At 65.0% G+C, this 45,925-nt stretch carries 36 protein-coding genes; 19 read left to right on the forward strand and 17 right to left on the reverse strand.

Annotated elements, in window-relative coordinates:
• Positions 1-100 precede the first annotated feature (100 nt).
• Positions 101-1,393, forward strand: a complete 1,293-nt coding sequence (locus tag DFR34_RS14780; RefSeq protein WP_158281852.1) for a gamma-glutamyltransferase family protein — start codon at positions 101-103, stop codon at positions 1,391-1,393.
• Between the two features lie 212 nt (positions 1,394-1,605).
• Entirely contained in the window at positions 1,606-2,091 is a 486-nt protein-coding gene (locus DFR34_RS14785) for a hypothetical protein (protein WP_110391965.1), read from the forward strand.
• Positions 2,092-2,280: 189 nt separating this feature from the next.
• On the opposite strand, the gene DFR34_RS14790 is transcribed toward DFR34_RS14785, so the two are convergent.
• Both DFR34_RS14790 and DFR34_RS14795 read right to left on the reverse strand, forming a co-directional pair.
• Positions 2,281-3,165 (reverse strand): pyridoxamine 5'-phosphate oxidase family protein, encoded by an 885-nt coding sequence (locus DFR34_RS14790; protein ID WP_211309441.1) that lies wholly within the window; start codon positions 3,163-3,165, stop codon positions 2,281-2,283.
• A 17-nt stretch (positions 3,166-3,182) separates the two neighbouring features.
• The gene (locus DFR34_RS14795; RefSeq protein ID WP_110391932.1) at positions 3,183-3,815 is read right to left on the reverse strand and encodes a glutathione S-transferase family protein; all 633 of its coding nucleotides are present in this window, start codon (positions 3,813-3,815) and stop codon (positions 3,183-3,185) included.
• Between the two features lie 204 nt (positions 3,816-4,019).
• On the opposite strand from DFR34_RS14795, the gene DFR34_RS14800 reads away from it, so the two are divergent.
• From DFR34_RS14800 to DFR34_RS14810, 3 genes are all read left to right on the forward strand, one after another.
• Positions 4,020-4,934: a LysR family transcriptional regulator gene (locus tag DFR34_RS14800; protein ID WP_110391933.1), complete on the forward strand. Its 915-nt coding sequence runs from the start codon at positions 4,020-4,022 to the stop codon at positions 4,932-4,934.
• A gap of 88 nt (positions 4,935-5,022) precedes the next feature.
• Positions 5,023-5,967 (forward strand): prenyltransferase, encoded by a 945-nt coding sequence (locus tag DFR34_RS14805; RefSeq protein WP_110391934.1) that lies wholly within the window; start codon positions 5,023-5,025, stop codon positions 5,965-5,967.
• Positions 5,968-6,134: 167 nt separating this feature from the next.
• Complete coding sequence (locus tag DFR34_RS14810) at positions 6,135-7,277, forward strand: trans-sulfuration enzyme family protein (protein WP_110391935.1); 1,143 nt, start codon at positions 6,135-6,137, stop codon at positions 7,275-7,277.
• A gap of 66 nt (positions 7,278-7,343) precedes the next feature.
• Here DFR34_RS14810 and DFR34_RS14815 read toward each other — a convergent pair whose 3' ends face one another.
• The 9 genes from DFR34_RS14815 to gmd form a co-directional block, all read right to left on the reverse strand.
• Positions 7,344-9,182, reverse strand: coding sequence for a CHASE2 domain-containing protein (locus DFR34_RS14815; RefSeq protein WP_110391936.1), 1,839 nt, complete (start codon positions 9,180-9,182; stop codon positions 7,344-7,346).
• 12 nt (positions 9,183-9,194) lie between these two features.
• Positions 9,195-10,364, reverse strand: a complete 1,170-nt coding sequence (locus DFR34_RS14820; protein ID WP_110391937.1) for a glycosyltransferase family 4 protein — start codon at positions 10,362-10,364, stop codon at positions 9,195-9,197.
• Positions 10,361-10,648 (reverse strand): hypothetical protein, encoded by a 288-nt coding sequence (locus tag DFR34_RS14825; protein ID WP_110391938.1) that lies wholly within the window; start codon positions 10,646-10,648, stop codon positions 10,361-10,363. Before DFR34_RS14825 ends, DFR34_RS14820 begins: the two co-directional genes overlap by 4 nt.
• Before the next feature lie 5 nt (positions 10,649-10,653).
• Positions 10,654-11,457, reverse strand: coding sequence for a Crp/Fnr family transcriptional regulator (locus DFR34_RS14830; protein WP_110391939.1), 804 nt, complete (start codon positions 11,455-11,457; stop codon positions 10,654-10,656).
• Positions 11,458-11,470: 13 nt separating this feature from the next.
• A complete protein-coding gene (locus tag DFR34_RS14835; protein WP_110391940.1) occupies positions 11,471-16,099 on the reverse strand; it encodes an FkbM family methyltransferase in 4,629 nt (1,542 codons plus the stop codon).
• The gene (locus tag DFR34_RS14840; RefSeq protein ID WP_110391941.1) at positions 16,096-17,316 is read right to left on the reverse strand and encodes an ABC transporter ATP-binding protein; all 1,221 of its coding nucleotides are present in this window, start codon (positions 17,314-17,316) and stop codon (positions 16,096-16,098) included. Before DFR34_RS14840 ends, DFR34_RS14835 begins: the two co-directional genes overlap by 4 nt.
• Entirely contained in the window at positions 17,316-18,110 is a 795-nt protein-coding gene (locus DFR34_RS14845; protein ID WP_110391942.1) for an ABC transporter permease, read from the reverse strand. The genes DFR34_RS14840 and DFR34_RS14845 overlap by 1 nt, the downstream gene beginning before the upstream one ends.
• 118 nt (positions 18,111-18,228) lie before the next feature.
• Positions 18,229-19,650, reverse strand: a complete 1,422-nt coding sequence (locus tag DFR34_RS14850) for a mannose-1-phosphate guanylyltransferase/mannose-6-phosphate isomerase (protein ID WP_110391943.1) — start codon at positions 19,648-19,650, stop codon at positions 18,229-18,231.
• 6 nt (positions 19,651-19,656) lie between these two features.
• Entirely contained in the window at positions 19,657-20,631 is a 975-nt protein-coding gene (gene gmd, locus DFR34_RS14855; RefSeq protein WP_110391944.1) for a GDP-mannose 4,6-dehydratase, read from the reverse strand.
• A 172-nt stretch (positions 20,632-20,803) separates the two neighbouring features.
• On the opposite strand from gmd, the gene DFR34_RS14860 reads away from it, so the two are divergent.
• From DFR34_RS14860 to lgt, 7 genes are all read left to right on the forward strand, one after another.
• A complete protein-coding gene (locus DFR34_RS14860) occupies positions 20,804-21,703 on the forward strand; it encodes a GDP-mannose 4,6-dehydratase (RefSeq protein ID WP_110391945.1) in 900 nt (299 codons plus the stop codon).
• A gap of 75 nt (positions 21,704-21,778) precedes the next feature.
• Positions 21,779-23,656 carry a type I secretion system permease/ATPase gene (locus DFR34_RS14865; RefSeq protein WP_245906910.1) on the forward strand — a complete coding sequence of 626 codons (1,878 nt, stop codon included), beginning with the start codon at positions 21,779-21,781 and terminating at the stop codon, positions 23,654-23,656.
• A 23-nt stretch (positions 23,657-23,679) separates the two neighbouring features.
• Positions 23,680-25,026 carry an HlyD family type I secretion periplasmic adaptor subunit gene (locus DFR34_RS14870; RefSeq protein ID WP_110391947.1) on the forward strand — a complete coding sequence of 449 codons (1,347 nt, stop codon included), beginning with the start codon at positions 23,680-23,682 and terminating at the stop codon, positions 25,024-25,026.
• Positions 25,027-25,028: 2 nt separating this feature from the next.
• A complete protein-coding gene (locus DFR34_RS14875; protein ID WP_158281853.1) occupies positions 25,029-26,432 on the forward strand; it encodes a TolC family outer membrane protein in 1,404 nt (467 codons plus the stop codon).
• A gap of 73 nt (positions 26,433-26,505) precedes the next feature.
• Positions 26,506-27,057, forward strand: a complete 552-nt coding sequence (rfbC, locus tag DFR34_RS14880; RefSeq protein ID WP_110391949.1) for a dTDP-4-dehydrorhamnose 3,5-epimerase — start codon at positions 26,506-26,508, stop codon at positions 27,055-27,057.
• Positions 27,054-27,935, forward strand: coding sequence for a dTDP-4-dehydrorhamnose reductase (gene rfbD / locus DFR34_RS14885; RefSeq protein ID WP_110391950.1), 882 nt, complete (start codon positions 27,054-27,056; stop codon positions 27,933-27,935). The genes rfbC and rfbD overlap by 4 nt, the downstream gene beginning before the upstream one ends.
• 48 nt (positions 27,936-27,983) lie before the next feature.
• Positions 27,984-28,760 (forward strand): prolipoprotein diacylglyceryl transferase, encoded by a 777-nt coding sequence (gene lgt / locus DFR34_RS14890; RefSeq protein ID WP_110391951.1) that lies wholly within the window; start codon positions 27,984-27,986, stop codon positions 28,758-28,760.
• 14 nt (positions 28,761-28,774) lie between these two features.
• On the opposite strand, the gene DFR34_RS14895 is transcribed toward lgt, so the two are convergent.
• On the reverse strand, positions 28,775-29,707 hold the full coding sequence (locus DFR34_RS14895; protein ID WP_110391952.1) for a LysR family transcriptional regulator: 933 nt from the start codon (positions 29,705-29,707) through the stop codon (positions 28,775-28,777).
• 106 nt (positions 29,708-29,813) lie between these two features.
• Here DFR34_RS14895 and DFR34_RS14900 point away from each other — a divergent pair, with 106 nt between their 5' ends.
• The 7 genes from DFR34_RS14900 (at position 29,814) to DFR34_RS14930 (ending at position 40,141) form a co-directional block, all read left to right on the forward strand.
• Positions 29,814-31,034: an MFS transporter gene (locus DFR34_RS14900; protein ID WP_110391953.1), complete on the forward strand. Its 1,221-nt coding sequence runs from the start codon at positions 29,814-29,816 to the stop codon at positions 31,032-31,034.
• Between the two features lie 210 nt (positions 31,035-31,244).
• Positions 31,245-32,360, forward strand: coding sequence for an efflux RND transporter periplasmic adaptor subunit (locus tag DFR34_RS14905; RefSeq protein ID WP_110391954.1), 1,116 nt, complete (start codon positions 31,245-31,247; stop codon positions 32,358-32,360).
• Positions 32,357-35,392, forward strand: a complete 3,036-nt coding sequence (locus DFR34_RS14910) for an efflux RND transporter permease subunit (RefSeq protein WP_110391955.1) — start codon at positions 32,357-32,359, stop codon at positions 35,390-35,392. Before DFR34_RS14905 ends, DFR34_RS14910 begins: the two co-directional genes overlap by 4 nt.
• A gap of 91 nt (positions 35,393-35,483) precedes the next feature.
• Positions 35,484-37,124 carry a flagellar assembly protein A gene (locus tag DFR34_RS14915; RefSeq protein ID WP_110391956.1) on the forward strand — a complete coding sequence of 547 codons (1,641 nt, stop codon included), beginning with the start codon at positions 35,484-35,486 and terminating at the stop codon, positions 37,122-37,124.
• Positions 37,125-37,300: 176 nt separating this feature from the next.
• A complete protein-coding gene (gene ahpC, locus DFR34_RS14920; protein ID WP_110391957.1) occupies positions 37,301-37,864 on the forward strand; it encodes an alkyl hydroperoxide reductase subunit C in 564 nt (187 codons plus the stop codon).
• A 247-nt stretch (positions 37,865-38,111) separates the two neighbouring features.
• A complete protein-coding gene (gene ahpF, locus DFR34_RS14925; RefSeq protein ID WP_110391958.1) occupies positions 38,112-39,680 on the forward strand; it encodes an alkyl hydroperoxide reductase subunit F in 1,569 nt (522 codons plus the stop codon).
• Entirely contained in the window at positions 39,680-40,141 is a 462-nt protein-coding gene (locus tag DFR34_RS14930) for a hypothetical protein (protein ID WP_110391959.1), read from the forward strand. Before ahpF ends, DFR34_RS14930 begins: the two co-directional genes overlap by 1 nt.
• On the opposite strand, the gene aauR is transcribed toward DFR34_RS14930, so the two are convergent.
• The 5 genes from aauR to DFR34_RS14955 all read right to left on the reverse strand — a co-directional run bounded on the left by aauR (position 40,142) and on the right by DFR34_RS14955 (position 45,671).
• The gene (gene aauR / locus DFR34_RS14935; protein WP_110391960.1) at positions 40,142-41,479 is read right to left on the reverse strand and encodes a two-component response regulator AauR; all 1,338 of its coding nucleotides are present in this window, start codon (positions 41,477-41,479) and stop codon (positions 40,142-40,144) included.
• Positions 41,472-43,430, reverse strand: coding sequence for a sensor histidine kinase (locus tag DFR34_RS14940; protein WP_110391961.1), 1,959 nt, complete (start codon positions 43,428-43,430; stop codon positions 41,472-41,474). Before DFR34_RS14940 ends, aauR begins: the two co-directional genes overlap by 8 nt.
• 81 nt (positions 43,431-43,511) lie before the next feature.
• On the reverse strand, positions 43,512-44,246 hold the full coding sequence (locus tag DFR34_RS14945) for an amino acid ABC transporter ATP-binding protein (protein WP_110391962.1): 735 nt from the start codon (positions 44,244-44,246) through the stop codon (positions 43,512-43,514).
• A gap of 19 nt (positions 44,247-44,265) precedes the next feature.
• Positions 44,266-44,925: an amino acid ABC transporter permease gene (locus DFR34_RS14950; RefSeq protein ID WP_211309442.1), complete on the reverse strand. Its 660-nt coding sequence runs from the start codon at positions 44,923-44,925 to the stop codon at positions 44,266-44,268.
• Positions 44,925-45,671, reverse strand: coding sequence for an amino acid ABC transporter permease (locus DFR34_RS14955; protein ID WP_110391964.1), 747 nt, complete (start codon positions 45,669-45,671; stop codon positions 44,925-44,927). Before DFR34_RS14955 ends, DFR34_RS14950 begins: the two co-directional genes overlap by 1 nt.
• Positions 45,672-45,925: the final 254 nt, after the last annotated feature.

Raw genomic sequence — 45,925 nt, forward strand, 5'->3', positions numbered from 1 at the left:
ATGGCGGGCATGGTGATTTCCTCAGCGGGGTTGTGCTGTCCTGTATGCAGCGGCTGTGCCTATTATCTGTTCAGATCATGGTGACTGGCTACTAGTGGCCATGCTGTACGCCGCCCACCAGCAACACGGCAAACTGCCGTGGGCCGCGCTGGCGCAGCCGGCCATTCAGCTGGCCGAACAGGGCTTTGCCGTGTCGCCACGGCTGTATACCTTGCTGGTGCAGGAAACCCGCCTGCAAGCCGACGCCAACGCCCGCCGCTATTTCTTTAGCGAAGACGGCCGGCCACGGCCAGTGGGCAGCCTGTTGCGCAACCCGGACTACGCCGACACCCTGCGCCGCATTGCCCGCCAGGGCCCGGCCGGGTTTTATCAGGGGCCGGTGGCCGCAGACATGGTGCGCGCAGTGCAAAACCACCCCACGCCGGGTGATCTGACCCTGGCCGACCTGGCCAGTTATCGCCCCAAACAGCGCGCGCCGCTGTGCGGGCCGTACCGGCAATGGCAGGTGTGCGGCATGGGCGCGCCCAGCTCGGGCGGGGTGGCGGTGTTGCAGCTATTGGGCATGCTGGCGCGTTTTCAGCTGAATACCCTGCCGCCCACCTCGGCCGACGCCGTGCATTTGTATAGCGAAGCCGGCCGGCTGGCGTTTGCCGACCGCGAGCGCTATCTGGCCGACCCGGATTTTGTCGCCGTGCCGCAAGCCGGGCTGATTGCGCCGGATTACCTGGCCGCGCGCAGCCAGCTGATCGACCCGCAACGCAGCCATGGCCCGGCCCGCGCTGGCGAGCCGGCCGGAGTCAAGCTATCGGCCTGGGGGCGCGATGCCGCGCCGGAATTGCCGTCCACCACCCATCTGGTGGCGTTTGACCGCGACGGCCGCGCCGCCTCGATGACCAGCTCGGTAGAAGACGCCTTTGGCAGCCGCATCATGGTGCGCGGCTTTTTGCTGAACAACCAGATGACCGACTTCTCGTTTTTGCCCGAGCAGGACGGCGCGCCCGTGGCCAACCGCATCCAGCCGGGCAAGCGCCCGCGCAGCGCCATGTCGCCCACCCTGGTGCTGGATCAGCAAGGCCAGGTGCAGATGGCGGTGGGCTCGCCCGGCGGCAGCCTGATCATCCACTATGTGGCGCAGGCGCTGCTGGGTCTGCTGGAATGGCGGCTGGACCCGCAAGCCGCCGCCAATCTGCCGCACTACGGCAGCCGCAACGGCCCCACCGAACTGGAAGCCGATCAACAATTGGAACGGCTGGTCGAGCCGCTGCGCCAGCGCGGGCATGAGGTCAAGCTCACGCCGATGACCAGCGGGCTGTCCATCATCGTGCGCCAGCCGCAGGGCGGCTATCTGGGCGGGGCGGATCCGCGCCGCGAAGGCAAGGTATCAGGCTTTTGACGCGACTCACAAAATCCTCCCGGCGTAGTTGTATGACCTTGCCGTGTGACTTGCACTGTCTGCGGTCACACGCCTGGCCAGAATCGCGGCGCTGGGTTTTGTGAGCCGCTTTTAGCGCAGGGGGCGGCGTGCCGGCGCTTGATGCAAATCATGGCCGGCACGCCGCCCCGGCCGCTATGGTGCCGGAATACCCGCGCCGGAAAGGCCCGACTATGATCGAATGGAATATATACGCCATCGCCCGCGCCCTGCATGTGCTGGGCGTGGTGTTGTGGATAGGCGGGGTGGCCATGGTCACCACCGTGTTGCTGCCGGCCATTCGCCGCAGCACGCCGCCGGCCGAGCAATACCCGCTATTCGAACGCATCGAGCATCGCTTTGCTGCCCAGGCGCGCTGGAGCACGCAATTGGTGGGTGCCAGCGGCCTGGCCATGTTGTGGTTGACCGACAGCTGGGCGCGGCTGGCCAACACCGGCTGGCTGCACCTGATGCTGGCGGTGTATGCGGTGTTCACCCTGATGCTGTTTGTGCTGGAGCCCTTGCTGATTCACCGCCTGCTGGCCGGCTGGGCGCGACAGAACCCCGCGCTGGCCATGCGCCGCTTGCAGCGCATGCACTGGCTGTTATTGGCCATCAGCCTGGCCGCCGTGGTGTTTGGTGTGGTGGGCGCGCATGGCGGCTGGCAATTGGGCAGATGACCCCGCTGCACGCTAAGCCACGCACAGCATTTTTCTGCGTGGCGGTACGGCCTGCTTAGAGTCGCTAACAAAACCCAGCGCAGCGGCCCTGGCTAGGCGTGTGACCGCAGACAGTACAAGCCAAGCAGTACGGCAAGGCTGCACAACAACGCCAGGAAGGTTTGGTGGGCGGCGCTCACGGTGGGCGGCCTACTCGCGCACCGCCAACGCCCCCGGCGCATAACGCACCTCGCGCACCGTCAGCCGCACGCCGCGCCCATTCTGCTGCGCATCCGACGCTGCGCCTTCCGTCCCCACCAGTTCAGCCTGCGCCGCCAGCCACAGCATGTCGCCATGGACAAAATCCAGCCACAACAGCCCCGCGCGCGGGTGCAGATGCAAATTGCCCAAGGTATTGAAATAACCATTGCCAGAATAGTCCGGCAGCCAGAGCTGCTGCTCGTCCACGACCTGCACAAAACCCGGCGGCCCGCCGCGATGCGAGACGTCCACGCCATGCGCTGGCTGGCCGTCGTCGTCCGGGTGGGCGCTGGCGATAAAGCAGGTGTCGGCCTGGCGGATCAGCGCCTGGGCGCGGGCGTCCAGCGTGGCGGCGCAATGCAGGGCGGGGGCGCTGGCGGCGGGCTGCCAGTTGAGGGTGCGCGGGTGGATGTATTTCGGGCAGTTGCCAAAGCTTTGCGCCACCGCCACGCCAAGGCCCTGCGGCGTCAGCGCCGCCACCTGGCCATTAGCGCGATTGCGTCGGCGGCTGTGCGGCTGCAAGCCCAGCAGGCCGATGCGCGCGCCCACCCGCAGGCAGGCGCGCAAGGGGTCGTGGGCGGCCAGCGGCGCGGCGATGTCCAGCCGGTCGGCCTCGGGGCTATGGATAAAACCGGGTGCGCCGCACAGCGCGCTGGCCCAGGGCTGGCCGTCGGCGTCCACCGCGCCCGCCAGCAGCCAGGGCAGTTCGGCAAAAAATGCCCGGTGCGCGTCCGGCATGGCCGGGCGCACCACCCGCGCGCCCACCTCCGCCAGCCGGTCGCGCTGGCCGTGCAAGGCCTGCAAGGCTTGCTCGCCGGCATGAAACGCCGTCATCGCCATTCCCCCTGCACTCAGGCGCGCAAGCCGGCGGCGGTGGCCGGCATGGCGACAAAACCCGGCAAGGCTTCGATGCGCGCCAGCCAGGCGCGGATGTGCGGATAGGCGTCCAGCGCGACATTGCCTTCCGGCGCGTGCGCGGTGTAGCTGTACAGCGCGATGTCGGCAATCGTCACCTGCTCGCCCACCAGCCAATCGCGCTGCGCCAGCTCGGCGTCCAGAATGACAAACAGCGCATGGGCGCGGGCGATGACTTCTTCCGGGTTGAACTTGGCGCCAAACACGGTGATCAAGCGCGCCGCGCACGGGCCGTAGGCCAGTTGCCCGGCCGCCACCGACAACCAGCGCTGCACCTGTGCCGCCTGCGCCGGCTCACGCGGCAACCAGTGCTCGGCGCCATAGCAGCTGGCCAGATAGCACAGAATGGCGTTGGAATCGGCGACGGTGACGTCGCCATCGCGAATCACCGGCACCTGGCCAAAGCAGTTCATCGCCAGGTATTCCGGGGTTTTGTGCTGACCGCCGGCCAGATCGACATCAATCGGCGTCACCGGCAGGCCCAGCAGGGACAAAAACAATTCGGCGCGATGGCTGTGGCCAGAACGGGCAAAGCGATACAACACAATGGCTTGGGCGGGATGCGACATGGCAGGGCTCCTGAAAGAAAAAGGGGAAGGGCGCAGCGCGGCTCACAAACCCCTGTTGGCGTGTTTGCGCGGCCTGGCGGCACGGTGTGCGGACCGCTTGACCGGGTGCTGTGCGCCGCTCGAAGCCAGTGTGGTTTAATTCAGTCAGCGGATAAATGCCGCATCACTGACTTCACTCTTGCCAAAACTGGAGTAATCCCGCCGATGGACACCTTGCGCGCCATGCAGGTTTTTATCCACATCGCCGACGCCGGCAGCCTCAGCGCCGCCGCCCGCCAGCTGGGGCATTCGCTGCCGGCCGTGGTGCGCACGCTGGCGGCGCTGGAGGCGCATCTGGGCGTGCGCCTGTTCAACCGCACCACCCGGCGCATCCAGCTGACCGACGAAGGCCGCGAGTATCTGCACCGCAGCCGCAGCGTGCTGGCGGCGGTGCAAGAAGCCGAAGCCGCCTTGCGCCCGGACACGCCGGACCCGGCCGGCTTGCTGACCGTCACTGCGCCGGTGTTGTTTGGCCAGCAGCATGTCGCCCCGGAGCTGACCGCGCTATTGCGCCAGCATGCCCGGCTGCGCTGCCGCATGCTGCTGCTGGATCGGGTGGTGAATTTGCTGGAAGAAGGGGTAGACATTGGCGTGCGCATTGGCGCGCTGGAGGATTCCAGCCTGGTGGCGCGCCCGGTGGGCGCGGTGCGGCGCATGGTGGTGGCCAGCCCGGACTGGCTGGCGGCGCAGGGCGCGCCGCGCCACCCGCGCGAACTTGCCGCCAGCGACTGCATCGGGCTATTGGGCAATGGGCCGGTGTGGTGGCGCTTTGTCGAGCAGGGCCGCGCTTTTAGCGTGGCTTCGGGCGGGCGGCTGGAGTTCAATCACATCGCCCCGGCCATCGACGCCTGCGTAGCCGGGCTGGGCCTGGGGGCGTTTTTGTCTTACCAGATTGCCGGGCACCTGGCCGCCGGCCGGCTGCGCCCGGTGCTGACCGAGTTTGAGCCGGCACCGCGCCCGGTGCAGCTGATCTACCCGCACGCCCGGCTGTTGCCGGCGCGGGTGCGGGTAGCGCTGGATTGGCTGGAAGCGCGGCTGCGCCAGCGCTTGGCCGGGCTTGATGCCCTGGAAGCTGCTTGAGCATCAAGCAGCCCAATCGCGCCACAGCCCCGCACACTTGCAAAAGCCCTATACTGTGCGCCGATGATTTCCCCGACCGGAGCCTGTCATGCCGCCTTCTGCCGCCTTGCCGATTGAACCCCGCCCCGAGCAGTTTTCCCACGCCGGCGCCCGCTGGCTGGCCGCCACCCGGCCGGCGTTTCTCAGCGTGTCGCTGGCCGGCGCAGTGCTGGGCGTGGCGGCCAGCCTGCCGGCGGTGAGTTGGGGCCTGGTGGGCTGGGCGCTGCTGGCGGTGTTGCTGCTGCAAGCCGGGGTGAATGTGTTCAACGACTATTACGACCACGACAATGGCTGCGACGCCGCCAATACCGAGCGGGTGTTTCCGTTTACCGGCGGCAGCCGCTTTATCCAGAACGGGGTGATGAGCCCGGCGCAGATGCGCGCGCTGGCGCTGGCCTTGTTTGCCGCTGTGGCGCTGATCGGCCTGGGCCTGGTGTGGGTGCGCGGCTGGCCGCTATTGTGTCTGGGGCTGGCCGGCGCGGCGCTGGGCTGGGCGTATTCGGCGCCGCCCTGCCGGCTGAACAGCCGGGGCCTGGGCGAGCTGACCGTGGCACTGACCTTTTACGGTGTGCCGCTGGGCATGGCCTGGGTGGCCAGCGGCCAGATCAGCCCCGCGCTGGCCTGCGCCAGCCTGAGTCAGGCTTTGTTGATTACCGCGCTGCTGTATATCAATCAGTTTCCCGACCGCCGCGCCGACACCCTGGCCGGCAAGCGCCATTGGGTGGCGCGGCTCTCCTTGCCGGCGGCGGCGCGCGGCTACACTTGGCTGACCTCGCTGGCTTATGGCGTGCTGGTGCTGGGGGTGTGGCATCAATTACTGCCGCTGACCGCGCTGTGCGGCCTGGCCACCCTGCCGGCCAGCCTGCTGGCCAGCGCCCAGTTGCGCCAGCACGCCGACCAGCCAGCGGCGCTGCGCCCGGCGATTATCGCCACCCTGCTGGCAGCCAATCTGCATCCGCTGTGCCTGGCGCTGGGGCTGGCGTGGCCAGTCTGACACGACGGGCCACACGCCGCGCTGACCGCTGCCATCGCGCCAAAATGGCATAAACCGCAAGCAGAACCGCCTTTGGGCGCAGACGACGGCTCGGGTAGAGTGTGGGTTTTCCCGCCGCCGGCCTGCGGGCTGGCGGTGCTTTCTGTCTTTTTTGCCCGCGCCTACCCATGACTGATTCCTTGCACCCCGCCACCCACGCCGCCCATGGCGGCGAAGCGCCACGCGCGCCGTTTTACGATGTGGCTCCGCCGCTGCACCTGTCCACCACCTTCACCCGCGACGCCGAGGGCGGCTATCCGGGCGGGCGGGTGTATTCGCGCGATCAAAGCCCGGCCTACGATGGCCCCGAGCGCTTGCTGGCCGAGCTGGAAGGCGGTGAACAGGCCTTGTTGTTTTCGTCGGGCATGGCCGCCGCCAGCGCCGTGCTGCACGCGCTCACCCCTGGCCAGCGCGTGCTGGCGCCGCGCGCGCTGTATTGGGCGCTGCGCAATTGGCTGCGCGAATTTTGCGCCGACTGGGGGTTGACGCTGGACTGGTACGCCAATGACGACCTGGACGAACTGGCCCGGCTGATTCAGGCCGCGCCCACCCATTTGCTGTGGATTGAAACCCCGGCCAACCCGAGTTGGGAAGTCACCGACATTGCCGCCGCCGCTGCGCTGGCGCGCGCGGCGGGCGCACGCACGGTGGTGGATTCCACCGTGGCCACGCCAGTGCTAACCCAGCCGCTGGCGCTGGGCGCCGACATCGTGCTGCATTCGGCCACCAAAACCCTGAACGGCCATTCTGACGTGGTGGCCGGCGCGCTGGTGTGCGCCCGTCAGGACGACCCGTTCTGGCAGCGGGTGCGCCGCGCCCGCGCGCTGGGTGGCGCGGTGCTGGGGCCGTTTGAGGCCTGGTTATTGCAGCGCGGCATGCGCACGCTGTTTGTGCGCGCCCGCGCCGCCAACGCCAACGCCCAGCAGGTGGCGGAATGGCTGGCCGTCCATCCGGCGGTGGCTTCGGTCAGCTACCCTGGCCTGGCCAGCCACCCCGGCCATGCGGTGGCCGCCCGGCAGATGCGCGGCGGGTTTGGTGCGATGTTGTCGTTCCGCCTGCGCGACGGCGAAGCCCGCGCCAAGGCGGTGGCGGGGCAGCTCAAGGTATTCCGTCAGGCCACCTCGCTGGGCGCGGTGGAAAGCCTGGTGGAACACCGCGCCAGCGTAGAGGGCGCGGATTCGCCAGTGCCCAGGGATTTGCTGCGGCTGTCGATCGGCATTGAGGCGGTGGAAGATTTACTGGCCGATTTGCGCCAGGCGCTGGGCCAGTAGCCGCTCACAAAACCGGTCTGGCGTGCTTGTGCGTGCGTATCCTGTTGGCCGCCAGGCACGTTGCGTTCAGCGCGGCTCGACGGTGAACACTTCCATCATCACCTCAGCGCCGCGCAGTTGCAGGCTGCCCAGTGGGCGCAAGGTATGCGCGCGAATGCGCTGGGCGGCGGCGGCGCCGATGATGATATCGGCCGGCAGGGTGCGCGCGGCGGACTCCAGCCGTGAGGCAAAGTTGATGCAATCGCCGATGGCGGTGTAACTGCTGCGAAACGAAGTCCCCAAATCCCCCACCAGCGCCAGGCCGCTTTCGATGCCAATGCGCACGCGTAGCGTGGGCAATCCATCGGCGTGGCGCTGTTGGTTCAGCGCCGCCACGGCGGCCACGATATCCAGCGCGGCAGCGGCGGCCTGGTCGGCTTGTTCCGGACAGGGCAGCGGCGCGCCCCAGAACGCCACCAGGCCGTCGCCCGTGTATTTGTCCAGCGTGCCGCTGTGTGCCAGCACCGGGCCGGTCAGCCGTTGCAGAAAATCACGGGTCAGCCGGGCGGCGTCGGTCAGCGGCAGCGCCGCCGTGGTGCGGGTAAAGCCTTCCATATCGGCAATCAGCACGGTGACTTCGCGCTGGGTGGGCGTCAGGCTGTCTTCCAGGCCACGGCGCACCATCTCGTTGAGCACCGACGGGCCAACATACCGGGAAAACGTGCTCAGCAGCCGCTTGTTGCGCTGCTGGGCGCCCCACCATTCAAACGGAATCGCCGTGGCCAGCAGACACAGATAGGCCGCCAGCGGCGCCGATAACGACCACTCCGCCCCATGCCGCGCCCCCCACAGCCCCAGCGCCAGCCAGCCGGCGGTCAACGCCGCCAGCCCGGCGATATTGCCCCAGGCCGGCACACGCGGCATGGCCCAGGCCAGCAAGGCCACGCTGAGCAACACCCAGGCCGCCAGCCCGGCGCGCCCCGACCAGGGCAGCCCACCGCGCCCGGCCTGAATATCCAGCAGCGCCGACAGGGCATTGGCGTGCACCAGCACGCCGGCGTTCAGCGGCGCCAGCGGCGTGCTGACATGGTCGCCCAGGCTCAGCGAGGACGAGCCCACCAGCACATAGCGGCCGGCCAGCAGTTGTGTGGGCAGACGCTGGGCCAGCACCTCGGCGGCGGGCGCCACGGTATAGGCCGGCCAGGCGCGTGGATAGGGCGAGCGCCAGCTGGCGCCCGCGGCCAAGGGCAATACCGAGGGCGCGTTGGCCGCACGGGCGCAGTCGATCAGCGTGGCGGCAAACATCGGGTAGTCACGGCCCTGATAGCGGGTGAGCACCGGCAGGCGGCGCAGCACGCCGTCGGCGTCGGGCTGGTAGCCGATATTGCCCAGGCAGCGCGCGGTGGCCGACAGGCCGGCGTGGTTGGCCAGATAACCCTGCGCGCCCAGCGCCGGCTGGGCAGGATCGGCCGGCAAACCGCCTGCCAGCACGCCCTGGCGCAGCGGGGTGTCGCGCTCGGGGTAATCCAGAATCTGCGCCAGCGTGACCGGCGCATGCGCGGCCAGCATGGCCAGGCGGGCATCGCCGACCGGGTCGGCCGGCTCAGGAAACAAAATATCCACGCCAATGGCGCGCACCTGGTAATGACTGAGCAGGATTTCCAGCAAATCGGCCATGCGCTGGCGCGGCCACGGCCATGGCCCCAGCTGGCGCAGGCTGGTTTCGTCAATGTCGATCACCGCCACGCGGGTATCTGGGGCAGGGTCGGCGCTGACTTGCAGCAGGCGGTCGCGCAGGGCTTCGTCCAGCCGGGTGGGCAGCACCGGGCGCTGCCATTCCACCCAGGCGGCCAGCAGGCAGGCCAGCAGCGCCAGCGCCAGGCGCATGGCGTGCTGGGCGGCCGGGCGGGAGAGCCAGGGCGTCATGCGGCGGGCCGATCAGTCCGGCAGGCCGTGGCGGGCAGCCACCTGGCGGTACACCGCGCGGGTTTCTGCCGCGCAGCGCGCCCAGCTAAAGCCGGCTGCCCGCGCCAGGCCCGCAGCGGCCAGTTGCTGGGCGCCGGCGCGGTCGTCCAGCAGACGCAGCAGGCCGGCGCGCATGGCGTCCACATCGTCCGGGTCGGCCAAGAGGCCGGCGTCGCCCACCACTTCGGGCAGCGAGGTGGCGCTGGAGGCCAGCACCGGCACACCACAGGCCATGGCTTCCAGCGGCGGCAGGCCAAAGCCTTCGTAGCGCGAGGGGTAAGCAAACGCCGCCGCGCCGGCATACAGCAGCGGCAGCAGCGCGTCGGACACATAGCCCAGCAGGCGCAGCTCGCCCTTGGCCATCAGTTGGCGGGCCGAGGCCATCAGCGCGTCGGTGTGCCAGCCGGCCATGCCGGCCACCACCAGCGGAAAGCGCTGGCGCAGGGCGGCCGGCAGGCCGGCGTAGGCTTCGAACAGCACCCCCAGGTTCTTGCGCGGCTCCAGCGTGCCCACGCACAGCACATAATTGCCGGGCGACAGGTGCATGCCAGCCAGCGGCAGCGCCAGGCTTGCTGCCGGGCGCGGGGCAAAGCGCGGGTCGGCGGCCAGCAGGGTGACGCTCAGGCGCGCATCCGGCACGGCAAAGCGCTGCTGCACGGCGCGGCGGGTGGCTTCGGAAATCACGATGATGTGGTCGGCCCGCTCGATGGCGCGCGGCAGCTCGCGGTGCATGATGGCCACGCGGTCGGCCGGGTGGGTTTCCGGGTGGTCAAAACACGACAGATCATGCACGGTGATCACGGTCGGCCCGGCGTAGCGTTGCGGCAGGATATTGGGTTCGTGATACAGATACCCGGCGCTGGCCAGGCCGCGTGCATGCCAGGCAAAGCTGGCGCGCTCGACCAGGCGCTTGAGCTCGCGCGGATTGGGCAGCACCTTGCGCACCAGATCGTAGGCGCGACGGGTATTGCGCGCCGTGCCCGAGACCTCCGCCGTTGCCGGCAGGCCGTGTTCGCAGTGCAGACCGTAGAACATCAGCGGATCAAGCCCGTCCGCGCGCAGTGCGGTGAACAGTTGCCGGGTGTACTGGCCGATGCCGGTCAGCGGGGCGAGCAGGGGCACGCCGTTTACAAGCAGTTTCATGGGTAATAAAGCCCTTCCGGGGCCAGACAGATCATCATCAGCGCCAGGGCGATGCCAATGGCGTTGCCCAGCATGTCATACCAGCAAAAGCCGCTGCCGTAGCGGGCGTCCCAGATTTCCTTGCACAGGCCGGTGGCCGTCACCGCCGCCAGCGCCCAGGGCAGCGGCCACAGCAGGCAGGCGGCGTGGGTGAGCCAGAAACTCCATTCGATATGCTGCTGTTTGTCTTCTTCGTGCAGTTTATTGCGAAGGTGCAGCAGCCAGGCGCGCCAGCCGGCCGGCATCCGGCTCACCGCCCGCCCGCATGGCCGGCCGGGCCGGGTGCGGGGTCTTCCTGCGCCATTTTGCGCAGGGTGTCTGGCTGGCGCACGATCAAGCGGCGCAGGTCTTTTTCGACAATCTGCTTTTGCAGCAGCACATTCAGTGCGCGCGACACTGTCTCCCGGCTGGTGTTCACCATGGCGGCGATTTCCTGCTGGGTGGGCATGGCCGGGATTTCGCGCATATTGCCCGGCGCCGGCTGCGACAGCTGCTCCAGCGCGGCGTATACGCGCTGAAAGGCGCTGGGCAGGCTGAGAATGGCGCGGTTGGCGGCGGCCGAGCGCACGGTGGCGGCCAGCCGGCGCATCACCCGCTCGGCCACCAAGGGCTGGCCATACAAGAGCTGGCGCGCCTGCGCGCTGGGCAAAAACGCCACCAGCGAGGTGTCCGCCGCCAGCACCGAGGCCGAACGCGGCTGGTTGTCGATCACCGCCATTTCACCCACATAATCGCCCGGCGCCAGGGTGGCCAGCACCATTTCGCGACCATCTTCGGTGACGTCCACCACCTGCACCCGACCAGACAGCACAAACACCAGATGCTCGCCGGGGCTGCCCTTGAGCATCACATACGTGCCTTTTTCCACGGTGCGAAACTGCATGGCCGCGCCAACCTGTTGCAGCACCTGCGGGCTCAGGCCACTGAGTAACGGGATGTTGTTCAGGTGCACGGTGATCACCTGATGCACCGCCTGATTCAGCTGCGCGCCGGCCCCGGCGTCCTGGACGGGCGACGGGGTGGCGGCGGCGGATGGGGCGGTGGGTTCAGTCATCAGGGGCTCAGGGTCAGTCAATGATCGGACGCAGCAGGGCGCGGGCGCTGTCGCGCCAGCTCAGCCACGGCATGCTGTCCGAACGCGGGTGTGCCTCGGCGGCAAACAGGCGCAGCCAGTCGCGCAGCGCCTGGGCCAGCTCTTGCGGCTGCCTGGCGCAGAAATACGCGGCGTGCTCGCCGGCCACTTCGCGGAACACGGCAATATCGCGGGCCAGCACCGGCAGCTTGTGCTGGGCGGCTTCGATCAGCGGCAGGCCAAAGCCTTCGCATTCCGAGGCGGCAATCAGACAATCGGCCCGAGCATAGATTTTTTCAAGATACTCGTCACTGGCGCCTTCCAGCCACAGCAGGTTTTTGCCGGCTTGCGGATGCTGGCGCAACTGCTGGGCGAATTCGTCCATCTTCCAGCCTTGCTTGCCCACCAGCACCAGCCGGCTGTCGTCGCCGTCGGCCCACAGCTGTTCGAACGCGGCCAGCGTCTGCGCGTGACCCTTGCGCGGCTCGATGGTGCCCACCATCAAAAAGCTCACTCCGCCGTCCATGCGGGCCAGGGTGGCCTCGGCGTCGGCCGGCAGGCCGCGCGTGGGGGTGGAGCTGTCAAGGTCGGCGCCCAGATGAAAGTGGCCAATCATCGGCAGCGGCGCGCCGGGGGCCTGCTCGCGCAGCCAGGCGGCCACGTCCTGCGCCACCGCGTCAGAAATACACATCAGCCCGTCGGCGCAACGCGCCAGGCTGCGCAGCCAGACATCAAAAGCCTGGGTAATGCCAGCCACGGTGAACTGGGCATGGCGCAGCGGAATAATGTCGTACACCACGTAATACACCCGCGCGCCGGCCAGGCGGAAAGCCGCCAGCTGTTGCTCGGCCTCGGGGAACAAGTGGGCCGCCAGGTCCAGGCCCAGAAACACATCGCCCGGCCCGGCCTGCACCGGCTGGCCTTCGCGCGGCTCGCCCGTACCCTCGGGGTGGAATTTGCCGGTGTAACGGAAGCCTTCGGTCTTGTCGCCATACACCGGGCAGATGTCGTACCCGGCCGGCGGCTGGAGAAACAGCTCGTTGAGGATGCTGCGCACCACGCGCTGAATGCCGGTGCGGGCATCACGGTGATACAGCTCGGAGACGTCCACCAGCAATTGCTTGCGGCGCTGGGCAGTCCAGCCGGCCTGCCAGGCGCGCCGCGCCGGGGCGATGGCGTCGGCCAGGCGGCGCTCGCGGCGCAAGGCGCCCATCACCGTCAGCAGGCGGGCGGACAGGCTGTCCCAGTCGCGCGCGCTCAACCAGTCGCGCTGGCGGGCAATCAGCGCCGCCGCAGCGTCGGGCTGGGCGCTGAGCGCCTGCACGGCGCGCACGATGTCCTCGGCCTCGTGGCCGTCCATCTTCCAGGTGACGTCCGGCAGGTCGGAGAAAATCTCCAGCGGGCTGACCAGCACCGGCTTGAGGGTGGAAAGCCCAATGGTGACCGCGCCGCTGGCGCTTTCGCGAGTGTGCTTGTACGGAAAAACAATATAGTCGGCCGCGCCCAACAGACGCTGGCAGGTTTCAATCGGCCGGTAGTCGGTAATCCAGTGAATCTGGCCATCCACGCCCAATTGGCGGGCACGCTGCTGGTATTGCTGGATCATGCGCTCGCTGCGCTCGTCCAGAATCGAATTCAGCGCCAGCAAGTGCACGGCGCGGCCGCTGGCGCGCGCCAGTGGCTTGACGGTTTCCACCAGGGTGTCGATGCCCTTGTGTGCCAGGGCAAAGCCAAAGCAGCCCAGCACCAGCGCATCGGCCGGAATGCCCAGCTCGGCGCGCACCGCGTCGGGCTGCGGCTCGGCCAGCGGCTGCACCACGCCGTGATGCAGCAGCATGACATTGTCGGCCAGGCCCAGCGCCAGCAGGTGATTGAGGTCTTCCGGCTTGTGCACGATGATGCGGTCGATCTGCGCCAGCGCGCTGACGGCGGCGGCCGATACCCGGCATTCCACCAGCAGCGGCAGGGTGGAGTGCAGTTCCAGCATCACCACGCGGCCTTGCTGGCTCAGCGCGGCCAGTTGGATGCAACAGGCATCGGACAAGGGGAACAAGCTGGGCTGATGCTGCACCAGCACCACTTGCGCGTCGCTCTGGCCGATGCGCTCCAGCACGCCGGGCACGCTGTCGTTGTTGCCCAGCGTCCAGCTGGAGAGCGCATTGGCCGGCGGGCTGTCGGTGCGGTCGTCGCAATACACGGTGAGCGCCACCTCGGGGGCGTCCACCATGGCGCGCAGCAGCTTGTGGCTGTATTCGGCAATGCCGCAGCGGGTGGCCCAGGGGCTGAGCAGGGCCAGGCGCAGCGGGCCGGGCTCGGCCTTGGGCTGGCGCGCCAGCCAGTCGGCGCTGGCCAGCAGGCCGCGCGCGCCATTGTCCCAGCGGTAGGTGTCGCGCACATGGCGCAGGCCGGCGTCGCGCTGCGCTTGCAAGGCTGGGTCATCGGCCAGGATGCGCTGGCGCAGCAGTTGCAGCTTGGCGGCCAGGTCGGCGCGGTCGGGTTCCAGCCAGCAGGCGTCGCTGGCGCGCACATGGCTGCGCGAGGCGGCAAAGCGAAAATCCACCAGCGTGGCGGTGGCGTGGCTGCAAAAATCCGCCTGGGCGCTGTGGCCGGTGGTGATCACCGGCAAGCCCATGGCCAGGGCCTCGGCCGCCGGCAGGTTAAAGCCTTCGCCACGGGTGGGCAGCACCATGGCATGAGCGCTGCGGTACAGCGCCAGCATGCCGGCGTCGTCCAGCGGCGCTTCGTCGATGATCACCCGCGCCGGTTTGTCACGGCCGGCCGACAGGGCCTCCAGCTGCTGGTGAATCTGGTTGTGCGGGTTGGGGAAGGTCTTGATGTACAGCTCGACGGCGTCGTCGGCGCTGAAGGCGTCCAGATAGGCGGCCAGCAGCACATCGGCGCCCTTGCGCTCGAACACCGAGGACACATGCAAAAAGCGCAGGCGCTGGCCGTCGGCCACGCGCAGCGCGCCCAGTGGTTCGGCCTCAGCCGGAATCAGGTGATCGACACCAATCGGAATCACGAACACCGGCGGGCGACAGCCCGAGTTGAGCAAGGCGCGCTTGACCGACTCTGCCGCCACCCACACCACGTCAAAATGGGCGTTCAGGTGGGCGACGGTGTCGGCCGGGACGGAGGTTTCTTCCCAGAAGAACACAATGCCGCGCTGGCCGGCCGGCTGGGCGTCGGTGATGAAGGGGTAGTGGTGCACCACGGAAATCGCCTGGCCAGCGGCATCATCCGGCACGGCGCGGCGCAGCGCGGCGTGCAGCGGCGCGTCTTGCTCGGCCGGCAGATTGGGCGCTTCGGCGTAGGGCTGGCCGTGGTAGGGCACAAAGCTCAAGCGTTGCTGGTTGATGCGTTCCAGCGCGCCGGCCAGGCCACGGTTGACGATGGCCAGGCTGTAATGGCCTTCGACATGGCCAGTCAGCCGCACCCAGCGCGCGGCGGCCTGGGCAGGCTCGGGCAGCAACAGGGTTTCCGGCAGGGAGGGAAAGGCCGGCAGCACGCGCGGATGCGGGCGCAGCTCGCCAGTGGCGGTGTACAGCTGCAATTCGCGCCGGGTCAGCGCCTTCCATTTGAGCGCCTGCAAAAAGCTGTGTACGCCCAGCCGTTTGGCCACGGCGATCAGTGCCTGCTTCAGCGCCGGGTGGCGCTCCAGCACGGCCAGCACTGCGCCGCTGGGGCGCGACAGCCAGGCCATCAGCTTGGCGCGGGCCTGTTGCTTGTGGCGCGGCGCTTCGTCGCGCAGCTGGCGCAATAGGCCCATCACCGCGCGCAAGGGGCGGGTGAGCTGCCAGGATTTGCTGGTGTACACACCATCCAGTTCGGCTTGCAGGGTGGCGCGGGTCTGGTCGGCTAGCGCCTGCGCCTTGTTGGCGCGCAGCCATTCGCGTTCGGTGGCCTTGTGCGCGGCAGCCAGCTCTTGCGCCAATCGGTGCTGTTCGGCCGGCACATGGCCGTCAAACACATTGGGCGGCGCGCGAAAGGCGTCGGCCAGCCCGGCGTGTTCGTCGGCGACGTAATAGCGGTTCAGGCCGTCGAAATACACCCAGCGGTAGCCAGCGCCAACAATCATCGGCTCCCAGTCGGCGTTGATCTGCTGCGAGTTGGGCAGGGTGGCTTCCACCAGCACGACCCATGGCCGAAAGCGCTGAAAATCCATGCCCTTTAGCACGTCGGTTTCAAAGCCTTCGACGTCGATCTTGAGAAAATGAATCTCCCGGCCGGCGGCGTATTCGGCGCAGATATCGCTCAGCGGGCGCATCGGCACCACGCTGGCGTGGGTGGCCAGACCCTGGCTGGCGTGGCGTTCGGCCACTTCGGCCGAGGCGGTGGCCAGGCCGCGCACCTCGGTGTTGTACAGGGTGATCTCGCCCACGCTGGCGCCTACCGCCAGTTGCAGGTTGATGTCGCGCAGCCGCTCGGCGCGCAGCTGGGCGATGTGTTCGTCCAGCGGTTCGATGTTCAGGCCATGCCAGCCCAGGTCGTAAAACGCCTTGGTGACGGAATCGTCAGACGGGTGATTGGCGCCGACGTCGATATAAAAACCGTGCTCGACGTGCTTGAGCGCACGCATCAGCATCACGTCTTCGCCATTTTGCGCGTAAGAGATAAAACTCATGGGGTAATCTCGATTTGCGAATCCAGCCACAGCGAACCGGCAAACACCGGCTTGTCGGCGTTGATGACGTCAAACACCACGGCGTAGTCACGCCATTCGTAATTGGCCGACAGATGGGTGTCGCTGTCCACCAGCGCGGTTTGCACTGAATAACTGCCCACCCCGAAATTGGCCGGAAAACGAATGCTGAACTGATGGCGCTGGCCGGCTTTCAGCTGCTTGAGCACCTGGCCGGTGTGCCAGGTATTGGTTCCGTACATCACCTGGCCCAGCCGGTCCTTGATGCCATAACCCAGCACCAGCGCGTCCAGGTCGGTATTGACCTGCACGCTCACCCGCAGCTCCAGCGGCTCGCCGCACTTGACCACTTCAATGGCCTCGCCACGGGCGTTGTACAGGCCGATCTCGGCCACGGCGGCTTCGCCAGTGCCAGACACGGTTTGCGTACGGCCGTCGGCCAGCTGGGTTTGCTGCACGGTGCGGTTGCCGTTTTCGGCAATCAGCGCGTTGTAATAGTCCATCACCGCTTCCGGCTCGCCTTCCATCGCCACCCGGCCGTGTTCCAGCAGGATGGCGCGGTGGCAGATCGACTGAATCGCGGCTTTATCGTGCGAGACAATCAGCAGGGTAGTGCCTTGCTTGGCGAATTCGCGGATGCGGTTAAAGCTCTTGTGTTGAAAATAGGCATCGCCCACCGACAACGCCTCGTCCACAATCAGGATGTCCGGGCGCTTGCAGGTGGCCACACTGAAGGCCAGGCGCATCTGCATGCCGCTGGAGTACACCCGCACCGGCATGTCGATGTAATCGCCAATTTCGGCAAAGGCCTCGATTTCGGGCATCAGGGCGTGGATGTCCTCGGCGCTCAGGCCAATCAGCTGGCCGGCCATATAGGCGTTTTGCCGGCCGGTGAAGTCCGGGTGAAAGCCCATGCCCAGCTCCAGCAGCGCCGCCACCCGGCCTTGCAGGCTGACCGTGCCGCGCGTGGGCTGGCTGGTGCCAGTGATCAGCTTGAGCAGGGTGCTCTTGCCGGCGCCATTGATGCCGATGATGCCAATGGCCTCACCGGGGGCGACGGCAAAGCTGATGTCGTGCAGCACCCATTTTTGCTGATGACGCGGCCGGGAAAACGGCAGCAGCCATTCGGCCAGCCGTCCCCAGCGCGAAGCATATTGTCGGTAGGCCTTGCCCAACCCTGTGACTTGAATCGCGCCCATTACAGTTCATCCACCATTTCGCCGGCATGACGGCGGAACAAGGCCGCCGCCAGGCCACACAACACCAGCGCCAGCACCAGGATGGGCGCCAGGCTGCCCCAGGCCGGCAGCTGCCCGCGCACGAAAATATCCTGATACGCGCCAATCAGCGGCGCCATCGGGTTCAGCACCAGCCACGGCGACAGCCACGGCGGCAAGGCGCTGACCGGATAGACGATGGGGGTGAACCAGAACCAGAAATTAATCACCACGCCGAACAGTTGGCCGACGTCGCGGAAAAACACATTGAACACCCCAAGGGTGACGCCCAGGCCAATGGAAAACAGCACCTGAATCACCAGCACCGGCAGCGCCGCCAGCGCCACCCAGCCCGGAAACAGCCCGGCCACCAGCAAAAAAGCCAGAAACAGCGCACTGATGATGGCAAAGTTGAGCAGGGCATTCAGCACCACGATCAAGGGCAGGCACAACTTGGGAAAATTGAGCTTTTTGATCAGGTTGGCGTTGTCGATAAAGATGTTCTGCGCCCGGCTGACAATCTCGACAAACAAGCCCCAGGTGAGGATGCCGGCGCACAGGTAAATACTGTAGGCAAAGCCACCCTCGATGCCGGGCAGCTTGGATTTCATCATGTGGGAAAAAATCACCGTGTAGACCAGGATCATCGACAGCGGATGAATCACCATCCACGCCATGCCCAAGAGCGAGTTGCGATACTTGGCCTGGAATTCTCTCTTGACGCTCGACAGGACAAAGCCCCGGAACGCCCATACTGCACGCAGCGCGTTGTTCATGACCTACGTTTCTGTGGGTGACAGCCATGGCTGGCGGCACATGGCCACCAGCCGCCCGCACAAGGCGGGCAGCGGGCTGCTTTTTATTTTTGATGATGCTTCGGGTCTGGGCCCGATTTCAGCTGCGGCCGTAATTGTCGGCAAAACGCACGATGTCGTCTTCGCCCAAGTACTCGCCGCTTTGCACTTCGATCATCACCAGATCAATCACGCCGGGGTTTTCCAGCCGATGTTTATGACCGGCTGGAATGTAGGTGGATTCGTTGGTGTGCACCAGGAACTCCCCCTTTTCGCCATTGGTGACGCGCGCCATGCCGCTGACCACAATCCAGTGCTCGCTGCGGTGGTGGTGCATCTGCAAGGACAAGGACGCGCCCGGTTTGACCTCGATGCGCTTGATTTTGTAGCGGTCGCCTTCTTCCAGCACGGTGTAGGTGCCCCACGGCCGCGACACGGTGCGGTGCAGGCGGTAGCTGTCATGACCCATGGTCTTGAGCTTTTGCACCACTTTCTTGACGTCTTGCGTGTGGTCCTTGTGGCTGATCAACAGCGCATCCGGGGTATCCACCACAATCAGGTCGTCCACGCCCAGCGCGGCAATCAGGCGGTCGTCGCCGTGGATATAACAGCCGTGGCTGGCAAAGGTGATGGTTTCGCCAATCGCCCGGTTGTTGTTTTCGTCCGGCTCCACCAGCTGGCTCATGGCGTTCCACGAGCCGATGTCGCTCCAGTCAAAGCTGGCCGGCACCACCGCCACATTGGCGGCTTTTTCCATGATGGCGTAATCAATGGAAATATCTTCCAGCCCGGCAAAACTGTCGGTGTCGATTTCGGTGGTGGCGCTGCCCTCACCCCGGCTGGCCGCCCAGCAGGCTTCGCCCGCAGCAAACAGCGCCGGGCAATGCTCGCGGAACGCCGCCAGCGCAGCGCCGGCGGTAAAGCAGAACATGCCGGAATTCCACAGATAATCGCCGCTGGCCAGATAGCCTTGGGCGACTTCCAGCGAGGGTTTTTCCACAAAGCCGCGCACCTGGCGGATATGGCCATCGGCAGCCCCGCAGGCGATGTAGCCAAAACCGGTTTCCGGCGCGGTGGGCACAATGCCAAAGGTCACCAGCTTGCCTTGACGGGCGGCCGCCACGGCGTGTTGCACATGGCGGGCAAAACCGGCAGTGTCGGCAATCAGGTGATCAGCCGGCAGCACCAGCATCACCGCGTCGTCGCCGTACGCCTCGCGCACCTTGAAAGCGCCCAGCAGGATGGCCGGGGCGGTGTTGCGGCCAAACGGCTCCAGCAAAAAGCTCTGACGCGGCTCGCGCTGGCGCAGTGCGGCGTATTCGTCCTTGCTACGGAAGTAATAATCGCGGTTGGTGATGGTCAGCACTTCGCCCGCGCCTTCCTGGCGCGCGCCGCGCAGAAAGGTTTTTTGCAGCAGGCTCTGGCCATCAGCCAGACGCATGAACGGCTTGGGGTGCCCCTCGCGGGACACCGGCCACAGCCGGGTGCCGGCGCCGCCGGACAGAATCACGGGAACCAGCATGGCGGCTTACTCTTTGCTGACGCGACGCATGTCGGCGTCAACCATCATGGTGATCAGGGTTTCCAGATCGGTTTTCGGCGTCCAGCCCAGTTGGGTCTTGGCCTTGGTCGGGTCGCCCAGCAGCACGTCCACTTCGGCCGGACGGAAGAAAGCCGGGTCGATGATCAGATGGTCTTCGGCTTTCAGGCCGACGTGGGCAAAGGCGATATTGACCATGTCGCGCACGGTGGTGGTGACGCCAGTGGCCACCACGTAATCATCCGGGGTGTCCTGTTGCAGCATCAGCCACATGGCTTCCACGTAGTCGCCGGCAAAGCCCCAGTCGCGCTTGGCGTCGATATTGCCCAGGCGCAGTTCCTTTTGCTTGCCCTGCTTGATGCGCGCCACAGCGTCAGTCACTTTGCGGGTGACAAACTCAATGCCGCGCAGCGGTGATTCGTGGTTGAACAAAATGCCGCTGGAGGCGTGCAGATTAAAGCTTTCGCGGTAGTTCACCGTGATCCAGTGACCATACAGCTTGGCCACGCCATACGGGCTGCGCGGGTAGAACGGCGTGCTTTCGCTTTGCCGCTCGGCCTGGATCAGGCCGAACATTTCGCTGGTGGATGCCTGATAAAAACGGGTTTTCGGGTTGAACAGGCGGATGGCTTCCAGCAGTTTGGTGACGGCCACGCCAGACACTTCGGCGGTCAGCACCGGCTGGTTCCACGAGGCGCCGACAAAGCTTTGCGCGCCCAGGTTGTACACTTCATCAGCCTGACTGGTTTGCAGCGCGCGGATCAGCGCGCCCTGGTCGGTCAGGTCGCCGTCGATGATGCGCACATCGCCGGTCACGCCCAGTTCGTCCAGACGCCAATACATATGGTCGGAACTGCGGCGGGCCACCAGCCCGTAAACTTCATAGCCTTTTTCCAGCAGCAGTTTGGCCAGATAAGCGCCGTCCTGGCCAGTGACCCCGGTAATCAGTGCGTGTTTGCTCATGGTAAGAACTCTGTTTCCGGGCGCGACCCGGCTCCTTGACTTGCGATAAATCATTTACACTTGCCCGGCCGAATGTCTGGCTGGCAAGTCTCGTGGCGGCACAACGCTGCGCAGTGTGCGGCAAATCCATTGCCCTGGCGTGTCAGCCGCCCTCACCCTGTAAATAAAGACAATGACCCCAAAACGTGTATTTCTGACCGGTGGTGCTGGTTTTGTCGCCACCCGGATGGTCGAGCATCTGGCCGGCAGCGCCTGGCAGACACATGCCTCTTCCACCGATATTCTGGATGGCGAAGCCTTGCAAGCCGAGCTGCGCCAATGCCAACCCGATATTGTGCTGCATCTGGCCGCCCAGAGTCATGTACCCACCTCGTTCCGGGAACCTGAGCTGACCGCACGGGTCAATTTCGACGGCACCCGCTCGCTGCTGACGGCGCTGGATCAATCCGGTTTTACTGGCGCGCTGGTGTTTGTCGGCTCTGGCGACATGTATGGTCTGGTGCCAGAAGCCAGCCTGCCCATCCGCGAAACCCAGACCCTGCGCCCGCGCAACCCTTATGCAGCCAGCAAGGTAGCGGCAGAAGCCTGGTGCATGCAGCACAGCCTGCACAGCCAATACCGCATCGTCATGGCCCGCGCCTTCAACCATATCGGCCGCGGCCAGAACGCCCAATTCGTCTTGCCTGCCATGGCCGAACAGCTGGTGGCCATTGAACGCGGCCAGCGCCCACCCATCCTGGAAACCGGCGACCTGGATGTCACCCGCGATTTCACCAATGTCAGCGATGTGCTGGATGCTTATCTGGCATTGGCAGAAAAAGGCGTAAGTGGCGAAGTTTACAACGTTTGTTCCGGGCTTGAATATCGTGTTCGCGATCTGGTTGCGCAAATGATTGTAATGATCGGCCTGGATATCCAACTGCAAAACGACCCGGCGCGGTTTCGCAAAGCGGAACAAACCCGAGTGGTGGGCGATAACAGCAAGTTGCGTGTCGACACTGGCTGGGCGCCCAAGATGGACATCGCCGCCAGTCTGGCAGAAATTCTTGACGACTGGCGCCGCAAAACGTGATGCCCATCACACAAACCGTTACAAACGGTTGCGCAACGCACGTGGTAAACTTCGCGCCATTGTGGTGAGAACCGCATGTCATGGGCGTGTTGCCCGACATTCACCGCCCTGGCCAACTCGATTGACACACCGATGAAAAAACACCTGACTCCACGCACGGAACTGGCGGAAACGCTATATGGATTCCGTAAAACCTTTTATCAGCTTGGCGCGTTCAGCTTCGTCATCAACCTGCTGGGCCTGATGCCGTCGATTTATATGCTGCAGGTCTATGACCGCGTGCTCGCCAGCAGCAATGAAACCACGCTGCTGATGCTGACGCTGATGACACTGGGCCTGTATGGCCTGATGGAGCTGCTGGAGCTGGCGCGCTCGTCGGTGCTGATCCGGGTGGGCAATAAGCTGGACATGCAGCTTAACCAGCGCGTGTTTACCGCCTCGTTCGAACGCAACCTCAAGCGGGCCGGCGGCAACCCGGCCCAGGCGATGACCGACCTGACCAATGTCCGCCAGTTCCTGACCGGCAACGGCCTGTTTGCCTTCTTTGATGCCCCGTGGATGCCGATTTATCTGCTGGTGTGCTTCATGTTTCACCCGCTGCTGGGCCTGTTTGTGCTGATTGGCGCGCTGATGCTGTTCGGCCTGGCCTATCTGACCGAAGTCTCCACCCGCAAGCCGCTGGCCGACGCCAACCAGGCCGCGATGATTTCCAACGCCTTTGCCAACAATAATCTGCGCAATGCCGAGGTGATCGAAGCCATGGGCATGCTGCCGGCCATCCGCGAGCGCTGGTTTGCCTTTCACCGCCGCATTCTGGACAACCAGACCCTGGCCTCCGACCGTGCCGCGCGCATCAGCGTGATGACCAAGTTTGTGCGCATCAGCATGCAATCGCTGATCCTCGGCCTGGGCGCCCTGCTGGTGATCGAAGGCAAGCTGACCCCCGGCATGATGATCGCCTGCTCGATCTTGATGGGTAAGTCGCTGCAACCGGTGGAACTGGCCATCGGCACCTGGAAACAACTGCTGAGCGCACGCACCTCGTACACCCGCCTGGACGAGCTGCTGAAAGAAGCCCCGCCGCGTGGCGTGGGCATGCCGCTGCCGGCCCCGGCTGGCAATATGACGGTGGAAGGTGTGATTGCCGTGCCGCCGGGTGGTCAGCATGCCGTGGTGCGTGGCCTGAGCATGGCCATGAATGCCGGTGATGTGGTGGGCGTGATTGGCCCGTCGGCCTCGGGCAAATCCACTTTGGCGCGCTTGCTGGTGGGCGTGTGGCCGGCACAGGCTGGCAAGGTGCGTCTGGACGGCGCCGATATTTTCCAGTGGAACAAAGACGAACTGGGCCCGTGGATTGGCTATCTGCCGCAGGATATCGAGCTGTTTGAAGGCACCATCGCCGAAAACATTGCCCGCTTTGGCAAGATTGACTCCGAACAGGTGATCAGCGCCGCCCAGCGTGCCGGCGTGCACGACATGATCCTGCGCTTTCCGCAGGGCTATGATACCCGTCTGGGTCTGGATGGCAGCATGCTGTCCGGCGGCCAGAAACAGCGCATCGGCCTGGCGCGCGCCATTTATGGCAATCCCTCGCTGATCGTGCTGGACGAGCCCAACTCCAATCTGGATGACGTGGGCGAAGCCGCACTGGTGCGCACGGTGATGGACCTGAAAGCCCGTGGCAAAACCGTGGTGCTGATCACCCACCGCACCAGCATCATCAATGCGGTGGACAAACTGCTGGTGATGCGCGAAGGCGAGCTGGTGGCCTACGGCCCGCGTGACCAGGTGCTGGCGCATTTGATGCAGCAACAGCAGCAGGCCAATGCCCAGGCACAGGCCGCAGCCCAAGCGCAAGCCCAGGCCCAACAAGCTGCACACGCCCAGCAACAGATGGCCGCCCCCGCCGCACCGGCTGTGCCGGCCACCCCGGCGCAGGACGCCGCCGAGTAACCCGAATTGAATGACTGATCACGATGAAATGGCTTAAACGCTTGCAAGAATCCCGCGCGGACACCCAGGGTGACGTGGCGGTGGATGTGGACGCCCACAGCCCGGCGCGCTGGGGCATGCTGGTGCTGGGTATCGGTTTTGGCGGCTTTTTACTGTGGGCGGCTTTTGCGCCGCTGGACGCCGGGGTGTCCTCGGGGGGCACGGTCAAAGTGGCCTCCAGCCGCAAGACCATTCAGCATCTGACCGGTGGCATTGTGGACACCATCGACGTCAAGGAAGGCCAGGTGGTCAAAAAAGACCAGGTGCTGGTCAAGCTCAACCCCACCAACGCCAATGCCCAGCTGGGCATTGTTCAAGCGCAGTTTCTGGCGGCGCAGGCCATTGCCGACCGGCTGAGCGCCGAGCGCGAAGGCAAGACGACGGTGACTTTCTCGCCGGTGCTGACCGAAAAATTTGGCAATGACAGCCGCGCCAAAGATGCCATGGCCCTGCAAGCGCAATTGTTTGCCTCGCGCCGTGCCGCTCTGCAAGCCGAACTGGGCATCCTGAACGAAAACAGCCAGGGCATGCAGGAACAGCTCAAGGGCCTGCAATCGCTGAAAGACTCGCGCGAGCAACAGCTGAAATTCATCCAGGAAGAGCTCAAGGGCGTGCGTGACATGGCTGCGCAAGGCTATGTGCCGCGTAACCGCATGCTGCAACTGGAGCGCAATGTGGCCGAAATCAGCGGCCAGCTGGCCAGCAATATCGGCGATATCGGCCGCAGCAAGAACGCGCTGTCCGAAATCAAACTGCGCATGTTGCAGCGTCAGAAGGAATACCAAAAAGAAGTCGAAACCCAGCTGAGCGATGCGCAAAAAGAAGCGCGCGCCCAGGGCGATCGTCTGGCCGCGCTGGAATATGAACTGTCCAACACCCAGATCAAATCGCCGATTGACGGCACCGTGGTGGGCGTGAATGTGCATACCGTGGGTGGCGTGATTCAGCCGGGCTTCCACATCATGGACGTGGTGCCGCTGAACGAGCCGATGATTGTCGAAGCACGCATCCAGACCAACCTGATCGACAAGGTGCATCCCGGCCTGCCGGTGGACCTGACCTTCCCGGCCTTCAGCCATGCGCAAACGCCGAATATCCCCGGCGTGGTGGACACCGTGGGCGCGGATGCGCTGACCGATGAAGTCACCCGCATGCCGTACTACCCGATGCAGGTGAAAGTGACCCCGGAAGGCATGAAAATCCTGGGCAAGCTGCAAATCCGTCCTGGCATGCCGGCCACCGTGGTGGTGAAGACGGGCGAACGCACCATGCTCAACTACCTGCTCAAGCCGCTGATCGACCGCGTCAGCGGGGCGTTCAAAGAGGAATGATCGTGCGCCTTCGCAAGCTGACCCTGCTGACCGCGCTGGCGCTGAGCCTGAACCCCCTGCTGCCGGCCTCGGCGCTGGGCTTCATGGAAGCCTACCGCGCCGCATTGCAGAATGACCCGACCTACCAGGCCGCCATCGCAGAAAACGAAGCCGGCCAGCAAAACCGCGCCATGGGCCGCGCCGGCTTGTTGCCTCAGGTAAACGCCAATATCTCGCGTGCCCGGGTGCGTGGTGAACAGGAATACACCACACAGACCCTGGCTGGCCCTCGTGACGTAGTTGTTCCGCTGAAATACTTCAGCTACTCGCGTACCGTGCAGGTACGGCAATCGGTGGTGAATATGGCGGCGATTGCCAACTTCCGCCAGGGCCGCGCCCGTGCCGAGTACAGCACGGAAGTGTTCCGTGGCAAGCAGAACGACCTGGCCTTGCGCCTGTCGTCGGCGTATTTCCAGGCCTTGCTGTCGCAGCACGCCATTGACCTGGCTCAGGCCAAGGTGCAATCCATCGAGCAACAGCTGAAAACCGCCGAAGTGCAGTTCAAGGCAGGCGATGGCACCGTCACCGACGTGGACGAGGCCCGCGCCCGCCGTGATCTGGCGCAAGCCCAGCTGATCGAGGCGCGCAACCAGCTGACCGTGGCCATGCGCAGCCTGCAAGAGCTGGTGGGCGACAAGCCGGTGTCGCTGGCCCAGCTGAAGGCCGATTTTGCCAAACAGCTCAAGCCCGAGCTGGAAACCCTGGACACCTGGCTGGATCGCGCACTGGAAAGCAGCGCCGACATCGCCGCCCAGCGCCGGGCGCTGGAAGTGGCCGAACGCGAAGTGGACAAAAACCGCGCCGGCCATCTGCCCACGGTGGATGTCTACGCCAGCTCTGGTCGCTCTCAGTCGGACAGTTTTTCCAGCATCAACCAGGAATACCGCACCCGCCAGTTGGGCGTGCAGGTGAATATCCCGATTTTCTCTGGCGGTTACACCAACGCGGCCACCACGCAAGCCATCGCCAACCGCGAGCGCGCGCGCAACGAGCTGGAAGCCACGGTGAACAAAACCCATATTGAAGTCACCAAGCAGTATTCCGGCACGGTGTCTGGCCTGGCCAAGGTGCAGGCGCTGGAGCTGGCGGTGAAATCCAGCGAGCAGGCACTGGAATCCACCAAAATGGGCTTCAAGGCAGGCATGCGCAGCAATGTGGACATCCTCAACGCCGAAGAGCAGCTGTATACCTCCCGTCGTGATCTCGCCGAGGCCAAGTATGTCTACCTGCTCAGCCGCCTGCGGCTGAAAGCTGCCGCCGGCCAGCTGTCGGAAGCGGACATGGGCGAAGTGGACAGCTATTTTGGCGCGGAAAAACCGGTGCACGAAAAACTGGTGCAGGTACGCCGTAGCGCCAACGGCAGCTGATGCCGCAAAATGGGGTGATGAAGCACAGCACCGGCCCGGCCTTGCCGGGCCGGTTTTTCATCAGGAGAGAGCCATGCAAATCGTGGAACACGCGCTCAACGGCGCGCTGCTGATCGAACCCCGCGTGTTTGGCGACGAACGCGGGTTTTTCTTTGAAAGTTACAACCAGCAAGCGTTTGCTGCCGCCAGTGGCCAAACCCTGCCCTTTGTGCAGGACAACCACTCCCGCTCCAGCGCCAATGTGCTGCGCGGCCTGCACTACCAGATCGAACACGCCCAGGGCAAGCTGGTGCGGGTAATCCATGGCGAAGTGTTCGACGTGGCGGTGGATCTGCGCCGCAGCTCGCCCAGCTTTGGCCAGTGGACCGGCCATTATCTGTCTGCCGCCAACAAGCGCCAGTTGTGGGTGCCGGCCGGTTTTGCCCATGGTTTTCTGGTGGTCAGCGAAACCGCCGAGCTGCTGTACAAAACCACTGATTTTTACCGGCCCGAGCACGAGCGCTGCATCGCCTGGAACGACCCGCAACTGAACATCCGCTGGCCGCTGCCAGAAGGCATTGCGCCGATTGTCTCCGCCAAGGACCGCATCGGCCTGGCGTTTGCCGACGCGCCGAGCTACCCATGAGCGCCCGCCCCATCCTGCTGATTGGCGCCCACGGTCAGCTGGGCCGCGAGCTGGCGCGCAGCCTGGCGGTGCTGGGCCCGCTGCATGCGCTGGGCCGCGCCGAGCTTGACCTCACCGATGCGGACGCCATCGCCCGTGTGGTGGACGACGTCCGCCCCGGCCTGATCGTCAACGCCGCCGCCTACACTGCGGTGGACCGCGCCGAAAGCGAGCCCGAGCTGGCCTTCGCCATCAACGCCCGCGCGCCCGGCCTGCTGGCCGAAGCCGCCGCCCGGCTCGATTGTGGCCTGGTGCACTATTCCACCGATTATGTGTTTTCCGGCGAGGGGACAAGCCCCTGGCGGGAAAGCGACGCCACTGCGCCGGTGAATGTGTACGGCGCCAGCAAGCTGGCCGGCGAACAGGCCGTGCTGGCCAGTGGCGCCGACGCGCTGATTTTGCGCACCAGCTGGGTGTACGGCGGCCCCGGACAGAACTTTGTCAACACCATGCTGCGCCTGGCCGGCGAGCGCGAACGGCTGACCGTGGTGGACGACCAGATTGGCGCGCCCACCGCCAGCCGTTTTCTGGCCGATGCCACCCTGGCTGCGTTGGCGCAAGACTGGCGCGCCCGCGCCGGGCTGTATCACCTCAGCGCCAGCGGCGACACCAGCTGGTGCGGCTTTGCCCGCGCCATTGTCGAGCAGGCGCTGGCGCACGGCCAGGCGCTGAAGCTGAGCGCCGCCGACATCGCCCCCATCCCCAGCAGCAGCTACCCCACCCCGGCGCGCCGCCCGGCCAATTCCCGTTTGGATTGCTCGGCGTTTGAGCAGGCGTTTGCCGTGCATCGCCCGCACTGGCGCGCGCAGCTGGCCGCGCATTTTGCCAGTCGGGGCTGAACCGCTGGCAATAGCGGTCAGTCAGATGGGTTTTTCTGAAAGCATGTGATGATCTGGCATTGGCAATTCGACCCTATCGCCCTGCATGTGGGCCCGCTGCAACTGCACTGGTACGGCGTGCTGTTCGCCCTGGCCTTTGTGCTGGGCCAGCAGCTGCTGGCCTGGTGTTACCGCCGCGAAGGCTACGACAGCCAGGCGCTGGACAGCCTGATGCCGTGGGCGCTGATTGGCACGGTGCTGGGCGCGCGGCTGGCGCATTGCCTGATCTACGACCCGGCCTATTACCTCAGCCAGCCGCTGGCCATCCTGCGGGTGTGGGAAGGCGGGCTGGCCAGCCACGGCGGCGCGTTGGGGCTGATGCTGGCCTTGTGGCTATACAGCCGCCGCCATCCGCAGCCGGGTTTTGCCTGGCTGCTCGACCGCATCGCACTGCCGGCGGCGCTGGGCGGCGCGCTGGTGCGCTGCGCCAATTTTCTGAACTCGGAAATCCTCGGCCGCCCAACCGGCGGCGACTGGGGCGTGGTGTTTGCCGCCATTGACCCACTGCCGCGCCACCCGGTGCAGCTGTACGAAGCCGGCGCCTATCTGCTGATTGCCGCCCTGCTGTGGACGGTGTACCGCCGCCACGGCCGCGCCACCCCCAGCGGCCTGCTGGCCGGGCTGTTTTTGCTGACGGTGTTTGCCGCCCGCGCGCTGCTGGAAACCCTGAAAACCCCGCAAGCGGCGTATGAAACCGGCTTTGCCGTCAGCGTCGGCCAGTGGCTGAGCCTGCCGCTGATGGCGCTGGGTCTGTGGCTGGTGTGGCGCGCCAAGCGCCGCGCCTGATCCATTGAATGAATTCAGCCCGGCCCCGGCCAGATCTTGCGCCACGGCGGCTCCGGCTGAAGCAAATCCTCCAGCGCCGCCAAAAACACCTGCACCTTGGGCAGTTGCACCCGGCTGGGGGTGTAGCAGGCGTATAAATGCTGGCCAAAGCGCACTTGCGGCTGGCAGTCAGGCAGCACCTGGCGCAGGCGGCCGTCGGCCAGCGCTGGCGCGCACAGATACACCGGCAAGATGCTCAAGCCCTGGCCGGCCAGGGTGGCCTGATACAGGCAGTCGATATTGTTGTACTGCACCCGCCCGCGCACCGGCGCGCTCCATTCTTCACCGCGCGCATCGCGCAGCCGCCAGTGGCCGTCATCGGTGAGCAGATAGCTGAAACACTGATGCTGGGCCAGCTGCAAAGGGTGCTCCGGCGTCCCGTGGCGGGCCAGATAATCCGGCGCGGCGCAAATCACCCGCTCCATCTGCAAGAGCGGCTTGGCCACCGCGTCGGCCGGCGGGGTTTGCGTTTGCCGCAGCGCCAGGTCGATGCGGTCGTCCACCAAATCCACCATCTGGTCGGTGAGGATCAGCTCGCATTCCAGCTCGGGGTGGCGCTCGGTCAGCGCCGGCAGCAGCGGGGCGATGTATTCGCGGCCAAAGGTCATGGTGGCGCTGATGCGCAGCAGGCCGCGCGGCGCACTGCCCAGATGGCTGAGCGCGCGCTGCGCGCAGTCCACCGCCGCCACGGCGGCCAGCGCGTGCGGATAAAACGCCTCGCCGGCCGGCGTGGGCCGCAGGCGGCGGGTGGAGCGCTCGAACAGGCGCGCGCCCAGCGCGGCCTCCAGCTGGCCAATCTGCCGGCTGACCTGGGCGCGGCTGCACCCCAGCCGCCGCGCGGCGCCGGCCATGCTGCCGCTTTCCACCACCTTGATGAAGCTGTCCCAGCTGTCCAGCCATGCGCTCATTGTCACGCTTTCATTGACGGTATGCTGCCGATTATCGGCTAGATCGTCACCAGTTGGGCGACTATAGTGGCGCTTTGGCGGTTGCCTGTTCTTTTTGGAGATGCTCATGTTGCGTTCTTTGCGCGTGCTTAACACCCCGCTGTCGCTCGCCATCACCTTGTCCGCCGCTGGCGTGCTGATGATCACCATGGGCGCGCGCCAGTCGCTGGGGCTGTTTGTCAGCCCGATTCACGACAGCACCGGCATGGGCGTGGCCGCCATCAGCCTGGCGCTGGCGGTAGGGCAGTTTGCCTGGGGAGCGATTCAGCCGCTGGCCGGCGCGCTGGCCGACCGCCATGGCCCGCGCGGCGTGCTGTGGGTGGGCGTGCTCACCCTGGCGCTCGGCTGCGCGCTGACGCCTTGGGTCAGCTCGGGCTTTGGTCTGACGGTCACCCTGGGCTTGCTGGCGGCGATGGGCTCGGGGGTGGGCAGTTTTTCGGTGTTGATCGGCGCGGCGGCGCAGCAGCTGCCGGCGCAGGCGCGCGGCGCGGCGTCTGGGGTGATCAACGCCGGCGGCTCGTTTGGCCAGTTTATCTTTGCCCCGATTCTGCAAGGGCTGATCCAGCGCCTGGGCTGGATGGGGGCGATGTGGGGCATGGCGGCGATGACGCTATTGGCGCTGCCGATGGTGGGCCGGCTGACGCGCGGCTACCAGCCGCCGCCCGCGCCCAGCGCGGCGGAGGGCGGGGTGCTGCGCGCTATCCGCACGGCGATGGCCGACCGCAGCTATCTGCTGCTGCACCTGGGGTTTTTCACCTGTGGCTTTCATATTGCCTTTTTGGTCACCCACCTGCCCGGCGAGGTGAATCTGTGCGGCCTGCCGCCGTCGGTGGCCAGCTGGTCGCTGGCCATTATCGGCCTGTCGAATATTGTCGGTAGCCTGTACGCCGGGGCGTGCGTGTCGCGCTACCGCAGCAAATATGTGCTGGCGGTGATGTATGGCTCGCGCGCGCTGCTGATTGCGCTTTACTTGATGGCCCCGGCCACCGCCTGGACCTACTACCTGTTTGCCGCCGGCCTGGGGCTGACCTGGCTGGCCACCGTGCCACCCACCGCCGCCATCATCGGCAAGCTGTTTGGCGTACGCTACCTGGGCACGCTGTTTGGCCTGACTTTGTTGTCGCACCAGACCGGCGGTTTTCTCGGCGCCTGGCTGGGTGGGCTGGCCATCACCCATCTGGGGGATTTCACCTGGATGTGGTACGCCGACATGGCGCTGGCGGCGCTGGCGGCGGTGATCAATCTGCCGATTCGCGAACAGCCGGTCTGGCAGGCGCAGCCGGCATAAAAACCGCACATGCACACGGCCAGATGGTGAAAACCGTCTGGCTGCCATCCAAGCGATGGTCGTCGATGACGCCCCATACAAGCCGCCTGCGGGCTACCCCGCGCTGTCGGCATGTCATCTGTTCGCGTTACACTGCGCGCTTGTTGACCTGCGGCCACCGGCCCCAGGCTTTCGGATGCAACCCAGGCATCCTGCATACAGGCGCGCTTCATGAAACCCGTTTTTACCCTTGCCATGCTCGGCCTGCTGGCCTGCGGGCTGAGTGCTTGTCAGCCCGACAACTCGCAAGCCAAAAAATCCAGCCCACCAGCCGTCACCATCACCACGGCCCCGCTGAGCCAGCGCCCGCTGGAAGCCCGTATCGGCAGCCTGGCCAGCATCGAGGCCGTCAATAGTCCGCAAGTGCTGGCAGAAGTGGCTGGGCGCGTGGCGGCGGTAGCGGTGGATGTCGGCGCCCAGGTCAAACCCGGCCAGCTGCTATTAACCTTGGATCCGGCCGATTTGCGCAACAGCAAGCTGGCGCAAGATGCTGAAGTGGCCCGGCTGGGCGCGCTGGCCGACCAGCAGCGGCGCAATGTGGTGCGCTACCGCGATTTATTGACCCAGGGCTTTATCTCCGACGCCAAAATGGACGAGCTGGTGGCCCAGCAACAGGCCATCGAGCAGCAATGGGCGGCGGCCAAGGCGCAGGCAGCCAATAGCCAGCGCATGGTGGACAAAGCCCAGGTGCGCGCGCCGGTGGCCGGGGCGATTGACACCCGATTGGTGAATGTCGGCGAGTATGTGACAGTGGGCAAGCCCTTGTTCACCCTGGCCAGCGGCGGCGCGCTGCGCGCGCGCTTTGCTCTGTCCGGGCGCGAGGCGGCCAGCGTCAAGCCGGGCTTGCTGGTGCGCCTGGAGACCGACGGCGAGCGCTTGAGCTCGCACATCAGCGAAACCCGCCCGGCGATTGACGCGCGCAACGGCATGATCGAAGCGCTGGCCCCGCTGCCGGCCGATGGCCCCTGGCGCGCCGGGCTGGCGGTGCACGCCGAGGTAGTGCTGGCCGAGCGCCAGGGCCTGGCGGCGCCGCAGGTGGCGGTGATTGAGCGCCCGGCCGGCAGCACGGTGTATGTGGTGAAAGGCGATCACGTGGAGGCACGCCGGGTGCGCGTGGGCATTCGCCAGGATGGCTGGGTGGAATTACTGGACGGCGTACAACCCGGTGAAACATTGGCGGTAGACGGCGCCGGCTTTCTGACTGACAAGGCCAAGGTGAAGCTGGCCAAACCGGACAAAGACAAACCAGGCAAAGAGAAAACCAGCAAGACGGAGGCCAAGCCATGAAGCTGGCGGAGCTGTCGATTCGCCGCCATGTGCTGGCCTATATGCTGTCGGCGGTGCTGGTGCTGTTTGGCCTGATTGCCTATCAAAAAATCGGCGTAGACCGTTACCCGAATATCGAACAGCCGGTGATTTCGATTTCCACCACGCTGACTGGCGCCACGCCCGAGGTGATGGACAGCAGCGTGACGCAGATCATCGAAGCGGCGGTCAACAGCGTGCCGGGCATCGACAGCATCGAATCCACCTCGCAACCCGGCCGCTCGACGGTGAAAGTCACCTTCAACCTCGACAAGAACATCGACGTGGCGTTCAACGAGGTGCAAGTCAAGGTCAACCAGGCGCAGCGCCGGCTGCCGGATGATGTGGACATGCCGGTGGTGTCCAAGACCGACGCCAACGGCAGCCCGATTGTCTGGCTGGCGCTGACCGGTGACCGCACCGAAAAGCAGCTGTATACCTACGCCAACACCGTGGTGAAAAAACAGCTGGAAACCGTCGATGGCGTCGGCGAGGTGGTGCTGCGCGGGCGCGGCGCGCGGGTGATCCGCGTGGAGCTGGACCCGGTCAAACTGGCCGGCTACAACCTGACGCCGGCCGAGGTGAAATCCGCCTTTGGCCGCGAACACCTGCAACAGCCCGGCGGCACGGTGGTCAACGGCCCGGCTGAGTTGCTGGTGAATCTGGATCTGGAATTCAAATCGGTGCGGGCGCTGCAAGACCTGGTGGTGGCCTGGCGCGGCGGCGGCGCCATCCGCCTGGCCGACGTGGCGCGGGTGATCGACGGCGAAGGCGATTTGCGCAGCCTGACCCGCTTTAACGGCAAACCTGCCGTGCTGGTGGGCATTGTGCGGGTGGCCAACAGCAATACCGTGGCGCTCAGCCAGGCGGTGATCGAGCGGGTGGATGGGCAAATCCGCCCGGCGCTGCCGCCCGGCATCGAGCTGACCTTGGCGGCCAACGACGCCAGCTTTGTGGTGGAGATGATCGGCGCGCTGAAAGACCATTTATTCGAAGGCACGCTGCTGGCCGGGCTGATTGTCTGGCTGTTTTTGCGCAGCTTGCGCTCGACCTTGATTATCTCGCTGGCCATCCCGGTGTCGCTGCTGGGCGCGGTGGCGGTGATGTATTTTCTGGGTTACACCTTCAACACCGTGACGCTGCTGGGCCTTTTGCTGCTGATTGGCGTGGTGGTGGACGATGCCATCGTGGTGCTGGAAAACATCCACCGCCTGCGTGAGCAAGGCCACGACAACCCGATTGAAGCGGCGATTCTGGGCAGCCAGCAAGTGGTGTTTGCGGTGATTGCCGCCACGCTGTCGCTGGTGGCGATTTTTGTGCCGGTGGCGTTTTTGGGCGGCATTGTCGGGCGCCTGTTCAATTCGTTTGCCCTGGTGGTGGCCTGCGGCGTGCTGGTGTCCTTGTTTGTGTCGGTGACGCTGACGCCGATGCTGTGCAGCCGTTTTCTGAAAGTGGAGAAACAACACGGCCGGGTGTACGTTTGGCTGGAGCGCGGCTTTCAGGCCATGGAAAACGGCTACCGGCGGGTGCTGGACTGGACCTTGCGCCACCGTGGCAAGGTGCTGGGCTTTGCCCTGTTGAGCGTGGCCGCCAGCGTGGCGGTGTTCATGCTGCTGAAGTCAGAATTTTTGCCGGAAGAAGACGAAAGCCGCTTTCTGGTGAATATCAAAACCCCGATTGGCGCGTCTATCCACTACACCAACCAGAAAAGCCGCGAAGTCGAAGCCATCCTGCTGCGTCACGGCGAGGTGCGCAATCTGCTGACGATTGTTGGTGGTTTCAGCGGCACGCAAGTGAATCAAGCCACCTTTGTGGTGCGTTTGACCGCCCGGCACACCCGCACCGTACGCCAGGGTGAGCTGCTGGCCAAGGTGCGCAAAGAGCTGGGCCATGTACCGGGCATCCGCGCCTCGGCGTTTCCGATTCCCCGGGTGGGTGAAAGTCGCGGCGGCAAGCTACAGTTTGCCGTGATCGGGCCGAATTTAACTGACGTGGCCAAACATGCCGATGCCCTGATGCAGCGGCTGGGCAGCCAACCCGGTATTGGCCGGCTGGACATCGACCTGGATCTGGAACAACCTCAGTTGTCATTCGACATCGACCGCGCCGCCGCCGCGCGGGTGGGGGTGTCTACCGAAAGCATCGCCACCGCCTTGAACCTGCTGACCGCAGGCAGTAATGTGGCGAAATTTTCCGATGGCGACGGAGAGCGCTATGATGTGCGGGTGAAGGCCGCAGACATGGCGATCAGCCGGGCCGAAGACCTCAACGCCATTTATCTGCGCAGCCAGAATGGCGAGCTGGTGCGACTGGACGCCGTGGTGCGGGTCAAGCGCACCCTGGGCCCCACGCTGATTGCCCGGCAGAACCTGCAATACGCGGCCAATCTGAAAGGCTCGCCCACCCTGGCGCTGGCCGAAGCGGTGGCCGAGGTACAAACGGCAGCGCGTGACATATTACCCCCTGGTTATCGGGTAGAGATGCAGGGTGAGGCGCGCGAGCTGGCGCGCGGAGGGGGGCAGGCGGTGTTTATCTTTGGCCTGGCCTCATTGTTGCTGTATATGATTCTGGCCAGCCAGTTCAACTCGTTTGCCCAGCCAGCCGTCATCATGCTGGCCGAGCCACTGGCGGTGGTGGGCGGCCTGCTGTTGCTGTGGTTGTCCGGGCATACCTTGAACGTGTACTCGATGATCGGGCTGATTTTGCTGATTGGCCTGGTGGCAAAGAATTCGATCCTGCTGGTGGACGTCACCAACCAGTTTCGGGCAGCCGGTCATGCTGTCGATGATGCCTTGCGGGCCAGTTGCCCCTTGCGGCTGCGCCCGGTGCTGATGACTTCGCTGACGGTGATCCTGGCCATGCTGCCAGCGGCACTGGGCCTGGGCGCCGGCGCCGAAACCAATGGGCCGCTGGCCGTGGCAGTGATTGGTGGCATGATCAGTTCCACGCTGCTCACCCTGGCGGTGGTGCCAGCAGCGTATTCTTTGCTGGAAAACCGTCGACAGGCACAATAATCTAGTAGAAATACCTAACCGACTTGCCAGCCCGGTCAGGAATGGCGATGATGATGCCATTCTCGGGACGCCCGAGTGAGGATTGCGCGCAATGAGTGAATACGAAGAAGAGATGAATCAATCGCCGTTCGGCCTGACCATGACGGAAACCGAAGCGGGTGAATTGCGCCTGATGTTCGAGCCAGACGACTTCCGCTTCAAGATTGATGCCACGGCCTTGCGCCACATGGCCATCGAGAAGGGCTATGGCGAACTGGATTTCGACGAAAGCGCGCTGGCGGTGGCCGCCCAGCATGTGTGCAAAAACGAAGCGTTTGTCTCTACCATTGCCCAGCGCCGCAATGCCGAATATCGGGTGTATGTGTCGTCCGACCGCCTGGTGGCGCAGTTGCAGGTGACGCCGTCTTATGGCGGCACACCGATTTCGGTGGACGCCGCCCGCAACGAGCTGGCCAAAGCACGAGTGGTGTTCGGCTTTGACGAAGCGGCGTTCCAGTCGGCACTGACCAATAAGCTGGGCGAACCCGTGACGGTGGCCAAGGGCGTGGCGCCGATTCCCGGCCGCGACACCCGCTTTGAGCCGCTGGTGGAAGTCAACCGCGAGCGCGTGCCGCGCGCCAACGAAGACGGCCGGGTGGACTGGCGCGACCTGGGCGACATCCCGATGGTGTCGCCGGGCGATGTACTGATGCGCCGCCATCCGCCCGAGCAAGGCAAATCTGGCCGCGATGTGTTCGACAATATCCTGCAAGCGCCGGACGGCAAGAATCTGGACTACCCCTACCGGCTGGAAGGCGCCGAGCGCGACGCCAACGACCCCGACCTGCTGCGCGCCACCAGCACAGGCCAGCCGGTCTTGCTGCGCGATTCGGTGAAAGTCGAACCGGTGATCAAGACTCCGGGGGTGAACGTCAGCACCGGTAACATCACCTTTGTCGGCAGTCTGGTGATCAACGGTGATGTACAAAGCGGCATGCATGTGAAGGTGGATGGTGACGTCACTGTGCACGGCACGGTGGAAGCCGCCATCATTGAAGCTGGCGGCAGCATCACCGTCAACGGCGGCATCGTCGGCCAGAACGCCCAACAACGCGAATCCAATGCCAACGGCGAACAGGCCAAGCTGCACGCCAAGGCCAATGTGCGGGCCAAGTATGCCGAAAACGCGCTGATCATCGCCGAGCAATCTGTGTATATCGACGAAGCGGTGATCGAATGCGACATCACCGCGCTGAACCGGGTGGAAATCGGCGTGCGCGGCCGGCGCAAGGGCTACATCATGGGTGGGCGCGTGCGCGCCACGCTGGGTATCAAGGCCGAATACCTGGGTGGCGCCGGCAGCCGGCAAACCCGCGTGCAAGTCGGCGTCAACCCTTTGCTGCAACAGCGCATCGATGAGAAAAAAGCCCAAATCGCCGCGCTGGCCAAAGAAGAAGCCGACCTGAACAAGCTGATCCGCTTTCTGGCCGACAAGCCGGACAAGCAGGATGTGGTGGTCAAGGCCAAGAACACCATGCGCCGCTTGCTGGACCGCCGCCGCGAGTGCTTTGCTGAAGAGCGCGCCCTGGTGGCCGACGCCAATCTGTCGGAAAGCGCCAAGGTGGAAGTCTCTGCCGGGGTGTATTCCGGCACCACGGTGAACATTGGCAAGCAATCAACCTTTGTCACCGAAGACTCTGGTTTTGGCGTGTTCCGTCTGGAAGAAAACCAGCTGATCTTCAGCAAAACCTGAGCCAGCCCTCACGCAGCCAGCCTGGCCAGATGGCCATCGCTGGCTACTATCGCCCTGCCAGCATCAATAGCTGACATCTATCAAGATAATTATATTAATCAATTGGCTTAATCTTCGACAGCCGCCTAACATGGTGTTGTACCGTCAACCCCACCCCTGTTTAGGAGACTGTTTCGATGTCGCTGATCAATACCCAGGTTCAACCGTTCAAGGCCCAAGCTTTCCACAACGGCAAGTTCATCGAAGTCACCGAAGAAAGCCTGAAGGGCAAGTGGTCTGTGCTGATTTTCATGCCGGCCGCCTTCACCTTCAACTGCCCGACTGAAATCGAAGACGCCGCCAACAACTACGCCGAATTCCAGGCTGCTGGCGCCGAAGTGTACATCGTCACCACCGACACCCACTTCTCGCACAAAGTCTGGCACGAAACCTCCCCGGCCGTGGGCAAGGCCCAGTTCCCGCTGGTGGGCGACCCGACCCACGCCCTGACCAACGCCTTTGGCGTGCACATTCCGGAAGAAGGCCTGGCCCTGCGCGGCACCTTCATCATCAACCCGGAAGGCGTGATCAAGACCCTGGAAATCCACTCCAACGAAATCGCCCGCGACGTGTCGGAAACCCTGCGCAAGCTGAAGGCCGCCCAGTACACCGCCGCCAACCCGGGCCAAGTGTGCCCGGCCAAGTGGAAAGAAGGCGCCGCCACCCTGACCCCGTCGCTGGACCTGGTCGGCAAGATCTAAGAACTGCGAACAAAACTCTCCTGGCGTGGTTGCACGACCTTGCCGCACCACCCGCACTGTCTGCCGCCTGGCCAGGACCGCTACGCTGAGTTTTGTGAGCCGCTCTCACGCCTGCCCCCTGCCGGCGCCCCCACGCCGGTTTCGCGCCAGCCTCGCGCTGGCGCGGATTGCACCGCCATGCGTCGCCAGCCCGCATCGCCGTGCAATCCGGTCGTCCCTTAATTTCGTCAAGACACCAGGAGATCCCATGCTTGATGACGCCATCCAGGCCCAACTCAAAGCCTACCTCGAACGCCTGCAACGCCCGATTGAACTGGTCGCCAGCCTGGACGACAGCGCCAATAGCCAGCAAATGCACACCCTGCTGACCCAGGTGGCGGCGCTGTCCGACAAGGTCAGCCTGCGCACCGACGGCGATAACCCGCGCCGCCCGTCGTTTGGCGTGGCACAGCCGGGAGACGCTCCGCGCATCCACTTTGCCGGCCTGCCGATGGGCCATGAATTCACCTCGCTGGTGCTGGCCCTGCTGCAAACCGGCGGCCATCCGCCCAAGGTCGAACAAGCGGTCATCGATCAGATCAAGGCGCTGCCGGGCAGCTTCAAGTTTGAGACTTTCATCTCGCTGTCCTGCCACAACTGCCCGGACGTGGTGCAGGCGCTGAACCTGATGGCGGTGCTCAACCCCGGTGTGACCAGCACCATGATCGACGGCGCGCTGTTTCAGGACGAAGTCAACGCCCGCCAGATCATGGCCGTGCCCACCGTCTACCTGAACGACGCCAAATTCGGCCAGGGCCGCATGACCGTGGAAGAAGTGCTGGCCCAGGTGGACACCGGCGCCAGCGCCCGCGCCGCCGCCGAAATCAGCCAAAAAGCGCCGTTTGACGTGCTGGTGGTGGGCGGTGGCCCGGCTGGTGCCGCTGCCGCGATTTACGCCGCGCGCAAGGGCATTCGCACTGGCGTGCTGGCCGAGCGCTTTGGCGGCCAGGTAATGGACACCCTGGGCATCGAGAACTTCATCTCGGTGAAAGAAACCGAAGGCCCCAAGCTGGCCATGGCGCTGGAACAGCACGTCAAGGAATACGACGTGGACGTGATGAACCTGCAACGCGCCGCCAAGCTGATTCCGGCCAGCGAAGCCGGCGGCCTGATTGAAGTGCAGCTGGACAACGGCGCGGCGCTGAAATCGCGTTCGGTGATTCTCGCCACGGGCGCGCGCTGGCGCGAAATGAATGTGCCCGGCGAAAAAGACTACAAAGCCAAGGGCGTATGCTTCTGCCCGCACTGCGACGGCCCGCTGTTCAAGGGCAAGCGCGTGGCGGTGATCGGCGGCGGCAACTCCGGCGTGGAAGCCGCCATTGATCTGGCCGGCATCGTCAGCCACGTCACCCTGCTGGAATTCGCCGACACCCTGCGCGCCGACGCCGTATTGCAGAACAAGCTCAACAGCCTGCCCAATGTCACCGTGATCAAATCGGCGCAAACCACCGAAGTGACCGGCGACGGCCAGAAGGTGAATGGCCTGAGCTACAAAGACCGCGTCAGCGAAGAGATCAAGCACATCGAGCTGGAAGGCATTTTTGTGCAAATCGGCCTGCTGCCGGCCACCGACTGGCTGAAGGGCACGCTGGAGCTCAGCCGCTTTGGTGAAATCGTCATCGACGCCAAGGGCCAGACCAGCGCCGCCGGCGTGTTTGCCGCCGGCGACTGCACCACCGCGCCGTACAAGCAGATCATCATCGCCATGGGCGCGGGCGCCACCGCCTCGCTGTCGGCGTTTGACCACCTGATCCGCAGCTCGGCCCCGGCCGCCTGATGCGCGCGCTGCTGGCCCTTCTGCTGCTGGGCAGCGCCGCCCTCGCCCACGCCGCCGTGCTGGGCGTGGGCGACCCCCTGCCCAAGCTGCGCCTTACCACCCAGCACGAGCAAGCCGCCAGCCCGGCGCTGAACGCCCGGCAATGGCTGTTTGCCGCCGACAACGACGCCGCCAACCTGGCCGGCGCCCTGCTCGACGGCCAGGCCGCCAGTTGGCTGGCCGACACCCAGCGGGTGTATCTGGCCGACATCCACAAAATGCCGGCGCTGATCGCCCGCATGGTGGCGCTGCCGCGCCTGCGCGACAAACCCTACCCCATCCTGCTCGGCCGCGACGCCGACACCCTGGCCATGCTGCCGCGCCAACGCGGCTGCGTCAGCGTGCTGGACATCCAGCAGCAAAAAATCAGCGCCGTGCACTTTGCCTGCGATCAGGGCGGGCTGGCGGCGCTGGTGCGTTAATCACCCCGGCTGATTCAACCCATACTTGCGCACCTTGTCAAACAGCGTGGTTTTGGCGATGCCCAGCGCCACGCTGGCTTGGCTGAGGTTGCCGCCGTGGCGTTCCAGCGTGTCGCGGATCAGGCTTTTTTCGAAGGCTTCCACTGCTTCGGCCAGGCGCGGGGTGTGGCTGTCCGGGGCGGTGCCGGTTTTGCGGAACACCGGCAGGCCCAGGGCGTAGCGTTCGGCCACATTGCGCAGTTCGCGCACATTGCCCGGCCAGTCGTGGCGCATCAGCGCGGCCAGGGTGGCTGGGTCCAGTTCCGGGCTTTCCCGGTCAAAGCGCAATGCGGCTTGTTGCAAAAAGTGTTCGAACAACAGCGGGATGTCTTCGCGCCGTTCGCGCAGCGGCGGCAGTTCCAGCGTCACCACATTCAGCCGGTAGTAAAAATCGCTGCGAAAACGGCCGTCGCGGCCCATGGCTTCCAGGTCGGATTTGGTGGCGGCGATCACCCGGCAGTCCACCGCCACCGCGCTGTTCGAGCCCAGCCGCTCCAGCTGGCGCTCTTGCAGCACGCGCAGCAGCTTGATCTGCATATTGATCGGCATGCTCTCCACTTCATCCAGAAACAGCGAGCCGCCATGGGCGTATTCGATTTTGCCGATGCGCCGCTTGTTGGCGCCGGTAAAGGCGTGCGCTTCGTGGCCGAAGATTTCGCTCTCGAATAAATTTTCTGGCAGGCCGCCGCAGTTGATGGCGACAAATTCTTTGTCGCGCCGGCTGGAAAAATCATGCAGGCAGCGCGCCACCAGCTCTTTGCCGGCGCCGGTTTCGCCCTCGATCAGCACATTGGCGGCGGTGTCGGCCACATTGGCAATCAGCGTGCGCAGGGCGCGGATGGCCGGGGAGTGGCCGATGATGCGTTCTTCCAGCGTCTGGCGGCCGGCCAGCTGGCGGCGCAGGCTGCGCACTTCGCGGGTGAGCCGGCGCTGTTCCAATGCGCGCCGGCACACTTCCACCAGCCGCTCGGGCGAGAAGGGTTTTTCGATAAAGTCATAGGCGCCTTGCTGGATGGCGTTGACCGCCATCGAGATATCGCCATGGCCGGTGATCAGGATCACCGGCAGCTTGCGGTCGCGCGCGGCCAGTTGCTTTTGCAGGGTCAGGCCGTCCATGCCGGGCAGGCGGATGTCGCTGACCACCACGCCGGCAAAGTCGTCGTCCAGCCGCGCCAGCGCGGCCTCGGCGCTGTTGACCCCTTCGCTGGGGATGTCTTCCAGCGCCAGCGCCTGCTGGCAGCCCAGCATCACATGAGGGTCGTCTTCGACAATCAGCACGCTTAGCGTTTCGTCAGTCATGGGGCGGGGTCTCCGTGGGCAACAGGGGCAGGGCCAGCACAAATTCGGCGCCGCCGCCGTCTGGCTGGCGGGCGGTCAGCGAGCCGCCGGCATCGGCGGCCAGGCTGGCGGAAATGGTCAGGCCCAGCCCCAGGCCGCCCTGGGCGGCGGGTTTGGTGGTGAAAAACGGTTCGAACAGGCGCGGCATGGTGTCGGGCGGCAGGCCGCGGCCGTTGTCGCGCACATGAAATTCATAATGGCTGTCGCCGGCTTCGCCGCGCAGGGCAAGCACGCGCTCTTGCTGGCCCTGCATGGCGTCCAGCGCATTGGAGAACAGATTCACCAGAATCTGCTCCAGCCGGGTTTGGTCGATGGCCAGCTGGCAGTCGGCAAACTCACGGATGAGCGTCAGCGGGCCCTTGCCCTTGCGCGGCTCCACCAGGAACAGCGCGGCGTCCACCGCCTGGGTGAGGCTGGCGCGGCTGTCGGAGGGGTCGGAGCGGCGGGCGAACGAGCGCAGGCTGGCGGTGATTTTGCCCATGCGGTCCACCAGTTGATTGATCGTGCCCAGATTGGCGCTGGCCACATCCAGCTTGCCGCGCTCGAGAAAGCGCACGGTGTTGCCGGACAAGGTGCGCAGCGCAGCCAAGGGTTGATTCAGCTCGTGGGCGATGCTGGTGGCCATCTGGCCAATCACTGCCAGCTTGCCGGCCTGGATCAGGTCGTCCTGGGTGCGGCGCAGGGTGAGTTCGGTGTGTTCGCGCTCGCGGATTTCGGCTTTCAGGCGGGCGTTGCTGGCGCGCAGGTCGGCGGTGCGTTCGGCAATGCGCCGCTCCAGCGCATTATTGGCGCGTTGCAGCGCCTCGCGCGCCGCCAGCCGGGTGGCGATGACTTTGCGCCGCTCGTTCCAGGCGATCAGCAAAAAGCTGACAAAGGCAAACAGCACCGCCGCCAGCGCGCCATGGCTGGTGGCGTTGCGGCGGATTTCTTCCAGCGGCAACAGCAGGGTAAAGCGCCAGGGGGTGTCGGCCAGCGGCTGGCTGAGCGCCAGATAGCGCACGCCGCCGGGGGCGCGCCGCTCGGACGGAAAGGTGATCAGCTCTTCGCCGGGGCCCAGGGGCTCGCGGCGCAGGGTTTTCAGGTCGGTCAGCGCCCACCAGTGGTATTGCAGGCTGAGCGCCAGTTTTTCGCGCTTTTGTGGGCTGAGCGGGGTGACGGCGCGCAGTTTGTGCGCCGGGTCGCTGGCCAGGATGATGATCTGGTTTTCGTCGCTGACAAAAGCCTGCAAGCCGGCGTCGCGCCAGCGCTGCTCGACCGACTCCAGCCGCACCTTGACCACGCCGGCGCCCACAATGCGGCCCTGGTTTTTCAGGCCATGGGCCAGATAGTAGCCCGATTCGCCAATGGTGCTGCCAATGCCGTAAAAACGCCCGGGTTTGCCGACAATCGCATCCTGAAAATAGGCGCGAAATGACAGGTCTTCATCGACGTAGCTGTCAAAATCGTCCCAGTTGCTGGAAGCCTGCACCCGGCCGCTGGGGTCGATGACATACACCACGCGGCTGCCGCTGCGGTCATTGAAGCCATCCAGATAAAGATTCACTTCGCGGCGCAGGCGAGGGCTGGGGGTTTCCAGCAGACTCATCACCTTGGGCTCCATTTCCAGTAGGCGCGGCAGCAAGGTGAATTTGCCGATTTCGCTTTCTACCCCACGTGCATGCAAGGCCATTTGCCGCGCGCCGCTTTCGCGCAGCGCGGCAATGCCGGTGTGCTCGCTGATGCGAAAACCCGCATAGCCAATCAGCGCCATCATGGCCAACATCAGCACGGGCAACAGCAGTGAACGCACCACGCGCGGACGCGGTGGCGGAGAAAACGGCCCCACCCAGGGCGCACCATACGTCGGCCGCCGCCACAGCGGGCTGGGCGGGGCAATGGCCGGACGGTAAGGAGAGGCGGCGGGGTCGGTCATAAGAGGTGGGCGCAGAGGGTCATGCGCATGATACAAGACAGCGCCGGCCGGGCGCGTTGACGCACCCGGCGTGCATGGCGCTTAGTGTTGCAGGATTTTGGACAAGAACTGGCGCGCACGCTCGGAACGGGCATCCAGATGACCAAAGAAATCATCCTTGCTGCAATCTTCGACGATCTGGCCGCGATCCATAAAGATCACCCGGCTGGCCACCTTGCGGGCAAAGCCCATTTCGTGGGTGACGCACATCATGGTCATGCCTTCTTGCGCCAGCTCGACCATCACATCCAGCACTTCGTTGACCATTTCCGGGTCCAGCGCGCTGGTCGGCTCGTCAAACAGCATCACGATCGGGTCCATGGCCAGGGCGCGGGCAATCGCCACGCGCTGCTGCTGGCCGCCGGAGAGCTGGCCGGGGAATTTGTGCGCGTGCGCCTTCAGGCCCACGCGGTCCAGCAACTTCAGGCCCTTGTCCATGGCCTCGTCGCGGCCACGGCCGAGCACCTTCATCTGGGCAATGATCAGGTTGTCGGTGATCGACAGGTGCGGAAACAGCTCAAAGTGCTGAAACACCATGCCCACCCGGCTGCGCAGCTTGGGCAGATTGGTTTTCGGGTCGCCCACCGACACGCCTTCCACCAGGATTTCGCCCTTCTGGAACGGCTCCAGCGCGTTCACGGTTTTGATCAGGGTGGACTTGCCCGAGCCGGACGGCCCGCACACCACCACCACCTCGCCTTTTTTCACCTCGGTGGTGCAGTCGGTCAGCACCTGAAACTCACCGTACCACTTGGACACATTGTTGATCTGGATCATCAGTCTGTTCCTTACAAATTTAGCGCACGATGGCGATGCGGGCGTGCAGACGCTTGACGGCCTGCGACAGGGCAAAGCTGATGCTGAAGTAAATCAGCGCCACCAGCATGTACATTTCCACCAGGGTGTTGTCGCGGTGAGCCACTTTGTCAGCGGCGCCCAGCAGGTCGGTGGCGCCCACCACATACACCAGCGAAGTATCCTGGAACAGCACAATGGTCTGGGTCAGCAGCAGCGGCACCACATTACGGAAGGCCTGCGGCAGGATCACATAGCGCATGTTCTGGCCGTAGCTAAAGCCCATGGCCTGGCCGGCGGCAATCTGTCCACGCGGGATGGATTGAATGCCGGCGCGGATGATTTCGCAGTAATACGCCGCTTCAAAGATGGCGAAGGTCAAAAAGGCCGAGCGTTCGGCGCCCACGTCCACCCCGGTCAGCAGCGGCACCAGAATGTAAAACCAGAAAATCACCAGCACCAGCGGCACCGAGCGGAACAGGTTCACATAACCGGCGGCAGCCAGCGACAGCGGCTTGATGCTGGACATGCGCGCCATGGCCAACAGCGTGCCAAAGAAAATGCCGAACACCATCGAACTGACCGTCAGCGTCAGCGAATACTTGAAGCCTTGCCACAGAAAATCCTGGGCGCCGGCCAGCGTCGAGAAATCGAGGTTCATCAATGGCCTCCGGAGATATAGCCCGGCACGCGGGTTTTGCGTTCGATCAGCGCCATCACCCGGTTGACGGAAAACGCCACCAACAGATACAGCGCACTGACCACGGTCATCACCTCAATCGGGTTGGCCGGTGCATATTCGCCCGTGATCTGGCGCATCTGGAAGGTCAGCTCGGTCAGGCCGATGGCCAGCGCCACGGCGGAGTTTTTGAAGATGTTCATGAATTCGCTGGTCAGCGGCGGAATCACAATCCGATACGCCATCGGCAGCAGCACATAGCGGTAGGTCTGGCCCAGGGTGAAGCCCATGGCCAGGCCGGCGTTTTTCTGGCCGCGCGGCAGCGCCAGAATGCCGGTGCGCACCTGCTCGGCCACCCGCGCCGAGGTGAAAAAGCCCAGGGCAATCACCGCCGTGGTGAATTCCGGCAGCGGCATGGACTGCTTCATCCAGATGCCCAGATTGTGCGGCACCAGCTCGGGCAGCACAAAGAACCACAAAAACATCTGCACAATCAGCGGGATATTGCGAAACACTTCAACATAGGCGGTGGCCAGCGCCGCCACCGGTTTGGAGGGCACGGTGCGCAGAATGCCGATCAGCGAACCGACGACCAGCGCCAGCACCCAGGCCGACAAGGCCGTGGCCACCGTCCAGCCCAGGCCGGCCGCCAGCCATTGGTAATAGAACTCTTCAGTGCCGGACACTTGCTCCAGCACCACAGACCAGTTCCATTGATATTGACTCATGGGGTTGTCCTTTATTGCCGGGGCGGCCGCCGGACCAGGCGGGCCGCCCCATTCGCCTATCCGGCCCAATGGGGCCGGGTCAATCAGATACCCTTGTCGTTCGGGTTCTTGATGGCTTCTTGCAGCTGCGCGTTCATCGGCAGGTTCAGGTTGACGTTTTTCGGCGGGATCGGGCTGGTGAACCACTTGGCGTAGATCTTGTTGATCTCGCCCGACTTCATCAGGCCGCTCAGGGTTTTGTCCACCAGCGCCTT

Origin of the sequence: Rivihabitans pingtungensis, assembly GCF_003201855.1 — a bacterium.
In the GTDB taxonomy this organism is placed as follows: Bacteria; Pseudomonadota; Gammaproteobacteria; order Burkholderiales; family Aquaspirillaceae; genus Rivihabitans; species Rivihabitans pingtungensis.

Excerpts from the sequence above, each read along its gene's own strand:
- DFR34_RS14780 (WP_158281852.1), top strand. The coding sequence starts at position 101 with ATGCTGTACGCCGCCCACCAGCAACACGGCAAACTGCCGTGGGCCGCG.
- DFR34_RS14785 (WP_110391965.1), top strand. The coding sequence starts at position 1,606 with ATGATCGAATGGAATATATACGCCATCGCCCGCGCCCTGCATGTGCTG.
- DFR34_RS14790 (WP_211309441.1), bottom strand. The coding sequence starts at position 3,165 with ATGACGGCGTTTCATGCCGGCGAGCAAGCCTTGCAGGCCTTGCACGGC.
- DFR34_RS14795 (WP_110391932.1), bottom strand. The coding sequence starts at position 3,815 with ATGTCGCATCCCGCCCAAGCCATTGTGTTGTATCGCTTTGCCCGTTCT.
- DFR34_RS14800 (WP_110391933.1), top strand. The coding sequence starts at position 4,020 with ATGGACACCTTGCGCGCCATGCAGGTTTTTATCCACATCGCCGACGCC.
- DFR34_RS14805 (WP_110391934.1), top strand. The coding sequence starts at position 5,023 with ATGCCGCCTTCTGCCGCCTTGCCGATTGAACCCCGCCCCGAGCAGTTT.
- DFR34_RS14810 (WP_110391935.1), top strand. The coding sequence starts at position 6,135 with ATGACTGATTCCTTGCACCCCGCCACCCACGCCGCCCATGGCGGCGAA.
- DFR34_RS14815 (WP_110391936.1), bottom strand. The coding sequence starts at position 9,182 with ATGACGCCCTGGCTCTCCCGCCCGGCCGCCCAGCACGCCATGCGCCTG.
- DFR34_RS14820 (WP_110391937.1), bottom strand. The coding sequence starts at position 10,364 with ATGAAACTGCTTGTAAACGGCGTGCCCCTGCTCGCCCCGCTGACCGGC.
- DFR34_RS14825 (WP_110391938.1), bottom strand. The coding sequence starts at position 10,648 with ATGCCGGCCGGCTGGCGCGCCTGGCTGCTGCACCTTCGCAATAAACTG.
- DFR34_RS14830 (WP_110391939.1), bottom strand. The coding sequence starts at position 11,457 with ATGACTGAACCCACCGCCCCATCCGCCGCCGCCACCCCGTCGCCCGTC.
- DFR34_RS14835 (WP_110391940.1), bottom strand. The coding sequence starts at position 16,099 with ATGAGTTTTATCTCTTACGCGCAAAATGGCGAAGACGTGATGCTGATG.
- DFR34_RS14840 (WP_110391941.1), bottom strand. The coding sequence starts at position 17,316 with ATGGGCGCGATTCAAGTCACAGGGTTGGGCAAGGCCTACCGACAATAT.
- DFR34_RS14845 (WP_110391942.1), bottom strand. The coding sequence starts at position 18,110 with ATGAACAACGCGCTGCGTGCAGTATGGGCGTTCCGGGGCTTTGTCCTG.
- DFR34_RS14850 (WP_110391943.1), bottom strand. The coding sequence starts at position 19,650 with ATGCTGGTTCCCGTGATTCTGTCCGGCGGCGCCGGCACCCGGCTGTGG.
- gmd (WP_110391944.1), bottom strand. The coding sequence starts at position 20,631 with ATGAGCAAACACGCACTGATTACCGGGGTCACTGGCCAGGACGGCGCT.
- DFR34_RS14860 (WP_110391945.1), top strand. The coding sequence starts at position 20,804 with ATGACCCCAAAACGTGTATTTCTGACCGGTGGTGCTGGTTTTGTCGCC.
- DFR34_RS14865 (WP_245906910.1), top strand. The coding sequence starts at position 21,779 with ATGTCATGGGCGTGTTGCCCGACATTCACCGCCCTGGCCAACTCGATT.
- DFR34_RS14870 (WP_110391947.1), top strand. The coding sequence starts at position 23,680 with ATGAAATGGCTTAAACGCTTGCAAGAATCCCGCGCGGACACCCAGGGT.
- rfbC (WP_110391949.1), top strand. The coding sequence starts at position 26,506 with ATGCAAATCGTGGAACACGCGCTCAACGGCGCGCTGCTGATCGAACCC.
- rfbD (WP_110391950.1), top strand. The coding sequence starts at position 27,054 with ATGAGCGCCCGCCCCATCCTGCTGATTGGCGCCCACGGTCAGCTGGGC.
- lgt (WP_110391951.1), top strand. The coding sequence starts at position 27,984 with ATGATCTGGCATTGGCAATTCGACCCTATCGCCCTGCATGTGGGCCCG.
- DFR34_RS14895 (WP_110391952.1), bottom strand. The coding sequence starts at position 29,707 with ATGAGCGCATGGCTGGACAGCTGGGACAGCTTCATCAAGGTGGTGGAA.
- DFR34_RS14900 (WP_110391953.1), top strand. The coding sequence starts at position 29,814 with ATGTTGCGTTCTTTGCGCGTGCTTAACACCCCGCTGTCGCTCGCCATC.
- DFR34_RS14905 (WP_110391954.1), top strand. The coding sequence starts at position 31,245 with ATGAAACCCGTTTTTACCCTTGCCATGCTCGGCCTGCTGGCCTGCGGG.
- DFR34_RS14910 (WP_110391955.1), top strand. The coding sequence starts at position 32,357 with ATGAAGCTGGCGGAGCTGTCGATTCGCCGCCATGTGCTGGCCTATATG.
- DFR34_RS14915 (WP_110391956.1), top strand. The coding sequence starts at position 35,484 with ATGAGTGAATACGAAGAAGAGATGAATCAATCGCCGTTCGGCCTGACC.
- ahpC (WP_110391957.1), top strand. The coding sequence starts at position 37,301 with ATGTCGCTGATCAATACCCAGGTTCAACCGTTCAAGGCCCAAGCTTTC.
- ahpF (WP_110391958.1), top strand. The coding sequence starts at position 38,112 with ATGCTTGATGACGCCATCCAGGCCCAACTCAAAGCCTACCTCGAACGC.
- DFR34_RS14930 (WP_110391959.1), top strand. The coding sequence starts at position 39,680 with ATGCGCGCGCTGCTGGCCCTTCTGCTGCTGGGCAGCGCCGCCCTCGCC.
- aauR (WP_110391960.1), bottom strand. The coding sequence starts at position 41,479 with ATGACTGACGAAACGCTAAGCGTGCTGATTGTCGAAGACGACCCTCAT.
- DFR34_RS14940 (WP_110391961.1), bottom strand. The coding sequence starts at position 43,430 with ATGACCGACCCCGCCGCCTCTCCTTACCGTCCGGCCATTGCCCCGCCC.
- DFR34_RS14945 (WP_110391962.1), bottom strand. The coding sequence starts at position 44,246 with ATGATCCAGATCAACAATGTGTCCAAGTGGTACGGTGAGTTTCAGGTG.
- DFR34_RS14950 (WP_211309442.1), bottom strand. The coding sequence starts at position 44,925 with ATGAACCTCGATTTCTCGACGCTGGCCGGCGCCCAGGATTTTCTGTGG.
- DFR34_RS14955 (WP_110391964.1), bottom strand. The coding sequence starts at position 45,671 with ATGAGTCAATATCAATGGAACTGGTCTGTGGTGCTGGAGCAAGTGTCC.